The sequence below is a fragment of the Synechococcus sp. A15-60 genome, assembly GCF_014280095.1.
Lineage (GTDB): Bacteria > Cyanobacteriota > Cyanobacteriia > PCC-6307 > Cyanobiaceae > Synechococcus_C.
In genome coordinates, this window is the sequence record NZ_CP047933.1 from 2,497,518 (window position 1) to 2,543,402 (window position 45,885).

Consider the following 45,885-nt stretch of genomic DNA (forward strand, 5'->3'; position numbering starts at 1 on the left):
CTGTGGAAAACAACGGTGTGATGGGATTCGGCGTCTGGATCGGCGGGGTGCTCTCCTCACAAATGAATGCCTATGCCATCCCGCTGAATGCCTGGGTGAAGCCGGATGAAATCTGCAAGATGACCGATGCCGTGATCCGGCTCTGGCGCGACAACGGAGAACGGGACAAGCGTCCAAAGGGACGCTTCCGCCTCTACCTGGATCAGGTGGGCTTCGACACGTTCCGCGCTCAGGTTGAAGAGCTGTTCGGACCGCTCACTCCTGATCCCGGGTCTGTTTTCGATACAACCCCTCGCTCTCACTATGGTATCCATCCGCAAAAGCAAAACGGATTGTCGTACGCGGGACTTCATGTGCCTGTCGGACGGCTTAAAGCGCAAGATCTCCAAGATTTAGCCACCGCAAGCCTCAATTACGGCGCCGGCGAAGTGCGTTTGACAGAAGATCAGAATGTGATTCTGGTTGGACTCCCAGCGGACAAATTGGAAGCGTTCAAAGCCGATGAGCTGCTTGGACGGTTTCCTCTCGAACCCGGCCACATCGCCGCGGGAACCGTCTCCTGCACAGGGAACACCTACTGCGGATTTGCACTCACCAATACCAAGGATCAAGCGCTCCAAGCCGCGCAGGAACTGGATCAAGAATTAACGCTCCCAGATGAGCTGAAAATCCACTGGACCGGATGTCCAAACACCTGTGGTCAGGCCTACATGGGTGCCATTGGACTGACCGGAACGAAAGCGAAAAACAGTGAAGGCGTGATGGGTGAGGGCTACACCATGACCCTTGGAGGCTCACAGGGCCCGAACCCCACGCTTGGTGAAGTGCATCGCAAAGCTATCCCGGCGGATGAAATCAAATCCGCCTTACGCGAAGTGCTGATCGAACGTTTTGGCGCCACACCTCGCGCCTAAATGTTTGACATGAGGTTCAAATCAACTCAGAGCTGGTGCACACCTTTTGAGACCAATTCTGATTACTCGACGACACTTCTCCTACCACCCTCCTCCATGGCTAACAGCAACGACTATTTTTCCCGTCTGGTCAACTGGATCACCTCAGTTGGCCAAGACAAACAACCCATCAGCCGCAATTCAGATCAACAAGATCTGTTTTCCAAGCTGATGAACAAAATCAGCGGTTGAATCGCGTCGAATTCAACCCTCACCAACCTTTCATCCCACCACGAAAACCATGAGTGCGTCGGCTTCACAAATGGACTACGTCCTACCCAACGAACTTGTCGACGGCATGATTGCCGCAGGCGGCAAAAAGGCAACCGTCAGCGTCAAAAACCTACTTTTGCGTGGTTTTTACTCCGGCGCGATTCTCGGCCTCGCTGTCATCCTGGCTTTGACCATCGGACTCAAGAGCGGTCAACCCTGGTTGGGCTCGTTGTTGTTCCCGTTTGGCTTCGCCAGCATCGTGCTCTTTGGCATGGAGTTGGTCACTGGCAACTTCGCCCTGCTGCCCATGGCAACTTGGGCGGGCAAAAGCTCCTGGAAGGCAACCTTCCGCAACTGGGCTTGGGTTTGGTTCGGTAACTGGATCGGAACAGCTGTTGTCGCCGTTCTGATGGCCATCAGCCTCACCAGTGGCGGCACCGTGGATCCTGCCTCTGCTGCCGATGGCGGTGGCATGTGGCAACAAGTTGCAGCCAAGATCATTGCCCTTAATAAGACCAATGTGGTCACTAAGTATGAGAACCTCGAGACCCTTGGGTTTTTCCTGGCCATCCTGCGCGGTCTGATTGCCAACTGGCTGGTGTGCCTCGGCGTGACGATGGCTTTGGTAAGCAAAAGTGTTCCCGGCAAGATCCTGGCGTGCTGGCTCCCAATTACCGCGTTCCAATCGATGGGCATGGAGCACATCGTGGTGAACCAGTTCCTGCACACCGCAGGCCCCATCCTGGGATCCGGCGTCAACTTCGGTCAGGTGATCTTCTGGAACTGGCTGCCAGTCACCATCGGCAACATCATCGGTGGCATGGTCTTCATCGGCATGCTCTTCTACAGCACCCACCGCACCAAGGTTGAGAATGTCTTGCCCTCCGAGCATGACGACAAACTGGAGCGTGAACTGGCCGCTGAACTCGGCGCCCGCTGATCAACTCCTGTGTCACATCCTGTGAATGAAGCCGCTCTTTGGGAGCGGCTTTCCCAATCACGACGGGCTCCACTGGAGCCCCATTGGCTGGGGGAGGTCTACTCTCCCAGCCTTTCTATTGATCTCCGTCGAGCCCTCAGCGAAAAGCTCGGCATGCTGGCCGATCGGGGTTGGCCAGAGATTAAGAGCCTGATCAATCAGCACGGAGCGCTTCCTGATCTCGTACTGGCAGCAGGCCTCTGCCATCAGAAAGACGCCAGAAACTGGTTGCTGGATCAACTCACCAGCCGTTCAAAACTGGATGACATCAACCTCAGCATTGTTCAGGCCCTCTCCTGCTGGGGTGCGGATGTGCCCGAGACCGTCATGACTGAAAGCCTGCGCCATCCAGGTCAGCAGCATCGCCTCGCGGGCTTGCAGTTGCTGAGTTTTCGGGCTCACACCCTGAGTGATGAAGAGCTGCTGAGGTATTGCTCAGGACTGCTCCATGACTTCAGAGACCCTGTCGTCATCGCAGCAATCCGTGTTCTACAGCGACGGGATGGATCCATCATCAGCAACAGGCTGGCGCAGCTCTGCATCGATGGATCTGATGAGGTCGCTGCGGCAGCGTTGCGAGCCCTTGGATGCATCGCCACTCCCAGCAGCCAGAGCTCTTTATTGGAACTCAGTAAAACTCTGAGCGATGCCTCCCGGCAACAACTCGCCCAACAACAACTGGAACAACAATTTCGTTCCTAACCATCAAAAAGCCCGGCATTCGCCGGGCACTTGTGTACTGATTCTCGAATTCGAATCAGGGATGCAAGAGGATCCCTAATCGCTCACCACTTTTTGTAAGGAAGGAACTTGCCACACATCGTGATCTTCACACGATCACCCTTGGGATCCTCAACTTTGTCGACATCGAGAGTGAAATCAATGGCGCTCATGATTCCATCGCCGAATTTCTCTTGGATCACATCCTTCAGAGGCATGCCATACACCTGCATGATCTCGTAGAAACGGTAGATCAGAGGATCAGTGGGGATAACAGGCTCAAGGCTGCCCTTGGTGGGAAACTCCTGAATGGCAGCAGTGATAGCAGGATCCAAAGACAGAAGCGAAGCCAGCTTTTCTGCCTCTTCGCTTGACGCTGTGGCCTGGCCATAAAACAGAGAAGCGATCCACACTTCATCCAAGCCAAGAGCCGCTTCAAGATCAGCAAAACTCATTCCTTTGGCTTTCTTCGCAGCCATCAGGGATGCGGTCACAGTGCTCTGTGATGGTGCTGACAGCGAAGGAGATGAGGTGGAGGTCAAAGTCATGGCGTTTATTGCCGATTGCCCATAAAGACTCTCGCTCTTACCACCCAAGAAAAGCAGCAATCAACACAAAACCGAAAACCCATTTCAGACGCATTGATCACAACACAACACCTCCAAAGCTGCTCTACTAATCGCATTAGACGTTGCGATTATGAGCAACCTGTTCCGATCTCTCACATCTTTGCTGAGTAGTCAGCAGCTCGAGTCCAGTGGAACCACCAGCCTTGTGCTTGAGCGCCTCTATTACGCGGATGGACGGCAAAATCCAAGCCATCCCCGCCACGGCAGCTTTGAAGGTCTGTCTCTGCTCGACTGAACAACTCTGTATCAAGCGCTACCAACAAAGGTAGCCTTGCTACAGAAAACTACTGGTAGCGACGACATGATGCGTGGCGAGCTCTGTTCTCAGCGGTCGTGAACGCTTCAAGCAGCACCTGCGAAAAGTTGGTAGTGGAGAGCACACCAGCAAGGGGATGAGTCGGGAAGAGGCGGCGGACGCCATGGCTCTCATGCTCGATCAGGAGGCGACCCCAGCTCAGATCGGCGCTTTTATGATCGCCCATCGCATCCGCCGTCCGGAACCGCAGGAGCTGACCGGAATGCTGGACACCTACCGATCCAGAGGGCCGGTAGTGCAGAGCTCGGCAGGTCAACGGGCACCTCTCTGTTTCGGTATGCCTTTCGACGGGCGTACACGCACCGCACCCATCTATCCACTAACGACGCTGGTTCTCCTAGCCAGCGAGCAACCGGTGGTGCTGCAGGGCGGCGAACGCATGCCGATCAAGTACGGCATCACAGCGATGGACCTTTTCCGTCTGCTGGACCTTGATTTGACAGGTCTTTGCCTCAGTCAAGTGCAGGCAGGCTTTGAAACCCATGGTTTTGCACTGATTCACCAACCGGATCATTTCTCAATTGCAGACTCGCTGATCGAATACCGCGAAGACCTCGGCAAACGCCCACCGGTAGCCAGCCTGGAACTTCTCTGGACAGCCCATGCAGGTGCGCATCTGTTGGTCAGCGGCTTCGTGCACCCTCCCACCGAAAGCAGGGCCTGGGAAGCACTCAGGCTCGCCGGCGAGACCGATGTGCTCACCGTGAAAGGGCTTGAGGGAGGAACCGATCTGCCGATCGGTCGGGCCTGCATCACAGCCCGTGTCCGCCATGGCGAGGCCGAAAGGCAGATCCTGCATCCCAGGGACCATGGCTGCCATGACGCCGACGTGGAGTGGTCCAAGGACCAGGACTGGAAGGATCAAGCCCTTCAAGCCCTGTCGAATCGAGGCCCTCTCAGTGACGCCCTTCGCTGGAATGCGGGGGCTTATCTGTGGTTTGCCGGTCTCACCGACACTCTTGAAGCTGGGATCCAAAACGCTGTAGCCGTGCTGGAAAGCGGCAAAGCCTTGGCGCAACTGGATCAACTGCGCGTGTGGCGCAACAGCCTCTCCATCCGATAACGCTCAAACATCACTCCAGCGATAGCAATCGTTTCGGGGGCCACCACAGACCAACCACGTCTCTCCAGCAGCGAGCGGCTGCACTGACTGGCCTCTGTGCGCAGACAGGTCACACCCTCATCGGCTGCGTCCGCTTCAATTCTGTCCAGCAGAGCTCCAGCATGACCCTGTCGTGCCGAGCGTCCTCGGCAGTACAGCAAGGCAAGCCGGTCCCGTGGATCACGGATCGCAAACGCAGCATCGCCTCCACTGATCCAGCCGCACCCGGTGCGAAGGGTCCGATCCAGAACACCAGGCAGCCAGGCTAAAGCCGACCATGCCCTCACCTGCTCGTCTGTATAAAGCGCCGGGGCCTGGGTTTCGATGGCATCGGCATAGATCTCCCGCAAAAGACCCTCATCAGTTGGAACGATCGGTCGAAGCGCCATGGCGAGTGCCCCTTATGGGAGTGTGAGTCTTCTGTGCACGCAGGCGGCTTTGCAGCGTCCTCGCATTCCCACTCTGCTCAGCGCCTTTCTGACGCTGCTCAATGACCGCCTTAGCGAGAGCATTTTTCTGCCCCTGCTGCCCTTCCTACTGGAAGACTTCAGCAGCAACGGCAGCACGGTAGGTCTGCTCTCAGGCACGTACGCCCTCTCCCAGTTCGCAGTGGCGCCACTTATTGGCGCACTGAGTGACCGCTTTGGACGAAAACCCATCATCAGCCTCTGCGTTTTTGGCTCTGTGATTGGCATGGGTCTCTTTGCCACCACCTTGACCGTGCCATGGCAACCAATCTGGCCAGAGGCCGCAGCAGCAGGTCTGCCCCTCGCCCTGTTGTTTCTGGCGCGAGTCATCGATGGGGCAAGCGGGGGCACTGCCGCCACAGCCACAGCTGTCTTAGCCGACATCACCACACCAGAAAACAGGGCCAAAGCCTTCGGCCTAATTGGCGTGGCCTTTGGCCTGGGGTTTGTCCTTGGTCCTGGTCTTGGTGGACTGCTGGGTGATGTCAACCGCATTCTTCCTGCCTGGGCTGCAACAGCCTTCGCCGTAGCGAACTTAATCGTGGTACTTGGACTCCTCCCAGAAACGCATCCCATCAATGCCAGAAAGCAACTGCCGCGAAGGCGCGAGCTCAATCCAGTCACGCTCTTGGCACGCGTGTTTGCCAAACCAGAGGTGCGTCGCCTCTCGATCGCCTTTTTTGGCTTCTTTATGGCCTTCAACGGTTTCACCACCGTTTTAGTGCTGTACCTACGCAACAGTTTCAACTGGACTGAAGGCATGGCTGGAGCCGCTTTCGCCCTGGTTGGAGTCATCGCAATGGTGGTCCAGGGAGGCTTAATCGGACCGCTGGTGAAGCGTTTCGGTGAACTCCGTTTGACCCTCGTTGGTCTTGGTCTTCTGACCTCCGGATGCCTGTTGGTGCCCATGGCGACACCGAATAACTCCATTCCAGTGGTGTACACCGCCGTGTCTTTGCTGGCACTCGGCACGGGTCTTGTGACCCCCTGCTTGCGTGCTCTGGTCTCGCGTCGTCTTGGCAGCGATGGCCAAGGATCAGCACTGGGCGGTCTGCAGGGTCTGCAAAGCCTCGGCACATTTCTTGGCGCCTCCGCCGCTGGCTTCAGCTACGACCGGATTGGCGTCACCAGTCCGTTCTGGTTCGGAAGCATGATGCTGATCGGAGTTGCCCTCTTGGTGGCTGGCAGCATCCGGAATCGGCCAGAAACCATCCAGGACTGACAAGTCTCCTGGACCACTTGCCGTCAAAACTCGATTGCTAGCTTTCGACCAAGAGCCTTTGCACCCGATTTTCTTCCGTGATGGCAAAGCAAGCCCTCGATCCTGATCTCTACATCAATCGGGAGCTCAGCTGGATTGCCTTCAATGAAAGGGTTCTGATCCAGGCACTGGACGAACGCACCCCACTCCTAGAGCAAGCGAAATTCAGCGCCATTTTCAGCAACAACCTCGATGAGTTCTTCATGGTGCGGGTCGCATCACTGAAGGCCCAGGTTGAAGCGGGGATCAACAAACGCAGCGAAGACGGACTCACACCCATCGAACAGCTGCAGGCCATTCGTGAGAATCTCGCACCACTGCTGCGTCGTCAGCAGGATCACTACCGCACACGACTCAAGCAACAACTGCACGACCAGGGTGCTCATCTACTCGACTATGCGCAGCTCAATCAACGTCAACAACTCTGGATCGACAACTACTTCCAAACGGCGATCTTTCCTGTACTCACACCCTTGGCGGTGGATCCAGCACACCCATTTCCCTTCGTCAGCAACCTGAGCCTGAATGTGGCGGCACTGATTCGAGATCCGGAAACCGGACAGAGCCTGCTGGCCAGGGTGAAAGTGCCCCAAACAATCCTTCCCCGGTTCGTTGCCATCCCAACGGATCTGGCCGATTCCAAGGACAGGCCAGTCCACACCGCTGTGCCGTTGGAACAGGTTGTGGCCTTCAACCTGGAGCTGCTGTTCCCCGGCATGAGCATCGAGGGGCATTACTTCTTCCGAGTCACCAGGGATGCCGACTTGGAACTGCGTGATCTTGAGGCCGACGACTTGATGATCGCGATTGAACAAGGTCTGCGGAAGCGACGCATGGGCGGTGAAGTCGTGCGCTTAGAAGTCGCTGATGAAATGCCGCAAGACATGGTCGAAATGCTTCTGGATGGAATGTCAGTGGAAGAAAACGATCTCTACCGCGTTGACGGACCCCTTGGGCTCGACGATCTCTTTGGGCTGATGGCAATTCCCCTGGCCAAACTCAAGGACGAATCGCACTCAGGAATGACACCGGCTGTTCTTGGCCGAGCCCAACGGAGCATGCTCGAAGACGGCTCCATCAAGGAAGAGGAGTTCGAGAGCATCTTCTCCGTGGTGCGTCGGCGTGACGTGCTTCTACATCACCCCTACGACCTGTTTTCGACCTCCGTTGAGGAGTTCATCAACCAGGCTGCGGACGATCCTCTGGTCATGGGGATCAAGATGACCCTCTACCGCACCTCGAAGGATTCTCCGATCATCGCCGCCTTGATCCGCGCCGCTGAGAATGGCAAACAGGTGATGGCACTCGTGGAACTGAAGGCACGCTTCGACGAAGACAACAACATTCAGTGGGCGAAGCAGCTGGAAAGCTCAGGTGTGCACGTTGTCTATGGCGTTCTTGGCCTGAAGACACACACCAAGATCGTGCTAGTCGTCCGCAAAGAGAAAGAACGGCTGCGCAGTTACGTGCACATCGGAACCGGAAATTACAACTCAAAAACCTCTCGCCTCTACACCGACCTCGGGCTGCTCTCCGCTCGTCCAGAGCTTGGTCAAGATCTGGTGGAACTGTTCAACTACCTCACAGGCTTCTCCAAGCAGCAGGAATTCCGAAAACTACTGGTTGCTCCAGTGTCACTGCGCAAGGGCATGGAAAATCTCATCCGACGCGAAATCAAACATGCCCGGGAGGGGGGGGGCGGCCACATCAAGGCCAAGATGAATTCTTTGGTGGATCCTGAGATCATTGCTCTTCTCTACGAGGCATCACAGGCTGGCGTCATCATCGAACTGATCATTCGTGGCATGTGTTGTCTTTACCCGGGGCGTGAAGGTGTCAGCGACAACATCAGCGTGATCAGCATCATTGGACGGTTCCTCGAACATTCCCGCGTCTTTTGGTTTGCCAATGGAGGCGAACCGGAGGTGTACATCGGCAGCGCTGATTGGATGCCACGCAACCTCGATCGGCGGGTGGAAGCCGTCACATCGATCGACGAACCAGCGCTCAGGCAACAATTAGAACGCTTGTTGCAACTTTACTTAGACGACAACCGCGGCTCCTTCGACATGCAGGAAGACGGCAGCTTTCGCCAACGCCATCCCGAAGATGTTGTCTGCAATTCTCAATTGCATTTGATTGAACACTGGAAAAAAGGGCTACAAACCCACGCATAAAAACTGCAGCTGTGTATTGATGGATACAGCCATCGGGCTCGTTTCAACCTCTTCATTTCACATTTGACTCATACGACTTAACGACAATTTGCAGATTCGGAAAAACTTTCGATTCTTTCAGGTCAGATTTAGGGACGGATGCTAAATTTTGCCCAAATCTAATTTCAGGAGGCCAGGGTGATGGGGATCCCTCTGGAATCTGAAGAACTGACTCAAAAAGTCTCTTCTTCTGACCCTGTATTGCCGACCACAGGTCGACGAAACAGTGCTGCGCGTTCAAGAACTAGCTCCAGCCGCTCCTCAAAGCAGAGTGGTCGATTAGCCACCGATTCGATCGGCTACTACCTGAGCAGCATCGGACGCGTACCACTGCTAACGGCAGCCGAAGAGATCGAGCTGGCGCATCACGTGCAGGCCATGAAGGAACTTCTCGAGATACCCGAAGATGAGCGCACTCCGCGGCAGTGTCACCGCATCCGCATGGGCAAGCGTGCACGCGATCGAATGATGGCCGCCAATCTCCGCTTGGTCGTCAGTGTGGCAAAGAAATATCAGAACCAAGGCCTCGAACTGCTGGATCTGGTGCAAGAAGGTGCCATTGGTCTTGAGCGTGCGGTCGACAAATTCGACCCCGCCATGGGCTACAAGTTTTCCACCTACGCCTATTGGTGGATTCGCCAAGGGATGACCAGGGCCATCGACAACAGCGCCCGCACCATTCGTCTCCCGATTCACATCAGTGAAAAACTGTCGAAGATGCGGCGCATCACCCGTGAGCTGTCGCATCGATTCGGTCGGCAACCCAATCGCTTGGAGTTGGCGAGCGCCATGGGGATCGAGCCCCGCGACCTTGAGGATCTGATTGCCCAGAGTGCGCCCTGCGCCTCACTTGATGCCCACGCGCGTGGCGAAGAAGATCGCAGCACCCTTGGCGAATTGATTCCAGACCCCAACGGGGCGGAACCGATGGAAGGGATGGATCGGAGCATCCAGAAAGAACACCTGGGAGGCTGGCTTTCGCAACTCAACGAGCGAGAGCAAAAAATCCTCAAACTGCGTTTCGGCCTGGATGGTGCTGAGCCTTTGACCTTGGCCGAAATCGGTCGTCAAATCAATGTGTCGCGTGAGAGGGTCCGTCAGCTCGAGGCCAAGGCCATTCTGAAGCTGCGTGTGATGACCAATCACCAGAAGGCAGCCTGAGACCTTGCTTCTATCTCTGCTGATCATCAGCACCTGGATGCTCCTGGTGCTGTCAACAGCAGTGATCTGCAAACGACAGTGGCCTCAGCGCCGAGAACTCAGCCGCAAGATTGTCCACATCGGCACAGGTCCGGTGATCGCTTTGGCCTGGTGGCTTGAGATTCCTCAATCGATCGCGTTGACCGTGGCGGTAGCAGTCACCTTGATCACTGCAATCAACCACCGCTGGAAACTGCTCCCCGCCGTTGAGGATGTTGATCGCCAGAGCTACGGAACTGTGGCGTATGGGCTTGCAATAACGCTTCTGCTGGCCTTGTTTTGGCCTGATCAAGCGATTGCCGCCTGTGCCGGTGTGCTTGTGATGGCCTTCGCCGATGGCTTAGCAGGCTTGGTGGGTCGTGGGATCGAGTCAGCGAGCTGGACGTTTTGGCAACAACACAAGTCCGTTGCTGGCACATTGACGATGGCTGTGGTCACTGCCTTGGTGTTGACAGGACTGGCACTGGTGAGCCAAAGCCCTTTGCATCCCCTACGACTGTCTGCGGTCTGTGCCATGGCAGTGGGCCTAGAGCAACTAAGCCGCTGGGGAATCGACAACCTCAGCGTGCCATTGGCCGTGGGTTTGTGCTGGTCCTGGATGGTGATCTAAGCGCGAAGCAGACGCTCCATGTGCCGACACCAGTCACCCCTGCTACCCAAAGCTGCCACAAGCGTCTGATCATCGGGCAGGTCATGCAATCGCATCTGCCAGAGCTGAATCTGTGCAGCCTGACCCACCCAGAAATGCATCACCTGCTGGTGCAGGGCATCAACATCCCAATGCTGCTGATGGGCTACGCCCTGTGACCAACCCAGCAGATCGTCCAACTGAAGCGGTCGAAATCCTCGCACCCACAATCCACTGTCGCGATCCAGTTCATACAAACGAAGTGGATCGCCAAAACCAAAGATATGCAACCCGATCATTGAGCCAACCTCCAAGAGGATTGAGCCCAAAATAAACACATCAAATTTAAGCAAAGTTCAATTTGAACAGATGACTTAAAAGGCCAAAAACGTCCGACTGAGTTTCAAGAAACTGGCACTCCTATCGAGCGAGTGCCAACTTTTTTCACCGCATTGGCCAGTTCGTCCAGCAAATCAGCCGTTGTTTCAAGGCTGATGCAAGCATCGGTGACGCTTTGGCCGTAAGTCAGAGCGGAGCGATCAGAACTGATCTTCTGATTCCCTTCCACGAGATGACTTTCCAGCATCACGCCCATGACGTGGGTTGAACCCTGCTCGACCTGAGACGCCACCGCCCTAAGAACGTCACCTTGACGGCGGTAATCCTTGTTCGAATTGCCATGACTGCAATCCACCATCAACCGATCGGGCAGACCTGCAGCATCCAGTTCAGCCGCCGCGTCCTGAATCGCTTCAAGGTGATAGTTGGTGCCTCGATTGCCGCCCCGGAGCACTAAGTGACCATCCGGATTGCCGGTGGTGCTCACGATGGAGGCGTGACCCTCACGATTGATTCCCAGAAAATGATGCGGCTTTGAAGCTGCCTGCATCGCATTGATCGCAATGGCGGCACTTCCATCGGTGCTGTTTTTGTAGCCGATCGGCATCGACAATCCTGAGGCCATCTCACGGTGGGTCTGACTTTCAGTGGTTCGGGCACCAATGGCCGTCCAACCAATGAGATCAGCAATGTATTGAGGCACCACAGGGTCGAGCAGTTCCGTGGCTGCGGGCATGCCATCTCTGGCCAGATCCAGCAGCAAGGCACGGGCCATGCGCAAGCCGGTGTTGATGTCGTAGGAACCGTCGAGATGAGGGTCGTTAATCAGCCCCTTCCAACCGACTGTGGTCCGAGGTTTCTCGAAATAAACCCGCATCACCACTTCCAGTTCCGCAGCGTGGCGTTCCCTTAAGGACGCCAATCTCCGTGCGTAATCGCGGGCGGCACCGACGTCGTGTACGGAGCACGGTCCAACGATCACAAGCAGACGATGATCCAAACCACGAAGGATGGCCTGAATGCGACCTCGTGCAGTAGCCACTGTTTCCGTCGCCTTGGCATCGATGGGTAAATCGCGATGCAGCAATGCCGGAGGCACCAATGGCCGAGTGTCCACCACATGCAGATCGTGAGTGGTGGTCATGCTCCAAACCAGGAATTCACTCAGACTACGCAAGGTGCATGCATCTGCTTAACAGCGGTTCGGAACGGTGACGCAGGACAATGGAATCGCTTTGACGTTCCTGCACCGAATCCGATGCTGAGCACTTACCGCGAGAACGCCGCCCAACGCCTGTCCCAAGGCATCCCGGCACTGCCTCTGAATGCCTCCCAGACCCAGGCGCTCACGGAGCTGCTGCAGAACCCTCCCGCTGGAGAAGAGGACGAACTGCTGCATCTGCTCAGCGAACGAATTCCGCCTGGAGTGGATGAAGCGGCCTACGTCAAAGCCACTTGGCTCAGCGCCGTGGCCCAGGGTGAAGCCGAGAGCCCACTGGTCTCTGCCTTGGACGCCACCCGACTGCTGGGAACCATGGTTGGTGGTTACAACGTTGCAGCACTGATTGAACTGCTCAAGCACGACGAGGAAGCTCTGGCCTTGTGCGCTGCGGAAGGTCTCAGTCGCACCCTGCTGGTGTACGACGCCTACAACGAAGTAATGGAGCTGGCGTCCACCAACCGCTTTGCCAAACAAGTGGTCGACAGTTGGGCTGCAGGGGAATGGTTCACATGCAAACCAGAATTGGCCAGCGAAATCACTGTCACCGTGTTCAAGGTTGACGGGGAAACCAACACGGATGACCTGTCACCAGCCACCCATGCCACCACCCGGCCGGACATCCCGCTCCATGCCCTAGCCATGCTGGAAACCCGAGATCCTGATGGCCTGAACACCATCAAGACGCTCAAGCAAAAAGGCCATCCCGTGGCCTACGTGGGTGATGTGGTGGGCACCGGCAGCTCCCGCAAGAGCGCCATCAATTCGGTGCTGTGGCACACGGGGAACGCCATTCCTTATGTGCCGAACAAAAAAGCCGGCGGCGTGATTCTCGGGGGCAAGATTGCGCCGATCTTTTTCAACACAGCGGAAGACTCCGGCGCGCTGCCGATTGAATGTGACGTCACCACCCTCAAAAGCGGTGATGTGATCACCATCCGGCCCCATGCCGGAACGATCGAGCGAGCTGCCGGTGAAACCAATGCCGGTGAAATCATTGCCCGCTTCGAGCTCAAGCCGAGCACCATCAGCGATGAGGTGCGCGCTGGCGGCCGCATCCCTCTGATGATCGGCCGTGCCCTCACCGACAAGGTGCGCAACCAGCTAGGTCTTCCCTCCTCCGACCTGTTCATCCGTCCTTCGGCCCCAGCGGACACCGGCAAGGGCTTCACGCTGGCCCAGAAGATGGTGGGCAAAGCCTGTGGACTCCCGGGTGTACGCCCGGGAACCAGCTGCGAACCACTGATGACGACCGTCGGGTCCCAGGACACCACCGGTCCGATGACCCGGGACGAGATGAAGGAACTGGCCTGCCTGGGCTTCTCCTCGGATCTGGTGATGCAGAGCTTCTGCCACACCGCCGCCTATCCCAAGCCCGTCGACCTGCAAACCCAGAAAGAACTGCCGGATTTCTTCGCCCAGCGAGGCGGTGTCGCCCTGCGACCAGGCGACGGCATCATCCACAGCTGGCTGAACCGCATGCTCCTACCCGACACCGTGGGCACGGGCGGTGACAGCCACACCCGCTTCCCACTGGGGATCTCCTTCCCGGGTGGCTCAGGGGTGGTGGCCTTCGCAGCCGCGATCGGTGCCATGCCGCTCGACATGCCCGAGTCAGTGCTGGTGCGCTTCCGTGGCTCGCTACAACCAGGCGTCACCCTGCGCGATGTGGTGAATGCCATTCCCTGGGTGGCGATTCAGAGAGGCCTGCTCACCGTTGAAAAAGCCAACAAGAAGAACCTGTTCAATGGCCGGATCATGGAGATTGAAGGTCTCCCTGACCTGAAGCTGGAACAGGCTTTCGAACTCACCGACGCCAGCGCCGAGCGCTCCTGCGCCGGCTGCACCATCAAGCTTTCCGAAGCCACGGTGAGCGAGTACCTGCGCAGCAATGTGGCGCTCCTCAAAAACATGATTGCCCGGGGCTACAGCGATGCCCGGACCCTGGCGCGGCGCATCAAGGCCATGGAGACCTGGCTGGAGAACCCCCAGCTGATGAGTGCTGACACAGACGCAGAGTACGCAGAGGTGCTGGAGATCAACCTCGACGAGCTCACGGAACCGGTGGTGGCCTGCCCCAACGACCCCGACAACGTGAAGCTGCTCAGCGAGGTGGCTGGTGATCCCGTGCAGGAGGTGTTCATCGGCTCCTGCATGACCAACATCGGCCACTACCGTGCCGCGGCCAAGGTGCTTGAAGGCGCCGGCCAAAACTCGGCACGCCTCTGGGTCTGCCCGCCCACCCGCATGGATGAGGAGACGCTGAAGGCCGAGGGCTACTACGCCACCTTTGAGGCGGCCGGCTCCAGGATGGAGATGCCCGGCTGCTCCCTGTGCATGGGCAACCAGGCCCGCGTCGAAGACGACACCACGGTCTTCTCCACGAGCACCCGCAACTTCAACAACCGCCTGGGCAAAGGGGCCCAGGTGTATCTCGGCAGCGCCGAACTGGCGGCGGTCTGCGCACAGCTAGGTCGGATCCCCACCCCCGATGAGTACCGAAGCATCGCAGCGGAGAAAATCGATCCCCTCTCCGATGAGTTGTACCGCTATCTGAACTTCGATCAGATCTCAGGTTTCGAAGACGAAGGTCGGATTGTGAGTGTTGATGAGGAGGCTCAGATGCTGGCTGGGGCCTGAACCCAGACCAGCAACGACATGGCAGTTCTGAGTGACCTGAAACAACGCCGGCATCAGCGCGGATCCAGCCGCAGCATCCGCCGCCTGCTGGAACGCCGTTGGTGGGTGGTGGTGCTGGCGTTGATGCTCACTGGCTTGGGTGCAGCCCTCACAGGCGTGCTGTTCAAGGCCGGTCTCAAACTGCTAGGTGGTTGGCGACTGGAGCTGCTGGCCGAGTACCCCGCCTGGATGGTGCTGCCCTGTCTGGGGGGCTTGGGCGGTCTGGTTTCCGGCCTGCTGGTGTCACGGCTGGCACCGGCGGCCGGTGGTTCAGGCATCACCCACATCATGGGATTTTTAAAACACCGGGCTGTGCCCATGGGCCTTCAGGTGGGCCTGGTGAAACTGGTGGGTGGCATCGTGGCCATTGGCAGTGGTTTCCCGCTCGGTCCTGAAGGCCCTGCCGTGCAGATGGGTGGTTCCGTGGCCTGGCAGATGGCCCGCTGGCTGAAGGCACCGGTGGCCTTTCGCCGTGTGATCGTTGCTGCAGGGGGCGGCGCCGGCATCGCAGCGGTGTTCAGCGCGCCGATCGGAGGATTTGTCTATGCCGTGGAGGAACTACTCCACTCCGCCAGGCCAGTAGTCCTGCTGCTAGTGATCGTCACCACCTTCTGGGCCGATGCCTGGGCCGATGTGCTGGGACTGCTAGGCATTAGTCCTGCCACCGGTGGCCTGGATGCCACCCAAGGGTTCCTCCTGGAACGGGAATACACACCCATGGTGAGCTTTTTGCCCATCGATCTGGGCTATCTGATCGGACTTGGCGTGGTGGTGGGCGTGCTGGCAGAGATCTACTGCCGCTACGTGCTGGCCATGCAACGCAAGGGAAATGCCTGGTTCGGTGATCGTCTGGTGCTGCGAATGGTGATCAGCGGATGTGTGCTTGGCAGCGTGTATGCATTCCTGCCCGAAGCCTTCCGGGATCTGGAAGGACTTCAGCATCTGATCGGCGCTGGCGAAGCCGACATCCCGATGGCTCTAGGCACGTTCACTGTGCTCTTCTTCAGCACCGGTCTTGCGGCGGCGTCCGGCGCCCCAGGCGGTCTGTTCTTTCCGATGCTCACCCTGGGAGGCGCCATCGGCCTGGCCTGCGGCATCTGGGTTGAAGCGCTCACCGGTCACGTCCCCAGCACCTATGTGTTCGCGGGCATGGGTGCCTTCGTGGCCGGCTGCTCACGCACACCGATCACGGCCATGTTTCTGGCCTTCGCCCTTACCAAGGATCTGCTGATTCTCAAACCGATCTTGGTGGCCTGTCTTGCCAGCTTCTTGGTGGCACGTCTCTTTGATGACCGCTCCATCTATGAACGCCAGCTGGGCAGGGAACTGCTGGAAGAGGATCACCTGGAAGCACGCCGTGAGCGACGTGGCGGCATTCACCACGCCTGGGAGGGATCAATCCGCAGGCGCGCCTTCACCGCCCCGCCTCCACCGACCCCTCCCGACCCACCGAACGAGTCCTGAACAAGGAAACCCTGCTGTTTGATCCGGCTGTGCCGGAACCGGGCGCCCTGCGCACGGTGCTGGCTTTTCCCAGCACCTACACCGTCGGCATCACCAGCCTCGGCTATCAGATCGTGTGGGCCACCCTGGCCATGCGGTCTGACCTAGACGTGCGTCGCCTGTTCACCGACCAGGGCGATCCACAACACCGCCGCTGTGAGCTGTTCGGTCTCTCCTTGAGCTGGGAGCTCGATGGGCCCGTGCTGCTGGATCTTCTGGAACAGCAAAGGATTCCTATCTGGAGTGATCAACGATCGGATGATGACCCAATCGTGTTCGGAGGTGGGCCTGTGCTCACCGCCAATCCCGAACCACTCGCCCCCTTTTTTGATGTGGTGCTGCTGGGAGACGGCGAAGACCTGCTGCCAGCCTTCATCGATGCCTTGCAGGAGGTCCGAGGCGAACCGCGTGCTGCGCGTCTGCGTCATCTGGCTCAAGTCCCCGGCATTTACGTGCCCTCGCTCTATGCACCCCGCTACGACAGCGATGGAGAGCTGCTGAGCATTGATCCGATCGAGACCGGACTGCCGGCCACCATCAGCAAACAAACCTGGCGAGGCAACAGCCTCAGTCATTCCACGGTGATCACGCCGGAATCGGCCTGGCCCGACATTCACATGGTCGAAGTGGTGCGCAGCTGCCCAGAACTGTGCCGGTTCTGTCTGGCGAGTTATCTAACGCTGCCCTTCCGCACGCCGTCGCTCGACGATGGGCTAATCCCAGCGGTGGAAACAGGACTTTCAGCAACCCGCAGATTGGGCTTACTCGGCGCATCCGTCACCCAGCATCCCCAGTTCACTGACCTGCTCTCTTGGCTCGGGCAGGACCGCTTTGACGATGTGCGCGTCAGTGTCAGCTCCGTCCGAGCGGCAACCGTGACTCCAGAGCTGGCCAGCGGGCTGGCCAACCGAGGCAGCAAATCTCTAACGATCGCGATCGAAAGCGGCAGCGAACGGATGCGCGAGGTGGTGAACAAGAAGCTCAGCAATGAAGAGATTCATGCGGCTGCACGCCATGCCAAGCAAGGAGGACTGAAGGCCCTGAAGCTCTATGGCATGGTCGGGCTGCCCAGCGAACAGGACGACGACGTTGAATCCACAGCGGATCTGCTGCTTCAGCTCAAACAAACAACTCCTGGCCTTCGCTTGACCTTGGGGGTCAGCACCTTTGTTCCCAAGGCCCAGACCCCGTTTCAATGGCAGGGCGTTAGACCGGAAGCGGAGAAACGCCTCAAACGATTGGCCAAGCGGCTGAAGCCCAAGGGGATCGATCTGAGGCCAGAAAGCTACGGCTGGAGTGTGATCCAGGCGCTGATCTCACGCAGCGACCGACGCCTGGCATCGGTGATCGTTGCCGTGCGCGGATCACAGGAAAGCCTGGGTGGCTGGAAAAAGGCCTACCGCAGCGCGCGGTCCGGAGACCTACCGGCGGCCGTCAGCGCCGGGGTTGAGATGCCGCTGCCTCCCCCCTGGGACGAGGTGATTCATCAACGCTGGAACGACTCCACCGTGCTGCCCTGGGATCACCTCAATGGCCCGCTGGGCCGCACAACGCTCCTCAAACATCAGGAGCAAGCGTTGTCGTTGACTGATCCGGGCGGTCTGGACTGAACGAGGCACGCAAACCCGCGAGCAAGATCCAGCCAGCGATGTTCAATCGGCTGTCAAAAAACGGCAGATCCGTGCCGTGCAAAACCAGCAAGATCAGCAGTGCTGCCCACCAGGCACGATCGAACAAGCCTGAAAGGCCACGGCGCAGGCTCACCACCATCAACACCAGCACCAGGCCAATCACCAGGCTGGCTGCGGGCAGACCATGGCTGGTGGCGAGTTCGAGCGGCAGGTTATGAGCATGGCCATGCCACTGTCCGGTGCGCAGGGGATAAATGATCGAAAACGCCGCAGCTCCCCAACCGAGCCAGGGGCGTTCAGAGATCAACTGAAGCGCCACGGTCCACTGGCTGATGCGCGTAGAGGCCAGAACCCGCTCACCGGCGTACTGGCTGTCGTTCAAGCGGGCCCAGAGAGCATCCGGCACCACCTGCCGAGCTGGGTCCTGAAGAAAGGCCGGCATGCCTGGGAGCACGGAAACCACAACCGGCAGGAGCGCCAAAGCCAAAAGCGGGACCAACCAGGGCCAACTGGGCGGGCCCAGCACCACCGGGACAGCCAGCACAAGCGCACCCCAGCCATTCCGTGATTCGGTAAGCACCAGACCCACCACTAAGGCGATGGCCAGAACGAGCACGACAAGACGCTGTCGCTGCTTCAGACCTGGCTGAACCAGAGCCGCCAGGGCCAGAGGCCAGACCATCGCCAACCAGGCTGAAGCGATGTTGGCGTAATCGAAGAGACCCGAGAGTCGTCCTTCCGGCTTCCCACCGGGTTCCACAAACCAAACGATGAGGCCACCCAGCAATTCCCAGGGGCCTGCCCAGCCCCACCAAAGCTGACCCAAGCCAGTGGTCAACACCGGAACGGTGCCGGCCACAAGCCAGAGACTGCAACGACGCCGGGCAGTTGTGCTGATCACGTAGGGCTGAAACCCCCAAAACCCCCAGAAGAAGGGAAGCCAATTGGCCAACCCAGCCCAGGCAAGGCCCTGAGCTTCGGCCAGAAAGCAACCGAACGCCATCAGAACTCCCGCCACGATTAACGGGAAATTCCAGGGATCTCGCCAGAAAGCACGCTCCCGGCCGACACTGCCGAACAGCAGGGCGGGGAACAGAAACAGGGCTCCCAGCAGAGCCGTGGATGGCAGCAGAAACAACCCCAGCTGGAAGCAGCGCCATCCCAGTGGAGATGCGGTCATGGGACGACCACGATCAAGCCAGCTCATCATGCGAACACAGCCGTGCGACCGCGGTAAACCATCACCTGGCGTCGCAGGTGAAGGCGGAGGGCACGGGCGAGAGCAAGACGTTCCGTGTCTCGACCCTTGCGAATCAGATCACCCACCTCATCACGATGGCTGACATGAGCAATGGTCTGCTCAATGATCGGACCGTCATCGAGTTCTTCGGTGACGTAATGGGCTGTGGCACCGATCAGCTTGACCCCGCGTTCCCAGGCCCGGTGATAAGGCTGAGCTCCCTTGAATGCCGGCAAGAAGGAATGGTGGATGTTGATCACACCCGGAAAACGCTCCAGGAAGTTGCCACTCAACACCTGCATGTATTTGGCGAGCACAGCCAGCTCCACACGATGCTCAGCTAACAACTTGAGAATGGTGGCTTCGGATTGTGCCTTGGTCTCGCGGGTGACCGGCACGTATTGAAAGGGAACCCCGAAGTCGTTGCAGCAGCTTTCCAGATCGGGATGATTGGCGATGACCAGCGGAACCTGCATCGGGAGCTCACCGCTGCGTGCCCTCCAAAGCAGATCCAGCAAGCAATGGTTCTGTTTGCTCACCAGGATGGCCACCCGCGGATGGTCATCGGAGAAGTGAAGCTGCGCTTCTCCCCCCAGGCGTTCTGCCAGGGACTGGACTGCAGGCCCAATGGCCTCCCGCGGCAGACCGAACCCCTCCAAACCCCATTCAATCCGGCTGAGAAACAAACCAGCGCCAGCATCCGTGTGATGGTCGGCGTGATGAATGTTGCCCCCATTGGCAGCCACCCAACCAGCGAGCTCACTGACGAGTGCCGGACGATCAGGGCAGATCAGCTGCAGGATGACCGAAACGGAGGACAAGGTCGGACAGGAATACAGCCTTAATTGTGCGCCTGGACGAACCCCAGCCTGGTCGTCAGGTCATGGCCGATGCAGGATTGGATCACCGCGCATGGCCGCTCGCGTTTGCACCGCGATGGGGGATGTCGGGACCCCAATCGTCCGCACCCTGACGTCAGCCATGGAAACCTGACCACTGAGCGCCAACGTCCACTGGATCCCATCCACGGACGTCACGGTTAAAGTCGCGACGCTTCTTGTGATTTCCAATGCTGAGCGCCCTGCGTCGCCTAGCCGCCTTCTGCCTCTGTCTGGCTTTGTGCTTCGGCCTGGCCTCCTGTGACGGCAGCGCCAAGGCCAAGACAGCCACGATTAGCCCTGATGACATGGCTGTGATCCGCCGTCAGGCCGAGGGATTCACCGAAGCCAAGGATCGTCTTCCCGAATTGGCGAAGCTGGTAAATCAGCGGGATTGGACCTTCACCCGCAATCTGATTCACGGCCCGATGCAGGAAGTGGGACGGGAAATGCTTTATATCAACCAGCGCCTGCTTCCCCAGGATCGCGCTGCCGCTAACGACCTGGCCTCATCTCTGAAAGAGGCCCTGGCTGATCTTGATGAAGCGGCACGTCTTCAGGACGGTGCAAGGCTGCAAAAGGCCTATGTGGCTGTAGCCACCGGCTTCTCCAATTACGAACAAGTGATCCCAGCGCAGGCCCTGAGCTGACTGCAACCGTTGCCGTCATCGGCGCCGGTGTTGTCGGCACTGGCAGCGCTTGGCACCTCGCTGAACGAGGGCATCAAGTCGTCATTGCAGATCCCTCGCTGGCCAATCCAATCCCCGAGTCGACCAGTGGCCGGGATCTGAACGGGACGACAGCCTCCTTGGGCGTGTTGATGGGCCATGCCTTCCGCCGATCCGGCGGCCGGGCCTGGAGACTCCGCCAACGCAGCATGGCCCTGTGGCCGAGCTGGTGCGAACGCCTCAATCACCCCGAAACACCGCTGGAGCTGCAGACACCGCTTATCCAACTGGCAAGTCATGCAGACGAAGCCGCTCGCTTGCGACAACTCGCGGCATCCCGTCCAGAGTCGGGGCTCCAGTTTGTGGAGAACGACCGTCTGCCCCAGGCCAAACCCGACTGGCCTCAGCCGGGATATGGAGCAATGCGCTCCGAGCACGACGGGCGTGTGGATCCCCTGCCGCTGCTGAAGGCCCTCAGGCGTCGACTCGCTATCGCAGGGGTCGACCAGCTGACCACCTGCGTCGAGAGCCTTGAGCGCCTCAGCAGCGGCAGACATGGCTGGCAAATCCACAGCCAGGATGGCCACAGCCGCAAGGTTGACTTTGTTGTGATCTGCTCGGCACTGGGCAGCCAAGGGCTGCTGCAACCCCTCGGTCACGACCGTCCAATGGATGCCGTCCTCGGTCAGGTGCTCGACCTAGCCATCGACCGCACCCCCAACGCCTGGGCCTCATGGCCTGCGGTGCTCACCTGCGCTGGCATCAACCTGATTCGGCACAGCGGCAATCGCCTGTGGCTGGGGGCAACGCTGGAACCTGGAGACACTCTTGATCCATCAGCGGTTGAACTGATGCGCAGCCTGGAGGGCCTGGCACCGGAGTGGCTTCAAGAGGCGAAACTGATCGGTCAGTGGCACGGTTTGCGAGCACGTCCCAGAGATCGGCCGGCACCACTGCTGGAGACTCTGGAACCTGGCCTTTTGCTGGCTTCGGGGCATTACCGCAACGGTGTTTTACTCACACCTGCGACAGCAGAATGGATTGAAGAACAGATCGATAATTCAACGATAACCAGCCCTTAAATCTCAAGTGAAAGCCGCTGAAATAACGTTCGAGAGGAGCACAAATCCCGCTCCAAGGACTTCATACACGAGATCATGCCTCGCTCCTTCAACGCCCGGGCACTGTCTGCAGCCGCTTGTCTGACGGCTGGCCTGACCCTGGCGGCCTGCTCATCCGGAAGTGATAGCGGCGATCAGGTTAAGGGCAACCTGTCGGCAGCAGGTGCTTCCTTCCCTGCAGCCATCTACCAGCGCTGGTTCCAGGATTTGTCATCCAAAGGAGTCAACGTGAACTATCAATCGGTGGGTTCCGGCGCAGGTGTGCGTCAGTTCACGGCTGGCACTGTGGATTTCGGCGCTTCCGACAAACCGATGAAGCCTGAGGCCATCGCCAAAGTGAGCCGCGGTGTGGTGCAGATTCCGATGACCGCTGGTGCCATCGCTGTGGCCTACAACAACCCTTCTTGCAAGCTCGAGCTCACCCAAGATCAACTGGCTGCCATCTTCCTGGGCAAGATCACCAACTACAGCGAACTCGGCTGCGACGACAAGAAGATCAACGTGGTGCACCGCTCCGACGGCTCCGGCACCACCTTCAACTTCACCAATCACCTTTCGGCGATCAGCCCCGAGTGGAAAGCAAACGTGGGTGCTGACAAGTCGGTGAAATGGCCCACCGGCGTCGGTGCCAAGGGCAATGAAGGTGTCTCTGCTCAGCTCAACCAGATTGACGGCGGAATTGGCTACGTGGAGCTGGCCTACGTGAAAGGCGACCTCCAAGCAGCAGCTCTGCAAAACGCATCCGGTGCCAAGGTGATGCCCACCAATGCCACCGCTAGCGAAGCACTGGGCTCAATCGATCTCGGTCCCAACCTGATCGGCAGCAACCCCAATCCCGAAGGTGGATACCCGATCGTCACCTTCACCTGGGTGCTTGCCTACGAAACCGGCAACGACAACAACACCCCGGTTCTGAAGAAGACGTTCGAGTACATGCTCTCGGACGAGGCACAGTCGAAAGCTCCTGAACTGGGCTACGTCTCACTTCCGCCTGAAGTGGTCACCCAGGCCAAGGCTGCTGCTAACTCGATTAACTGAGGTCCCTCGGCTCCTACACCACGCAGCAATCAAGGGGGGGCTCATGCCCCCCTTTTTTTTTGGCCATCACGGATCCATCGTTGAAAGGATCAACAACAAAAATCCCCGCCTAACGAACAGGCGGGGAAGCGAATCATGAATGGGACACCCTCGAGAGGTGTCAACCCTTGATCACTTGGATTCGGTGAATTCGGCGTCGATCACATCATCACCGGCAGAACCACCAGCAGCCCCAGCTGCGGCATCGGCACCCGGAGCCGCAGCAGCCTCAGCTCCGGCCTGCTGATACACCGAGGCACCAACGGTGTAGAGCTCCTGCTGCAGTTCTTCCAGCAGGGTCTTCATGGCGTCGTAGTCCTCCTTCTCGGTGGCTTCTTTGAGCTTGGTGCGCTTCTCATCAACCTTGGCCTTCGCGTCGGCCTCCACCTTGTCGCCGAGCTCATCCATCTGCTTTTCAGCCTGATAAACAAGGGTCTCAGCCTGGTTCTTGAGGTCAATTTTTTCGCGCTTCTCCTTATCAGCGCTGGCGTTGGCCTCGGCGTCCTTGACCATGGACTCCACTTCGGAATCACTGAGCGTGGAGGCACCAGTGATCGAGATGGACTGTTCCTTGCCGCTGCCCTTGTCCTTAGCGGTCACGCTGAGAATTCCGTTGGCATCGATGTCGAAGGTCACCTCGATCTGAGGCACACCCCGAGGAGCAGCAGGGATGCCATCCAGGCGGAAGGTTCCAAGGCTCTTGTTGTCGGATGCCATCTCGCGCTCACCCTGAAGCACGTGGATCTCCACGTTGGTCTGGCCATCCACAGCCGTGGAATAGGTCTCGGATTTCTTGGTGGGAACCGTGGTGTTCCGAGTGATCATCTTGGTCATCACGCCGCCGAGGGTTTCCACACCCAGAGAAAGCGGAGTGACGTCAAGCAGAAGGATGTCCTTCACTTCACCGGCCAATACACCGCCCTGAATGGCAGCACCCACTGCCACCACCTCGTCAGGATTGACAGTTTGGTTGGGATCCTTACCGGTGGTGCGCTTCACCAGCTCGAGCACTGCCGGGATGCGGGTGGAACCACCCACCATCACGATCTCGTCGAGCTCGCTGGAGGACAGCTTGGCGTCCTTGAGCGCCTGCTCCACCGGGATACGGCAGCGATCAATCAAGTTGGAGGCAAGCTCCTCGAATTTGGCCCGGGTGAGGGTGAGATCCAGGTGCTTGGGACCTTCCGGCGTAGCCGTAATGAACGGCAGGTTGATCTCGCTTTGAGTGGCGTTGGAGAGCTCGATCTTGGCTTTTTCAGCCGCTTCAGTGAGTCGCTGCAGAGCTTGCTTGTCCTGGCGCAGGTCAATGCCTTCATTGGACTTGAAGCTGTCAGCGAGGTGGTCAACGATCACCTTGTCGAAATCGTCACCACCCAGATGGGTATCACCGGAGGTGGACAGCACCTCAAACACACCATCGCCCACCTCCAAAACGGAGACGTCGAAGGTGCCGCCGCCCAGGTCAAAAACAAGGATGCGCTCGTTGCTCTTCTTGTCGAGGCCGTAAGCCAGAGCCGCAGCAGTGGGCTCGTTGATGATGCGCAGCACTTCTAGGCCGGCGATCTTGCCAGCGTCCTTGGTGGCCTGACGCTGGGAGTCGTTGAAATAGGCGGGAACCGTGATCACCGCCTGCGTGACGGATTCGCCCAGATACTTACCGGCATCTTCCGCCAGCTTGCGCAGAACCTGCGCAGACACCTCCTCGGGAGCGAACTGCTTCTCAAGAACAGGACACTTGACCTTCACGTTGGAGCCAGCCTTCTCGACCGTGTAGCTCACCTCTTTCGACTCTTCATTCACCTCGTCGACACGACGACCAATGAAGCGTTTGACGGAATAGAAGGTGTTGTCAGGGTTCATGACCGCCTGACGCTTGGCGATCTGACCCACCAGCTGATCCTGGTTCTTGGTGTAAGCCACCACCGAGGGCGTGGTGCGGAAGCCCTCGGCATTGGCGATCACGGTGGGCTTACCGCCCTCCATCACCGACACACAGCTGTTGGTGGTTCCGAGATCGATGCCGACAACCTTGCCCATCGGTGCCTCCTGACTCCGCGAATTGACTGATTAGATCCTTTGCATGATCGGTAGTCGGCTGGCTTTCAGGCGAGGTGTGGTTCCCGAACAGTCCGGCGACACAGCAGGCTGGAAGGCAGGTTCACAGGCAACGCAATGATCAGCGGAACCACAGGACTGGTCGGTCTGCTGGGACAGCCGGTGAGTCACTCCCTTTCACCGGTGATGCACAACGCGGCCCTAGAGGCCATGGCAATGGATTGGCGCTATTTGGCTCTGCCATGCCATGGCGCTGACCTGGGACGCGTGCTCGACGGACTTCAAGCCGTGGGCTGCCACGGGCTGAATGTGACCATCCCCCACAAACAAGCCGTGGCATCGCACTGCCAGGAGCTCAGCCCATTGGCAGCGCGCCTAGGAGCGGTCAACACACTGACCCCCCTGAGCGGCAATGGCTGGCATGGTCACAACACAGATGCCGAGGGATTTCTTGCCCCACTGCTCGACCAAGCCGACGCCTGGACAGGCTGCGACGCGATCGTGATGGGCTGTGGTGGCAGCGCTCGGGCCGTCGTGGCCGGTCTTCAACAACTGCCGCTAGCGACCATCTATGTGGCGGGCCGTCGACCCGACGCCTTGGAACAGTTCCTGGAGGATCTGGAAGAAGGAAGCAACGGCAGCGTGTCCCTCCATGGCATCCCCCTCGAAACCCAACGCCTGGCCGCACAGCTGAGCGGGTCGAAGCTGGTGGTGAACACCACGCCGGTGGGCATGCAGGGACACGGCGACAGCAATGCCATGCCTGTGGATGCTGATCTCTGGAACAAATTGGAACCGACCACGACCCTTTACGACCTGATCTACACACCGCGACCGACCCCATGGCTGCAGAGGGGACAGCAACGTGGATGTCAGACCATCGATGGCTTGGAAATGCTGGTGCAGCAGGGTGCGGCATCACTGCGCCGATGGTCGGGACGAAATGACGTCCCGACGTCGGTGATGCGCAAGGCTGCACTCGAACGCCTTAAAGCAAATCCCGCCGGCTGACAGCACCGACTGGATCCACAAGCCCTACGCTCGGGCCAAGCGCGACCCTGCAATGGCCATACCTGTCTGGCAACGGTTTCTGGGGCTGCTGGTGTATCTGCTGCCCTGGAGCGATGCGATCCCATTCGGCAGCCATCTGATGCTGCAATTCCCATGGCTGCAATGGATGACTCTTCCAGCACTGCCCCTGGTTCTGTTGGAACGGGGAATCCCGTTCGGCAACTTGCTGGTGTTCTTTCTGTTGTTCCTAGCAGTGGTGCGCAATCCAAACGTGCCCTACTTCCTGCGCTTCAACACGCTCCAAGCCCTGCTGGTGGACATCATCGTGGTGATCCTGGGCTATGCCTTCGCGATTTTGATCCAGCCGTTAGGCGGTGGACTGATGCTCCGCACCTTCTCCAGCACAGTAGTTGTGGCTGTTCTGGCGGTGCTGGTCTTCGCCTGGATCGAATGCATCCGTGGCCGAGAGCCTGATCTGCCCGGCCTGAGTCAGGCCGTACGGATGCAGCTCTACTGAGGTCTTCAACCCCAAAGAGATAGGCTGTTGGATCCGTCGCTCACCTGGGTGAGCCTTCAGTCCCTGTCGGATCTGTCTCCATGACCCAACAGCCTTATTATGAGACCATGTACATCCTCCGTCCGGACATTCCGGAGGAAGAGGTCGAGTCTCATCTCACCAAATACCGCGACATCCTTGTGGAAGCAGGCGCGGACGTGCTGGACAACCAGATGCGCGGCAAGCGTCGTTTGGCGTACCCGATCGCCAAGCACAAGGAAGGCATTTACGTGCAGCTGAGCCACAACGGCGATGGCCAGCAGGTGGCCGTTCTGGAAAAGGCCATGCGCCTGAGTGAGGACGTGATCCGGTATCTCACCGTCAAGCAAGACGGTCCTCTTCCGGCTCCCCGAGTGGTCCCTGGAAGTGAAGCTGCAGCGCAGCCTCAAACGGCTGAAGCGTCTGCCTGATCCAGACATTGTTGAACTGCTGACCGGGCGATACCGTCCGGTTATGCAGTTCCAGAGTTCAGGCCATCAGGCACCGGAGCCCCGCTGGAATGCTCCGGAAGCTGTTTCATCACCTGATCGCGAATTCGATCCAGAGGTTGATGCGTTGCGCGCGCGCATCGATGAACTCGAAACGATCGTGCATGACTACGAGGTTTTGCTTGAAGCGCTGCCGGACTTGTTCGAACGCAAATTTCAACAGCGCTTGGAACCGCTGATGGAGCGTTACCGACTGCTGGCCCGGGCGCAGCAACTGCTGGGTGAAGCAAACCTTCCCCTCATCGAGCAGCGGGAACCCCAGAGAAGCGATCACCATCTGCCCCTGCTTGAACGTTGGAGACAGGCACGCAGCCGCCGTCAAGGACGTTCCGAAAGAAACGCCGCTTGATCCGACAAAAATTGCATCCTCGGAATGTGAGCCTTCAACGGCGCCGGGCTGCCGACCAAAGGCGAATGGGCAATCCCCAGACGTAGATGAATCCTTCGGCAGCACGATGATCGAACTGATCGTCACTGCCGTAGGAAGCCATCTCAGGCACGTAGAGACTGCTGTCACTGGAGGCGCGGCCTGTGACGATCACGTTGCCCTTATGCAGTCGCAGCCTCACAACACCATGGACGTGGGCCTGGGTGCGATCCATGAAACCGTCCAGCGCTTCTTTCAGAGGTCCGAACCAGAGGCCCTGATACACGAGATCAGCCCACTGCATCTCCAATTGGCGCTTCGTGCGCAGCACGTCGGCCGCCAGGGTGAGGCTCTCCAGCTCCTGATGGGCCTGAATCAGCATCAACAGGCCAGGTGTTTCGTAAATCTCCCGACTCTTGATGCCAACCACACGGTTCTCGATCATGTCGAGGCGACCGATGCCATGCATCCCCGCCAAGCGGTTGGCCTCACGGATCAAGTCGACCGGTGTCATCCGCACGCCGTCGATGCTGACGGGGTTGCCGCCCTCAAAGCCAATCTCGATGTCCTGAGCCTCCGATGGCGCTGCATCCACGGAAACGCTCATGGCGAAAACCTCCTCTGGAGGGGCCACCATCGGGTCTTCCAGCGGGCCGGCCTCCACACTGCGGCCTAGCAGGTTGAGATCGATCGAATAGGGCGACTTCTTGCTCACCGGTGCGGGAATGCCACATCGTTCGCCATAGGCGATGGTCTCCTCACGGCTCATGCCCCATTCACGGGCCGGCGTGAGCACCTTTAAGTCTGGAGCCAGGGCTGCAATGGCCACATCAAAACGCACCTGATCGTTGCCTTTGCCGGTGCAGCCATGGGCGACGGCATCAGCGCCTACTTCACGGGCCACTTCCACCAGTCGTTGCGCAATCAGAGGCCGCGCCAGCGCCGTCGACAGGGGGTAGCGGCCCTCGTACAACGCATTGGCGCGAATCGCTGGAAACGCAAAGTCTTCGATGAAGGGCTGAATCAGATCTCCCACCATCGACTGGCTGGCACCGGCCTCCAATGCCTTGAGACGAATCGGCTCAAGTTCATCACCCTGGCCGAGGTCCGCCGCAAAGGTGATCACCTCTTCAACACCCCATTCCTGTTTGAGATAGGGGATGCAGACACTGGTATCCACACCACCGGAATACGCGAGCACAACCTTCTTGGCGCGTCCCATCAAGCGGACTCCTGATCTGTATCGGAACTACTCCGATTCTCCACTCCCGCGGGACGCCATCAGCAACCAACCGCCCATCAGCGCTGCAGGCATCAACAACAGCAGCAAAACAGGCGTTGCACTGATCTCGAGGGGCAGGGGATGCTGAACACCCCACAACCGAACCAATGCACTGATCACCAGCGCGAAACCCCACACGCAAGCGAGAAGAACCGCTTTCTTCACAGGGGTCGACAACACTGTCTCGTATATTGGTGGATTGGCTCCAGAGATCTTGTCCTCAGCCCTTACGGACTTGAGCGCCCTCGACGGCGTCAATCCCGCCTTGACCCGTTACGGACGCAAGGATCCTGCGCCGGTTCTGCCATTGCGCGAAGAGCCTGATCTGCTGAGCTGGCTCGAAACCAGCGGACGTTTGGTGGAAGATGAAGAATCCAGTTCACCCGAAGTGAGCACGGTGGAAGAGGAAGAGCTCTCCGCGCTGATGGGCGAGAAAGAGGACTACAAGGCCGACGAAGAGACCGAAGAAAACTGGGAAGACTGATCTATGGTCCCAGCGATTTGCCGCTGGGACTTGAACGATTCTGCGGAGCGATTGATCCGTCTTGATGGCCGCCTCACCGCTGCTGCCCTGATCGCAGCAGTGGGGGCCGCGGCTTTTTTATGTGACGCCAGTGTTCCCAATAGCCTGTTGAGCTTGCCCTGGCTGGTGGCAATGCTGATCTCCTCGATCATCACGTGGTGGGGCGTACCGCAATTACGGGCGCTGAAAATGGGTCAGGTGATCCGGACGGAAGGTCCTGAAGGTCACAAGAGCAAATCGGGTACACCCACCATGGGCGGGCTACTGGTGGTGCCCGTTGGTGTCATCACGGGGTGTCTGATCAGCAGCGAGGGCCGCAGCGCTAACCAGTTACTGGCGATCGGTCTGGTCACCCTGGCCTACATGGTGATTGGCGGTGTTGATGACTGGAGCAGCCTCACCAAGAACACCAACACCGGCCTCTCTCCCAAGGGAAAACTGCTGCTTCAAGCAACGGCAGCACTGCTTTTTCTTGGCTGGTCAGCGCAGCAGGGATGGATTCAAGGCACAGTGAGCCTTCCCTACGGCATCGCAATCCCCTTTGGCTGGCTGATCTGGCCACTGGGTCTGTTCGTGTTTCTGGCAGAAAGCAATGCCACGAACCTCACCGATGGGCTGGATGGTCTAGCCAGCGGATGTGGTGCCTTGGTCTTCACCGGTCTTGGGTTGCAGCTGATGCTGCGCGGCAATCAGGGTGATCCCGCCATCGCCGGGTTTTGCTTAGCCATGGCGGGATGCTGGCTGGGCTTTCTCATCCACAACCGCAACCCCGCCAGAGTGTTCATGGGCGACACCGGCTCCCTGGCGATGGGGGCATCGCTCACGGCGGTGGCCCTATTAACGAACAGCCTCTGGCCACTACTCCTGATGGGAGGCGTGTTCTTGGCGGAATCCCTGTCGGTGATCATCCAGGTGTGGGTGTTCAAAGCCACGAAAGGCACTGATGGGGTGGGGAGACGCGTGTTCCGAATGGCTCCTCTCCATCACCACTACGAACTGGGTGGAACATCCGAACAAGTGGTGGTGCCGATGTTTTGGCTGGTGACCGCTGGACTGGTCATGCTGGGCTTGGCGCTACGCCCCAACTGATCCGAACTCCCATGAGCTACTTCACCTGGAAGGAAGCTGGTCTGACCGCCGACTGCACCAGCCTGGAGGCAATGGCTGCTCGCTTTGAGGAAGCAGCCAGCCTGATGCGTCGCATGGCCGAGCGAGGTTTCGTGTTGCAGCAGAACAACGGAGATCAGCGCATCACCCATGACGACGCCGAGGTGTTCCAGTCCTGGGGGTTTGTGAACGAAGAGCCTGCTGAACGGCAGCTGACCCTGATCCACAACCTGGATCACTGAGGAATACTGCGATGGATCGCACGCTCCGCGACTGCCTCAACCTTCTGAAAAGTGACTACGTCAGCGGCTGGTCGTTGCTGCTGCTGCCGGCATTGCTGAGCTTGGCCGTCGTTCCGTCGAGCACGACCACGACCATGGCACTGCTGCTGCGCTTCCTGGGGCTTGGCGTCGCGCTGATTCCCCTGGCCAGGGTGATTTCACGGCTGGTGGATCACCTCAGTGATCACCTCGGTGATCGCTACAGCGGTGTCGTGAGCGTGGGACTCGGCAACCTTGTGGAGCTGGTGGTGAGCATCATGGCGCTCAGGAGTGGCCTTTACAAGCTGGTGGTGATCTCCGTCGCTGGCGCCGTGATCACCAACTGTCTGCTGATGCTGGGGATCAGCACCGTGCTGGCAGGACAGCGGGAACAGCTCGTAACGATCCAGGCCAGCAGCACAGAGCTTCAAGCCCGGCAGCTGATGCTCAGCCTGCTGTTGCTGGCGATCCCCACAATTATCAGCCTCGGAACAGGAACCACACTCCTGGAAGGCAACGACCAGCGAGACAGCTTCGCTCTCTATTCGCTGGCTGTAGCCGTCATGATCCTGATCTACTACGTGCTGTCCTTCGTGCTGCAGCTGGGAACCCACCGTTCCTTCTTCAGCGGCAATCCGATCAAGCCCGCAGATCCGAGCACGAGCCGGCCATCCACGGAAACGGAACACGAGCACGAGATCGCAGCCATCCTGATCGCCATGGGCGTGGTGAGCCTCGCCGTTGTGGCGATTTCAGAGCCCCTTGTGCAGACCCTGGAAGTGCTGGTGGCACACACACATCTCAGCGAACTGTTCATCGGTCTGATCCTGCTGCCGCTGTTCGGATCCACCGCCGAAGGTGTGATCGCCGTCGGTGCCGCCCGCCGCGGTCGCATGGACCTGGCCATCACCAGCACGATGGAATCGAGCGGTCAGCTGATGTTGTTCGTGCTGCCTGTGCTGGTGCTGATCGGCTGGCCTCTGGGACGTTTTCTGCACCTGAGCGTGCCACTCAACGCATTGGGCTGCACAGGGATCGCCGTGTTGGCAGTGCACTGGATCACCGAAAACAACCAGCTGGACTGGTACGAGGGCATGCAGCTGATCACGCTGTATGGCGTAATCCTGCTTGGCTGCCTGCTGCTTTGACTCAGCCTTTCGTGCGCAACGCACCGACAAGCCACACCAGCACGAATGCCAGCGAAGAGACACCGAGGTAGATCAACACCCACTTCTGAATCGTGGCGATCTCCCAGCCAAACAACAGACCATCAGCCGCATCCCCCGCCGTTGTGAAGGCAAAGGTGATGAGGCTCTGGAGAGCGGCCATCAGGCGAAACGCGAAGATCAGACCATGCTGCCGCGAAACAAGCGATGACGACCTTTCCCGCCACGGTGATGCTGCTGGGCAGTGGTGAACTCGGCAAGGAAGTTGCAATTGCCGCCCAACGCCTGGGCTGCAGGGTGATCGCCTGTGATCGCTACGACAACGCCCCAGCGATGCAGGTGGCGGACGTGGCGGAAGTGCTGCCGATGACAGAACCGGAGGCTCTCCTGGAGGTGGTGCGCCGCCACCGTCCAACGGTGGTGATTCCCGAGATCGAAGCACTAGCAGTGAATGCACTGACAGAGCTCGAAGACGACGGCATCACCGTGATCCCAACAGCCCGGGCCACAGCCGTGACAATGAACAGGGATCGCATTCGCAATCTTGCCGCCGAAGAACTCGGCCTGCGCACAGCGCGATTTGCCTACGCCGCTAGCGCGGAAGAGCTCCATCAAGCGGCAGAACCTCTGGGCTGGCCGGTGGTGGTGAAGCCTGTCATGAGCTCCTCCGGAAAAGGCCAGAGTGTGGTGGAGCGGGCTGAGGACCTCGACCAAGCGTGGGAAGCAGCCATGGCAAATGCCCGTGGCACGTCGGCCCAAGTGATCGTTGAAGAATTTCTGCGCTTCGACCTGGAAATCACCCTGCTGACCATCCGACAGCGGGATGGATCCACCTTGTTCTGCCCGCCCATCGGTCATGAGCAGACCAACGGGGATTATCAGTGCAGCTGGCAACCCGCTGCCCTGAGTGCAGAGCAGTTGGAACAAGCCCAGGCCATGGCCCGCACTGTCACGGACAACCTTGGTGGTGCCGGACTGTTCGGCGTCGAATTCTTCCTCTGCGGAGATGAGGTGATTTTTTCGGAGCTCTCACCCCGTCCTCATGACACCGGACTGGTCACCTTGATCAGCCAGAACCTCAGTGAATTCGAGTTGCATCTAAGGGCCGTTCTGGGTCTGCCAATCCCCGCAATCCACTGCACGGAGTCGGCAGCGAGCCGTGTGATCCTCGCTGACCAGCATGGCAAACGCGTCAGCTTTAGGGGTCTGGAAGAGGCGTTGAGCCAACCCGACACCAATGTTCTGCTGTTCGGCAAAGCCCAGCCAAGACCTGGACGACGCATGGGCGTCGCCCTCGCCCGCGGGAAGGATCGAATCGAAGCTCAGGCCAAAGCGGACGGCAGTGCTGCAGCGGTCACGCTTCAGATCGAAGACTGATCGAGGCGCGACCGGGCGCTGAGGAATCGGTAGTGCTGGAGTCCTTCCAGCACGCCGGGCAATCGTGAGCGATTGGCGAAATAGACCCGCTTCTGCTGCCGGCAGCCATCCAGGCACGGGTCATGGTCAGCCGGAACGACGGCTGCCGGGAGACCCTGCACCAGTTCCACATCCCCCTGCTGACTGGCCACCACCAAGATCTGCTCGAGCGGCAGCTTCCAGCGCAGTGACAGAAAACGGATCGCCTCGCTGCGAGATGCACGCAGCGGCAACACATCCAGAAACCAATGACAGCGCAGGTGCGGACGGGCAGGCTGACCGTGCTGCCGCAGACGCTGGCGAATCAGGGGAAGCACAGATGGGCCGGACTGACGCAGGAGATAACTGACCTTGAATTGCCCCTGATGCTCGGGTTTCTGAAGGTCCATGTGATCGTCCAGGTCAGCGAGGGTCCGCTCAACCGCCATCCGCGACCAATCGACGCCGATCTGGGCTTGCCAGAAACGATCCGCCACCTGGTCCTGACCGTAATGAATCTGTGTTCCCGCCTGGGTGATCCAGACCTGAGGATCAGGGAGGTGCAGTTCAGCGAAGCGTTGGCGGGCGACGGACAAGGAACGACCGGTGATGATTCCCAGGCCGGTGCGAACCGCCTGAGCAGCGGGAGCGATCAACTGTTTCCGCAAAATTTGCAGATCCTCTGCCGCCGGGTGTTCCAGGCTGCTGTCGAGATCCAGCAGCAGCAAGCGGGATCCAAGAGGACTGAGCGATGAATCCTGCTGAATCAATTGAGATGTGGCTGGCACGGCGTTGGAACGTTTGAGCCGCTCCTGCATGAGGGCCATGTAACTGCAGACATGGGCATCCCAGCTGTAGTGACGACTCACCGCCTCAACACCGTTATCGCTCCAGCGTCTCCAGCGATGGCGATCCGCTCCCGCTCGCTCGAGACCGTCCTGAACCGATTCGAGATCAGTCACATCCACCAGCAGGCCGTTGTCACAGCGGCGCAGGATTTCGCGTGGACCACCGTCATCGGTCGCCACCATCGGCAAACCGGAGGCGGCCGCCTCCAGGAGCGTGAGACCAAAGGGTTCGGTCAGCGCAGGATTGACGAACAGACCCTGGCGAGCCGCAGCCCAGCGGTAGATCAACGGCACCTGATCACGACGGTGCTGTTTGGGATACGCCACCAATCCATAGAGGTCGTATCGATCAACCAGTTCGAAGATCTGCTGAAACACCTCCCGTTGCTGACGATCCATCTGACGGGAGTCCTCTCGCGTGCCCAGCACCAACACCAGGTTGTGCCGCTGACGCAGCACAGCGGAGCGACCGAAGGCCTCGACCAGCGCGGGAATGTTCTTGCGGCGATCGGCTCTGCAGATTGCCAGCAGAGGAGGTCGATCGGGATCACGCAAAAAGGAGCTCAGCAACTCCGAGACCTGGACAGACTCATCAACACTGCCCAAAGGGTGGAAACGTCTTGAATCCACACCCGGAGGAACCACCTGGGCACACTCCGACTTGAAACGTCCATAGCGGCAATACTGTTCATCGCGTTCCTGTCGCGTGCTGGTGATCACAAGATCGGCATGGGCCAAGGCCAGTTCCTCAGCATCGATCCGCCTGCTGATCGAGTACGACTGTTCGATCTGCTCATGATCGCCACCGGCCGCCAGCAATCGGCGCAGTTTCTCTCGACCGAGGGAATGCCCAGTGAACACAAGAGGAATTCCAAGCCGTCGACTGACTAATGCGCCCACATACCCTGCATCGGCGTAGTGGGCGTGGATCCAGTCAGGACGATTGTCCGAAACCTGAAGGTGACGAACCAGCTGATCAGCCAACTCATCGAGATAAGGCCAAAGCTGTTCCTTGCGCAGATAGCGCCGAGGCCCAAAGCTGAATCGACGGATCGATGCCCCAGGTGCGATCGATTCATGCGGTTGGGCGTAATCCAGGGACATCCGACGGTCCTGAATCAAACGCGTCACCACCTCGACATGATCCACCTCAGCGCGGTTGGCGAGGCTGCGCACAAGCTCAAGCACGTAAAGGGTCTGACCACCGGTATCCGCGTCGCGGCCAAGTTCCAGATCATGGGATCGAAACAAGCCATGGAGATGCAGATGCAGCAGCTTCAGTCCCAAAATGTCTCCAACACGAGCAGGAACAAGTCCTGGTGTCCGGTTCAAGGGTGAGGGGATCTAGAGATTGGAAACGTAAAAAAAATCTGAGAAGTTTCGTTGAAGCGTTGTTGAACCAGGCCAAACAACTTGCAAGAACTGAACTCTGAGGGAGTAAAACACTGGAAAAATCAGCTGATTGAATGTTGAGAATTAGACACAAAATGCTTGATTGATCCAAGAATTGTCGTAACGAATCTCATAACTTTGGAGTGATATCAAGAAGAGGTACCCGTTCATTCCCCCAGCCACCCCTGCTGAAACGGAATGAATCAGTCACCTCCAACTGTTCGTTGATCCAGGCCAAGATGAGTGGGGCGAGAACCGGCGGCTCTTCGGCATCAATCGGAGCCCAGAGATTGAAGTGATCGCCACCGGAGGCCAACACGATCCGATGACCGTTCGCCATTGGCTGACCATTGCGCAGAGGAACAACCGCCTCCGGATCCGAAGGCACCACCCAGTCGCGGGTGCCACTCACCAGCAGCACCTTGGCGTGCATTGCAGGACCACTCGACTCATCAAAGAGCAATCGCAGAGGCGGGCTCACGACCACAGCGGTCCGAACCCTGGGATCGGCCAAGGATCCCTGGTCAGCTCCATCCAGCCAGCTGCACTGCAACAACCAGCTGAGGTTGCGATCGGGATCATTGGGATCCAGGCAACGGACAGCGAGCTTTCTGCTGGTGGTTTGCAACCCACTTAACTGAAGAGCGCTTGTGGCACCCCAGGAGTGGCCAACGACCGCGACAGCATCGGTATCAAGTCTGAACTCCGACAACAGTTGACCGGCAGCGACGGCATCGATCAGCGCGGTGACATCCATCGGACGCAGTCGCAGCTCTTCTGACGATGGTGGGGGTTGTTCACCCTGAAGAAGCGCTCGCTGCTGCTCCGCATCGCTGCCGGGATGGCGGGGTAACAACACGGCGAAGCCATGGGCTGCCAAAAGATGCGCCCAGCCCTCAAAACTGGCCGGTTCATCCCAGAGACCATGGGATATCACCACCAGACGACCATTGGAGGATCGCTTAGGAGCGATCACCGTCACCTCCAGAGGCCGGACGCGATGGGCCACAGCAACGGATCGATGATCGCGGCTCCAACCGGAATCAAGACCCGCCATCACCTCGGCAGAAACCGGTGTGGCGGCCGTGGTCTGCTGCACCAGTGCCCTGGCATCATCCTGATTGCGCCGCAGACGATTGGCGTAGAAGGCCAGCACCTCGAGATTCAACGTGATCTCCTCACCAGGCACATGGCGAAGCAAGCCCAGAAGATGAGGCTCATCGTCGCGGTAGGCCGCGGCCAGAGCATCCGCGAGCATGCGACCACTGGTATCAACGGGAATACCGGTGACTTGCACCAGTTCAGACGCAGCGATCAAAGCCTGCTCGAACAAGGGATGACCAAGCGACTGATTGACGATGTCCCCTGTGGTTTGAGGAAGAGGTGCGGTGAGCAAAGCCTCCATCAGTCGCTGAACTGCACCACTGCCCGCACGATCAAGTTCCTGCAGATCCGGATTGGAATCAATCAACTCCTGGGCCGTATATGCCCTGGTGAGGTCGAGACTGAATTGTTCCTCAAACAGCGGCAGCGTAAACGTGAGCCGATCAGCCGCAGCGGACGGTTGAGCCAGCAACAACGACCCCAAAGCAGCGGTGAGTGCAGGGATCCGAAAGCGCTGGACAAGCCTCATGCCGCGAGGGGGAGGTTCTCCGGTGGATGCTGCTTCAACACTTTGGCGAGGTAACGCCCTGTGTGGCTGGTTGGGTGTTGAGCAACCTCCTCTGGCGTTCCACAGGCCACGATCTGACCACCGCGATCACCTCCCTCCGGTCCCAGATCAATCAACCAATCAGAGCAGCGAATCACATCAAGATTGTGCTCAATGCAGATGATCGAATTGCCCTTGTCCACCAACCTCTGCATCACATCCATCAATTTGTGCACGTCATAGAAACTGAGACCGGTGGTGGGTTCGTCGATCAGATAGAGCGTCTTGCCGGTGGCTCGCCTCGACAACTCCGTGGCCAACTTCACCCGCTGAGCTTCGCCTCCGGACAGGGTTGGTGCCGGCTGACCGAGCTTCACGTATCCGAGGCCAACATCCACGAGGGTGCGCAAGCGATCAGCCGCCTGGGGAATCGCCGAGAACACATCGGCCGCCTGTTCCACGGTCATCTGCAGAACATCAGCAATCGTGTAGCCCTTGTAGGTGACTTGAAGGGTCTCGCGGTTGAACCTTGCTCCCTTGCAGACATCACACTGCACGTAGACGTCTGGCAGGAAATTCATCTCGATCACGTTCACACCCTGCCCCTTGCAGGCCTCACAGCGACCGCCTTTGACGTTGAAGCTGAACTGACCCACCTGATAGCCACGGGCCTTGGCTTCAACAGTGGCAGCAAAGACCTGACGGATCGGATCGAACGCGCCGGTGTAGGTCGCAGGGTTGGAGCGAGGCGTCCGGCCGATCGGTGATTGGTCGATCACAATCACCTTGTCGATTGACTTCAGTCCGCGCAGCTCACCCAGACCGCTAGGGAAGGGAACTTTGTGGCCAAGACCGTGCTCGAGTGCGGGATGAAGCAGCTCATTCACCAGGGTGCTCTTGCCGCTGCCACTCACACCGGTGACGGACACCAACCGACCCAGTGGAAACTCCACACTCACATTTTTGAGATTGTTGCGGGAGCACTCCTGAAGCTTGAGGCTGCGCGTCCCTGCCAAACGACGCTCAGGAGGGGTGGGGATGCTGCGCTCACCACTGAGGTAGGCCCCTGTGAGGGACTCCTCCGCATTCAGAAGATCCTGCAACGATCCCTCGGCCACGATGTGGCCGCCATGCACACCGGCACCCGGACCGATGTCCACCAGGTGGTCAGCGGCGCGAATCGTGTCTTCATCGTGTTCCACCACCACGAGGGTGTTACCCAGGTCTCGCAGCCGCTCGAGGGTGGCCAGCAAACGGTCGTTATCCCGCTGATGCAAGCCGATGCTCGGTTCGTCGAGCACATAGAGCACCCCGGTTAGACCGGCGCCGATCTGCGTGGCCAGGCGGATGCGTTGCGCTTCGCCGCCTGAAAGGGTCATCGCCGGCCGATCAAGACTCAGGTAATCCAATCCGACATCCAGGAGAAAACGCAGGCGCATGCGGATTTCACGCAGCACGAGATCACCGATCTGCATTTGGCGATCGGTCAGCAGCGGTTGCTCGCCCTCGAATGCGCCGACACCCATCAACTGCTCAATCCGTTCCAGGGTCTGGCCCACGCTCACAGCGGTGAGATCGGTAATCCGATAAGGCCCGATCCGAACGGCCAGAGCCTCAGGACGCAGACGTTTTCCAGCGCAGCTGGAACAAGGCACCAGTTCCAAATACTTCTCCAACTTTTGACGCTGGGACTCACCACTGGCGTCACGGAGCTGTCGCTCCAGAATCGGCAGGATGCCCTCAAATGGACGGTGATAGCCCGTCTGACCCTTGCGATAACGGCTGTCTGCCTGGATCAAGATGGGATCTCGGCTGCCGTTGAGCAGCACGTCTTGCTGCTCTTCCGTCAGCTCCTGCCAAGGGGTCTTGATCTCGAAACCGAACGCCTCACCGACGGAGTAGAGCAAGGAGAAGTAATAGGAATTGTCTTTCTCGGCCCAGGGGGCCACAGCGGCGTACACCGGCAGGGAAGGATCCGGGATCACCCGCTCACGGGTGAACTTGCGCAAGTGGCCGATGCCGTGACAAGCCTCACAGGCACCGTATGGACTGTTGAAAGAGAACAACCGTGGAGACAACTCCTCGATCACTGAGCCGTGTTCAGGACAAGCGAAGTTCTCTGAATAGAGGCGCTCTCTTTCGAGCCCTTGAGGGAGTTCCTCGTCTTTCTTGGGAACCACCTCAACGATGGCCAAACCATCGCCGCGCTTGAGCGAAGTGCGCAATGAATCTGTCAGTCGTTCCTGGATGCCCTCCCGGGCAACGAGGCGATCCACCACCACTTCAATGTTGTGATTGTGGTTCTTGTCGAGCTCGATGTTGTCAGCAAGTTCGCGCACCTCTCCGTTGATGCGAACTCTGGCGAAACCCTCAGCAGCTAAACCACTGATCAACTTGGTGTGGGTCCCTTTCTTGCCGCGCACCACCGGTGCCAGCAGCTGATAGCGAGTTCCCTCCGGCAGAGTCAGAATCTGATCGACCATCTCATCGATGGTCTGAGGGCGAATCGGCCGATCACACTTCGGGCAGTGAGGTTCGCCGGCGCGACCGAACAGCAAACGAAGGTAGTCCTGAATCTCCGTGACAGTGCCAACTGTTGATCGGGGATTGTGACTGGTGGATTTCTGATCGATGGAAATAGCCGGTGAAAGCCCTTCGATGGCATCCACATCAGGCTTGTCCACCTGTCCCAGAAACTGGCGGGCATAGGCAGAAAGACTCTCGACGTAACGGCGCTGACCCTCCGCAAAGATCGTGTCGAAAGCGAGTGAGCTCTTACCACTTCCGCTCACGCCGGTGAACACCACCAACTTATTGCGGGGGATGGTGACATCAACGTTCTTGAGGTTGTGCTGGCGGGCCCCCCGCACGCGGATCACGTCCTCATCGGATCCAGCACTCAGGCTGACCGGCTTCGCCGGCGATGAGGCCTTCGAGTTGGGAGCGGTGCGCCCCATACGGCTGGATCTCGGGAACTGAGGATTCTACGAAGATCGGAGGGTGGTCAGGCAGCCTTCTGATCCAGCAGGCTGGCCGCATAGGCCTTGGCCTCCTGAAGATCGCCACCCGCTAGTTCCGCCAATTCCTGTTGACGCGCCTGAGTGTCCTGCAGTTGGGACACCTGAGAGCGAGTCACACCATCGCTGATGGCTTTGCTGACGCGGAAATGATGATCCGCCGCGGCCGCCACCAGCGGTTGATGGGTCACGCAAAACACCTGACGGTGACGCGACAACCTGCGCAGGAGATCCGCCATGGCACCACTGACGCGTCCACTCACGCCAGTGTCGATCTCATCAAAAAGGAGTGTGCTGGATCCGTCCACATCCGCCAGACAGGTCTTCAGCGCCAGCAGAAAACGGGACATCTCCCCGCCTGAAGCGACATCAGCGAGCGGCGCCAGCGGCTGTCCGGGATTGGCGGAAAACAGAAACTGCACTGCGTCGGCCCCGCTCTCGCTCGGATCGGCGGGCTCCACAGCCACTACAAAACGAACATTGGCCAAACCCATTGGCCGGAGATGCCCCATGAGCTGCTCCTGCAACCGCGCGGCCACAGCAAGCCGCCGGACGCGAAGCGCAGCATTGCCTCGATCACGAACAGCACAGGCGGCGCGCTCTTGGTCACGCAATCGCTCCAAAAGCCCATCAGCACCTCCAGACTGTTGCCGATCACGCAGCTCGTCGCGTTGCTGGATCAAGGTCTCCAGTTCCTGTCCATGACGTCGTTCAAGACGCTTGAGTTGAGCCAACCTGTCTTGAAGGAAGGCCAGGCGTTCGGGATCACTCTCCAGGGATGCGCCATACGCCTCGAGGCCACGAATCAGATCCTGCACACCGGCCTCTAGATCAAGACATTGCTCCTTCAGGGATTGAAGCGAGGCATCCAGTGCCTGCATCTGCTGCAGTTCATGGGTGCATGCCACCAGATGATCCAACGCAGACGGTGCCTGCTCTGCCCCGTCCTGCAGACGCCCGATTAGCAGAGCGAGACCCTCCTGGAGACGCACACCGTGCACCAACCGATCCTGCTCAGCCTCCAGCTGGGCGATCTCAGCAGGGTCATCGAGTTCGGCACTCTCCAGTTCCACCAGCAAGGCATCCAGCTCCTCCCGCTGCTGATCCAACTGCAGACGATCCCTCTCCGCCTGCTCCAACGCAGACCTGCAGTGCAGCCAGTCCTGCCAGTGACGGCGCACCTCAGACAACTCCTGTTCCAGGGGAGCTCCACCAAGATGATCCAGCCAGCGTTTCTGCTGACCAGGACGAGCCAGTTGCTGGGTCTGCCCTTGCACAGTGAGATCAATCAGCAGAGGGCGGAGAGCCAGCAGCTGCTGACGATTCACCATCACCCCATTCAACCTGGAACGACTGGTCAGCCGATCCTCCTGACGTCGCCATTCACGGCTGACCACGAGCTCCTCCTCTCCCTCAGCCAGCTGCTGTTCCTCCAGCCAGCGCAGGGCGGCCCTGCCAGGACGAAACGTCGCTTCAATCACTGCTCGCTCACAGCCGGAACGCAACAACCGCACAGCCGCACTGGCCTGAACACCTCCCAGGGCCGCATCCAAGGCGTCAAGAAGAATTGATTTGCCCGCTCCCGTTTCACCGGTCAGCACAGAAAAACCTCGGTCAAACGCCAGCTCCAGGCTGTCGATCAGGGCAATGTTTTCAAGTCGCAAACCGGTGAGCACAGCAGAACCCGGTGGTGATGCCGACCGTAGCGGCGGCTCAGCTCGTTTAGAAGGGGGGAGATAAGGCATTCAGGCCTGTGGCCCCACAAGAACTCGGAGATTTCATCGAAGCCGCCGGTCTGCTCACGTATGACCCGGCCGAAATCACGCGCATCTACGCAGGACACCCCCAGCGACTGCTGCGGCGCCTCTGGCAAACCCTGGTACCGATTGGCCTGCTGCTGATCGGCATTGGCTTCGACTGGTTTTTTGGGCTGCTGAAGGATCAGCAGCGCGCCAGAAGCCGAGCGCGCGAATGCGCCGAGTTGCTGGTGGATCTTGGTCCCGCCTTCATCAAAGCTGGACAGGCTCTGTCGACCCGACCCGACATCGTTCCGCCCGTTCTGCTGGAGGAACTGGCGCAACTGCAGGATCAACTCCCTGGATTCGACAGTGATCTGGCCATGGCCTGCATCGAGGAAGACCTCGGTGGTCCCGTTGACAGCATCTATGCCGAACTGGAGCGTGAGCCGATCTCAGCGGCCTCGCTCGGACAAGTCCACAAAGGGGTTTTGAAGGATGGCCAACGCGTGGCCGTGAAAGTTCAACGCCCGGGACTGCGTGAACAGATCACTCTGGATCTGTACATCGTGCGCAATATCGCTGCCTGGCTCAACAGCAACATCGGTCTGATCCGCAGTGATCTGGTTGCCCTGATCGATGAATTGGGTCGGCGGGTGTTCGAGGAGATGGACTACCTCAACGAAGCGGGCAACGCGGAAAAATTCTGTGAGCTCCACCGACACAACCCCCGCATCGCGGTTCCCCGGATTTACCGAGAAGCCACGAGCCGAAGGGTGCTGACGATGGAATGGATCGACGGCGTCAAACTCACCAATCTCGAAGCAGTGCGCGAGCTCGGGATCGATCCCGACGACATGGTGGAAGTGGGTGTGAACTGCAGCCTGCAGCAACTTCTTGAGCATGGCTTTTTCCATGCTGATCCCCACCCTGGCAATCTCCTAGCCCTGTCCGACGGGCGACTTTGTTATCTCGATTTCGGGATGATGAGTGAGGTGACGCGAGAATCCCGCACTGGCTTGATTCAGGCCGTTGTTCACCTGGTGAACCGCAACTTCGGCAAACTCTCCAAGGATTTCGTCAGCCTCGGCTTCCTCGCTGAAGACGTAAACCTCGAACCGATTGTTCCGGCCTTCGAGACTGTGTTCAGTCAGGCACTGGAAGCGGGCGTCAGCCGGATGGACTTCAAAGCAGTGACCGACGACCTCTCCGGGGTCATGTACAAGTTCCCATTCCGAGTTCCCCCGTACTACGCCCTGATCATCCGATCGCTGGTAACGCTGGAAGGCATCGCATTAAGCGTGGATCCCGACTTCAAAATTCTCGGAGCGGCTTACCCCTATTTCGCGCGCCGCCTGATGGAAGATCCAGATCCTCAACTGAGGCAAAGCCTCAAGGAGATGCTGTTCGACGGCGACATTTTCCGCTGGACACGCCTAGAAAATCTGATGGCCAGTGCAGCCAGCCAGGACCAATTGGATCTAGAGATCCTGCTGGATCAAGTTCTTGATTTCCTGTTGTCAGCCAATGGAGGGATGTTGCGACATCAGCTTGTGGAAGCTGCAGCCGACCAGCTCGATTCGCTGGGATGGATGACCCTTCAACGCCTGGGCCGTCGCCTGCCACGGCCCCTACAACCGCCCTTGCTGATGCAGGCGAACTCGGAGTTCAATCAGAACGTTTACCTCGACCTTGAGCCGATACGGCAACTCGTGCATGTGCTGCAGCAACTTCCTGGCTTCACCCCTGATCTGCTGTTCAGCCGCTTGCCAAGACTGATGCGAGAACCTGATGCACGACGCATGGGCGTCGAGCTCGCTCAAGGATTGGCCGAACGTGGAGTTGTCCGGTTGGTTAAAGCGGCAGCAGGAGTCTCCCCCTAGATTCCGAGCGCTTCGATCTGGCCATGTCTGCACGATCACGCCTTCGGCGGCAAGCCCTTGCAACAGGTTCAGCACTCGCCATTAGTGTTCTGAGCTGCTTCCAACCTGCCCATGCCGCCAAGGATGTGGCCCTCGTCAGTGGTGCATTCATCCGTTCGCTCAGCGTGGCCGATTTGTCCTACCTGGCTGAAACTGGAGAAGCCCGAGGACTCCTTGCCAATCTTCTGAAATTGAGCCGGCAGGATCCAGCAGAAGTCGCAAACCTTCTGAATCAGGAGATCGACTTACCACTGGTGTTGACCAGCCGACTGATGTCAACACGGATCGGCGATGTGATCCTGACACGCGTTGCCAGAATCATTTACCCCCTGAAAGTGCCGGCCCCGTCAGTAAGCGTGCCGGCCATCCGCGCCGGAGTGATTAACGGCATGCAGATCGGAGAGGGAGGCCTAACCGCCATCAAATTTCTCGAGGCCTACCCTGCCGAGGTGATGGAGATCAACATTCCAGCGCTGATGGCTGTAATCGAAAAAGCTGAATCCATTGCCGGATTGGTGCAGTTCTTCTCTGACTCTCCGCTGGATGGTCTGAAGGACGGCGGCAACTAAAGGACGGCAGCTGGACCAGGGAGCAGGGCCTGCAACATAGATTCCTGAAGAAGATTGCCCGCCGCAGGTGTCACTGCTCAACAGCCTCCGTCGCCGTTTCTCCCCGGCTCCTGTCATGCAGGACTGGCCAGGGCTGATTGAGGCCTACCGATCCTGGTTGCCTGTGAGTGACTCCACGCCTGTGGTGACCTTGCGCGAAGGCGCAACTCCGTTGATCCCGGTCCCTTCCATTGCCGAGCGGATCGGCAATGGCGTGAAGGTCTACGTGAAGTACGACGGACTGAATCCCACGGGTTCTTTTAAAGATCGGGGCATGACAATGGCCATCAGCAAGGCCAAGGAGGCCGGCTGTGAAGCGGTGATCTGTGCCAGCACGGGCAATACATCCGCAGCAGCGGCCGCCTACGCCCGCCGTGCCGGCATGCGTGCCTTCGTGCTGATTCCGGATGGCTATGTCGCCCAAGGCAAGCTGGCGCAGGCACTGGTCTACGGCGCTGAAGTGCTGGCGATTCGCGGAAACTTCGACCGTGCACTGGACATCGTGCGTGAAGTCTCCGACCAATACCCGGTCACCCTTGTGAATTCGGTGAATCCCTACCGATTGCAGGGACAAAAAACAGCAGCCTTTGAGTTGATCGATGCCCTCGGTGACGCTCCGGACTGGTTGTGCATCCCGATGGGCAACGCCGGAAACATCACGGCTTACTGGATGGGTTTCCAGGAGTATCACCAAGCCGGTCGAAGCCGCACCCTGCCTCGAATGATGGGTTTTCAGGCCAGTGGGTCAGCCCCCTTGGTGAACGAAACCACCGTCGCAGATCCTGAAACCATCGCCACAGCCATTCGCATCGGCAATCCCGTCAATCGCGAGAAAGCGATCGCCGCTCGAGCCGCCAGCAATGGCGCTTTCCTAGATGTGACCGATGACGAAATCATCGAGGCCTACAAATTGCTCGGTGGGCAGGAAGGCGTGTTCTGTGAACCGGCCAGCGCCGCTTCCGTAGCCGGTCTTCTGAAGCGCAAAGATGAGGTTCCGGCCGGAGCGACGGTGGTCTGTGTACTGACTGGTAATGGACTGAAAGATCCTGACTGCGCGATCAACAACAACGATGCGGCCTTCCATACGGATCTCACCCCAGACCTGAGCACCGTGGCCAAGGTGATGGGTTTCTGATCAACACCATCTGTTGAAACAAGGATCACACGGTTTGATCAACACAGGCTGATCAAGCTGAGCTCCCTTCTTCAAGGGGGCTTTTTTTATGACAGATCACACCAGACACCCTGCCAATGCGCCGTACCAGCTCACAAACCGCCTGCGGAAGACGGCGAAAAACGTTGTCCTCAACCCGTGGAAAACCGAGGCAAACCAACCTTCGTGAGACCAAGCGACCTTTCCCCACCCTGTTAATTCTGTGAAGAACCGGGTTTTCTCCGCAATCCTGATTCGTGATTCCTCAGGACTGTGCAAGACCAACCATTGCTCCTGCAGTGGGTTTTG

Annotated in this window: 41 protein-coding genes (1 of these 41 cut by a window edge); 27 read left to right on the plus strand and 14 right to left on the minus strand. The window is 58.8% G+C overall.

Annotation, left to right across the window (positions count from 1 at the left end; all coding sequences use genetic code 11):
- From SynA1560_RS13450 to SynA1560_RS13460, 3 genes are all read left to right on the plus strand, one after another.
- Nucleotides 1–914, plus strand: partial view of a ferredoxin--nitrite reductase gene (locus SynA1560_RS13450; RefSeq protein ID WP_186500793.1) — the 3' portion only. It extends 628 nt beyond the left edge of the window; the window shows 914 of its 1,542 coding nt (coding positions 629–1,542); its start codon lies off the left edge, out of view; the stop codon is at nt 912–914.
- A gap of 301 nt (nt 915–1,215) precedes the next feature.
- Entirely contained in the window at nt 1,216–2,106 is an 891-nt protein-coding gene (locus tag SynA1560_RS13455; protein ID WP_186471235.1) for a formate/nitrite transporter family protein, read from the plus strand.
- A 9-nt stretch (nt 2,107–2,115) separates the two neighbouring features.
- On the plus strand, nt 2,116–2,847 hold the full coding sequence (locus SynA1560_RS13460; protein ID WP_255476990.1) for a HEAT repeat domain-containing protein: 732 nt from the start codon (nt 2,116–2,118) through the stop codon (nt 2,845–2,847).
- An 83-nt stretch (nt 2,848–2,930) separates the two neighbouring features.
- On the opposite strand, the gene cynS is transcribed toward SynA1560_RS13460, so the two are convergent.
- On the minus strand, nt 2,931–3,413 hold the full coding sequence (gene cynS / locus SynA1560_RS13465; RefSeq protein WP_186469717.1) for a cyanase: 483 nt from the start codon (nt 3,411–3,413) through the stop codon (nt 2,931–2,933).
- A gap of 151 nt (nt 3,414–3,564) precedes the next feature.
- Between cynS and SynA1560_RS13470 the strand changes: the two genes are divergently transcribed.
- Together SynA1560_RS13470 and SynA1560_RS13475 are read left to right on the plus strand one after the other, a co-directional pair.
- A complete protein-coding gene (locus tag SynA1560_RS13470) occupies nt 3,565–3,729 on the plus strand; it encodes a cyanate hydratase (protein WP_186469718.1) in 165 nt (54 codons plus the stop codon).
- Between the two features lie 73 nt (nt 3,730–3,802).
- Entirely contained in the window at nt 3,803–4,873 is a 1,071-nt protein-coding gene (locus SynA1560_RS13475) for an anthranilate phosphoribosyltransferase family protein (RefSeq protein WP_186500794.1), read from the plus strand.
- Here SynA1560_RS13475 and SynA1560_RS13480 read toward each other — a convergent pair.
- Complete coding sequence (locus SynA1560_RS13480) at nt 4,834–5,301, minus strand: GNAT family N-acetyltransferase (protein ID WP_186469720.1); 468 nt, start codon at nt 5,299–5,301, stop codon at nt 4,834–4,836. The genes SynA1560_RS13475 and SynA1560_RS13480 overlap by 40 nt on opposite strands.
- Here SynA1560_RS13480 and SynA1560_RS13485 point away from each other — a divergent pair.
- From SynA1560_RS13485 to SynA1560_RS13500, 4 genes are all read left to right on the plus strand, one after another.
- Nucleotides 5,300–6,601: an MFS transporter gene (locus SynA1560_RS13485; protein WP_186500795.1), complete on the plus strand. Its 1,302-nt coding sequence runs from the start codon at nt 5,300–5,302 to the stop codon at nt 6,599–6,601. The genes SynA1560_RS13480 and SynA1560_RS13485 overlap by 2 nt on opposite strands.
- Before the next feature lie 80 nt (nt 6,602–6,681).
- A complete protein-coding gene (gene ppk1, locus SynA1560_RS13490; protein ID WP_186500796.1) occupies nt 6,682–8,817 on the plus strand; it encodes a polyphosphate kinase 1 in 2,136 nt (711 codons plus the stop codon).
- A gap of 180 nt (nt 8,818–8,997) precedes the next feature.
- Nucleotides 8,998–10,017 carry an RpoD/SigA family RNA polymerase sigma factor gene (locus SynA1560_RS13495; RefSeq protein ID WP_186469723.1) on the plus strand — a complete coding sequence of 340 codons (1,020 nt, stop codon included), beginning with the start codon at nt 8,998–9,000 and terminating at the stop codon, nt 10,015–10,017.
- 4 nt (nt 10,018–10,021) lie between these two features.
- Entirely contained in the window at nt 10,022–10,666 is a 645-nt protein-coding gene (locus SynA1560_RS13500; protein ID WP_255476991.1) for a diacylglycerol/polyprenol kinase family protein, read from the plus strand.
- Here SynA1560_RS13500 and SynA1560_RS13505 read toward each other — a convergent pair.
- Both SynA1560_RS13505 and SynA1560_RS13510 read right to left on the minus strand, forming a co-directional pair.
- The gene (locus SynA1560_RS13505; RefSeq protein ID WP_186469724.1) at nt 10,663–10,983 is read right to left on the minus strand and encodes a hypothetical protein; all 321 of its coding nucleotides are present in this window, start codon (nt 10,981–10,983) and stop codon (nt 10,663–10,665) included. The genes SynA1560_RS13500 and SynA1560_RS13505 overlap by 4 nt on opposite strands.
- 104 nt (nt 10,984–11,087) lie before the next feature.
- Nucleotides 11,088–12,167, minus strand: coding sequence for a 3-deoxy-7-phosphoheptulonate synthase (locus SynA1560_RS13510; protein ID WP_186469725.1), 1,080 nt, complete (start codon nt 12,165–12,167; stop codon nt 11,088–11,090).
- A 114-nt stretch (nt 12,168–12,281) separates the two neighbouring features.
- Here SynA1560_RS13510 and acnB point away from each other — a divergent pair, with 114 nt between their 5' ends.
- The 3 genes from acnB to SynA1560_RS13525 are packed head-to-tail and all read left to right on the plus strand — an operon-like array spanning nt 12,282 to nt 18,034.
- The gene (acnB, locus tag SynA1560_RS13515) at nt 12,282–14,882 is read left to right on the plus strand and encodes a bifunctional aconitate hydratase 2/2-methylisocitrate dehydratase (protein ID WP_186500797.1); all 2,601 of its coding nucleotides are present in this window, start codon (nt 12,282–12,284) and stop codon (nt 14,880–14,882) included.
- An 18-nt stretch (nt 14,883–14,900) separates the two neighbouring features.
- Nucleotides 14,901–16,385: a ClC family H(+)/Cl(-) exchange transporter gene (locus SynA1560_RS13520; protein WP_186500798.1), complete on the plus strand. Its 1,485-nt coding sequence runs from the start codon at nt 14,901–14,903 to the stop codon at nt 16,383–16,385.
- 56 nt (nt 16,386–16,441) lie between these two features.
- Nucleotides 16,442–18,034 carry a radical SAM protein gene (locus SynA1560_RS13525; RefSeq protein WP_255477154.1) on the plus strand — a complete coding sequence of 531 codons (1,593 nt, stop codon included), beginning with the start codon at nt 16,442–16,444 and terminating at the stop codon, nt 18,032–18,034.
- Here SynA1560_RS13525 and SynA1560_RS13530 read toward each other — a convergent pair.
- Nucleotides 17,982–19,235 (minus strand): O-antigen ligase, encoded by a 1,254-nt coding sequence (locus SynA1560_RS13530; protein ID WP_255476992.1) that lies wholly within the window; start codon nt 19,233–19,235, stop codon nt 17,982–17,984. The genes SynA1560_RS13525 and SynA1560_RS13530 overlap by 53 nt on opposite strands.
- Before the next feature lie 26 nt (nt 19,236–19,261).
- Complete coding sequence (gene purU, locus SynA1560_RS13535; RefSeq protein WP_186469729.1) at nt 19,262–20,116, minus strand: formyltetrahydrofolate deformylase; 855 nt, start codon at nt 20,114–20,116, stop codon at nt 19,262–19,264.
- Nucleotides 20,117–20,364: 248 nt separating this feature from the next.
- Between purU and psbQ the strand changes: the two genes are divergently transcribed.
- The 3 genes from psbQ (at nt 20,365) to pstS (ending at nt 23,000) form a co-directional block, all read left to right on the plus strand.
- Nucleotides 20,365–20,823: a photosystem II protein PsbQ gene (psbQ, locus tag SynA1560_RS13540; protein ID WP_186469731.1), complete on the plus strand. Its 459-nt coding sequence runs from the start codon at nt 20,365–20,367 to the stop codon at nt 20,821–20,823.
- Between the two features lie 17 nt (nt 20,824–20,840).
- Nucleotides 20,841–21,923, plus strand: coding sequence for an FAD-binding oxidoreductase (locus tag SynA1560_RS13545; RefSeq protein ID WP_255477155.1), 1,083 nt, complete (start codon nt 20,841–20,843; stop codon nt 21,921–21,923).
- Between the two features lie 75 nt (nt 21,924–21,998).
- Nucleotides 21,999–23,000 (plus strand): phosphate ABC transporter substrate-binding protein PstS, encoded by a 1,002-nt coding sequence (pstS, locus tag SynA1560_RS13550; RefSeq protein ID WP_186500799.1) that lies wholly within the window; start codon nt 21,999–22,001, stop codon nt 22,998–23,000.
- Nucleotides 23,001–23,171: 171 nt separating this feature from the next.
- Here the strand turns inward: pstS and dnaK are convergent, their stop codons facing one another.
- Entirely contained in the window at nt 23,172–25,076 is a 1,905-nt protein-coding gene (gene dnaK, locus SynA1560_RS13555) for a molecular chaperone DnaK (RefSeq protein WP_186469733.1), read from the minus strand.
- A gap of 135 nt (nt 25,077–25,211) precedes the next feature.
- Here dnaK and SynA1560_RS13560 point away from each other — a divergent pair, with 135 nt between their 5' ends.
- The 4 genes from SynA1560_RS13560 (at nt 25,212) to SynA1560_RS13575 (ending at nt 27,498) form a co-directional block, all read left to right on the plus strand.
- A complete protein-coding gene (locus SynA1560_RS13560; RefSeq protein ID WP_186500800.1) occupies nt 25,212–26,105 on the plus strand; it encodes a shikimate dehydrogenase in 894 nt (297 codons plus the stop codon).
- Between the two features lie 52 nt (nt 26,106–26,157).
- Nucleotides 26,158–26,622: a Tic20 family protein gene (locus SynA1560_RS13565; protein WP_186500801.1), complete on the plus strand. Its 465-nt coding sequence runs from the start codon at nt 26,158–26,160 to the stop codon at nt 26,620–26,622.
- A gap of 80 nt (nt 26,623–26,702) precedes the next feature.
- A complete protein-coding gene (rpsF, locus tag SynA1560_RS13570; protein WP_186469736.1) occupies nt 26,703–27,071 on the plus strand; it encodes a 30S ribosomal protein S6 in 369 nt (122 codons plus the stop codon).
- Entirely contained in the window at nt 27,028–27,498 is a 471-nt protein-coding gene (locus SynA1560_RS13575; protein WP_255476993.1) for a hypothetical protein, read from the plus strand. Before rpsF ends, SynA1560_RS13575 begins: the two co-directional genes overlap by 44 nt.
- Nucleotides 27,499–27,532: 34 nt before the next feature.
- Here SynA1560_RS13575 and SynA1560_RS13580 read toward each other — a convergent pair whose 3' ends face one another.
- Both SynA1560_RS13580 and SynA1560_RS13585 read right to left on the minus strand, forming a co-directional pair.
- Nucleotides 27,533–28,738 (minus strand): argininosuccinate synthase, encoded by a 1,206-nt coding sequence (locus SynA1560_RS13580; protein ID WP_186500802.1) that lies wholly within the window; start codon nt 28,736–28,738, stop codon nt 27,533–27,535.
- A 27-nt stretch (nt 28,739–28,765) separates the two neighbouring features.
- Nucleotides 28,766–28,975 carry a hypothetical protein gene (locus tag SynA1560_RS13585; RefSeq protein ID WP_255476994.1) on the minus strand — a complete coding sequence of 70 codons (210 nt, stop codon included), beginning with the start codon at nt 28,973–28,975 and terminating at the stop codon, nt 28,766–28,768.
- Between the two features lie 58 nt (nt 28,976–29,033).
- Between SynA1560_RS13585 and SynA1560_RS13590 the strand changes: the two genes are divergently transcribed.
- Genes SynA1560_RS13590 through SynA1560_RS13605 form a run of 4 tightly spaced genes read left to right on the plus strand, consistent with a single transcriptional unit; the run spans nt 29,034 to nt 31,836 of the window.
- Nucleotides 29,034–29,282, plus strand: a complete 249-nt coding sequence (locus tag SynA1560_RS13590; protein ID WP_255476995.1) for a DUF3134 domain-containing protein — start codon at nt 29,034–29,036, stop codon at nt 29,280–29,282.
- Nucleotides 29,283–29,285: 3 nt separating this feature from the next.
- Nucleotides 29,286–30,410: a phospho-N-acetylmuramoyl-pentapeptide-transferase gene (gene mraY / locus SynA1560_RS13595; protein WP_186500803.1), complete on the plus strand. Its 1,125-nt coding sequence runs from the start codon at nt 29,286–29,288 to the stop codon at nt 30,408–30,410.
- A gap of 11 nt (nt 30,411–30,421) precedes the next feature.
- Complete coding sequence (locus SynA1560_RS13600; RefSeq protein ID WP_186469739.1) at nt 30,422–30,670, plus strand: hypothetical protein; 249 nt, start codon at nt 30,422–30,424, stop codon at nt 30,668–30,670.
- 11 nt (nt 30,671–30,681) lie between these two features.
- Nucleotides 30,682–31,836 (plus strand): calcium:proton antiporter, encoded by a 1,155-nt coding sequence (locus SynA1560_RS13605; RefSeq protein ID WP_186500804.1) that lies wholly within the window; start codon nt 30,682–30,684, stop codon nt 31,834–31,836.
- 1 nt (nt 31,837) lies between these two features.
- On the opposite strand, the gene SynA1560_RS13610 is transcribed toward SynA1560_RS13605, so the two are convergent.
- The gene (locus SynA1560_RS13610) at nt 31,838–32,017 is read right to left on the minus strand and encodes a cytochrome B6 (RefSeq protein ID WP_186469741.1); all 180 of its coding nucleotides are present in this window, start codon (nt 32,015–32,017) and stop codon (nt 31,838–31,840) included.
- Between the two features lie 44 nt (nt 32,018–32,061).
- On the opposite strand from SynA1560_RS13610, the gene purT reads away from it, so the two are divergent.
- Nucleotides 32,062–33,231, plus strand: a complete 1,170-nt coding sequence (gene purT, locus SynA1560_RS13615) for a formate-dependent phosphoribosylglycinamide formyltransferase (RefSeq protein WP_186500805.1) — start codon at nt 32,062–32,064, stop codon at nt 33,229–33,231.
- Here purT and SynA1560_RS13620 read toward each other — a convergent pair.
- The 4 genes from SynA1560_RS13620 to recN form a co-directional block, all read right to left on the minus strand.
- Complete coding sequence (locus SynA1560_RS13620) at nt 33,216–35,384, minus strand: HAD family hydrolase (RefSeq protein ID WP_186471242.1); 2,169 nt, start codon at nt 35,382–35,384, stop codon at nt 33,216–33,218. The genes purT and SynA1560_RS13620 overlap by 16 nt on opposite strands.
- A 235-nt stretch (nt 35,385–35,619) precedes the next feature.
- Nucleotides 35,620–37,122 carry an alpha/beta fold hydrolase gene (locus SynA1560_RS13625; protein WP_186500806.1) on the minus strand — a complete coding sequence of 501 codons (1,503 nt, stop codon included), beginning with the start codon at nt 37,120–37,122 and terminating at the stop codon, nt 35,620–35,622.
- Nucleotides 37,119–40,097 carry an excinuclease ABC subunit UvrA gene (uvrA, locus tag SynA1560_RS13630; protein WP_186500807.1) on the minus strand — a complete coding sequence of 993 codons (2,979 nt, stop codon included), beginning with the start codon at nt 40,095–40,097 and terminating at the stop codon, nt 37,119–37,121. The genes SynA1560_RS13625 and uvrA overlap by 4 nt, the downstream gene beginning before the upstream one ends.
- Before the next feature lie 47 nt (nt 40,098–40,144).
- Complete coding sequence (gene recN, locus SynA1560_RS13635) at nt 40,145–41,833, minus strand: DNA repair protein RecN (protein ID WP_186501702.1); 1,689 nt, start codon at nt 41,831–41,833, stop codon at nt 40,145–40,147.
- A gap of 77 nt (nt 41,834–41,910) precedes the next feature.
- Here recN and SynA1560_RS13640 point away from each other — a divergent pair, with 77 nt between their 5' ends.
- The 3 genes from SynA1560_RS13640 to thrC all read left to right on the plus strand — a co-directional run bounded on the left by SynA1560_RS13640 (nt 41,911) and on the right by thrC (nt 45,558).
- A complete protein-coding gene (locus SynA1560_RS13640) occupies nt 41,911–43,776 on the plus strand; it encodes an AarF/ABC1/UbiB kinase family protein (RefSeq protein ID WP_186500808.1) in 1,866 nt (621 codons plus the stop codon).
- Between the two features lie 23 nt (nt 43,777–43,799).
- Nucleotides 43,800–44,384, plus strand: coding sequence for an alpha/beta hydrolase (locus tag SynA1560_RS13645; protein ID WP_186500809.1), 585 nt, complete (start codon nt 43,800–43,802; stop codon nt 44,382–44,384).
- Nucleotides 44,385–44,499: 115 nt separating this feature from the next.
- Nucleotides 44,500–45,558 (plus strand): threonine synthase, encoded by a 1,059-nt coding sequence (thrC, locus tag SynA1560_RS13650; RefSeq protein WP_186501703.1) that lies wholly within the window; start codon nt 44,500–44,502, stop codon nt 45,556–45,558.
- The last annotated feature ends 327 nt before the right edge of the window (nt 45,559–45,885 follow it).

Bases quoted from the DNA above. Each gene is read 5' to 3' on its own strand.
- SynA1560_RS13610 (WP_186469741.1), bottom strand. From the start codon at position 32,017: ATGGCCGCTCTCCAGAGCCTCATCACCTTTGCCTTCACAACGGCGGGG.
- pstS (WP_186500799.1), top strand. From the start codon at position 21,999: ATGCCTCGCTCCTTCAACGCCCGGGCACTGTCTGCAGCCGCTTGTCTG.
- dnaK (WP_186469733.1), bottom strand. From the start codon at position 25,076: ATGGGCAAGGTTGTCGGCATCGATCTCGGAACCACCAACAGCTGTGTG.
- SynA1560_RS13455 (WP_186471235.1), top strand. From the start codon at position 1,216: ATGGACTACGTCCTACCCAACGAACTTGTCGACGGCATGATTGCCGCA.
- SynA1560_RS13565 (WP_186500801.1), top strand. From the start codon at position 26,158: ATGGCCATACCTGTCTGGCAACGGTTTCTGGGGCTGCTGGTGTATCTG.
- SynA1560_RS13510 (WP_186469725.1), bottom strand. From the start codon at position 12,167: ATGACCACCACTCACGATCTGCATGTGGTGGACACTCGGCCATTGGTG.
- cynS (WP_186469717.1), bottom strand. From the start codon at position 3,413: ATGACTTTGACCTCCACCTCATCTCCTTCGCTGTCAGCACCATCACAG.
- SynA1560_RS13470 (WP_186469718.1), top strand. From the start codon at position 3,565: ATGAGCAACCTGTTCCGATCTCTCACATCTTTGCTGAGTAGTCAGCAG.
- SynA1560_RS13645 (WP_186500809.1), top strand. From the start codon at position 43,800: ATGTCTGCACGATCACGCCTTCGGCGGCAAGCCCTTGCAACAGGTTCA.
- uvrA (WP_186500807.1), bottom strand. From the start codon at position 40,097: ATGGGGCGCACCGCTCCCAACTCGAAGGCCTCATCGCCGGCGAAGCCG.
- SynA1560_RS13605 (WP_186500804.1), top strand. From the start codon at position 30,682: ATGGATCGCACGCTCCGCGACTGCCTCAACCTTCTGAAAAGTGACTAC.
- purT (WP_186500805.1), top strand. From the start codon at position 32,062: ATGACGACCTTTCCCGCCACGGTGATGCTGCTGGGCAGTGGTGAACTC.
- psbQ (WP_186469731.1), top strand. From the start codon at position 20,365: ATGCTGAGCGCCCTGCGTCGCCTAGCCGCCTTCTGCCTCTGTCTGGCT.
- ppk1 (WP_186500796.1), top strand. From the start codon at position 6,682: ATGGCAAAGCAAGCCCTCGATCCTGATCTCTACATCAATCGGGAGCTC.
- SynA1560_RS13520 (WP_186500798.1), top strand. From the start codon at position 14,901: ATGGCAGTTCTGAGTGACCTGAAACAACGCCGGCATCAGCGCGGATCC.
- mraY (WP_186500803.1), top strand. From the start codon at position 29,286: ATGGTCCCAGCGATTTGCCGCTGGGACTTGAACGATTCTGCGGAGCGA.
- acnB (WP_186500797.1), top strand. From the start codon at position 12,282: ATGCTGAGCACTTACCGCGAGAACGCCGCCCAACGCCTGTCCCAAGGC.
- thrC (WP_186501703.1), top strand. From the start codon at position 44,500: ATGCAGGACTGGCCAGGGCTGATTGAGGCCTACCGATCCTGGTTGCCT.
- SynA1560_RS13505 (WP_186469724.1), bottom strand. From the start codon at position 10,983: ATGATCGGGTTGCATATCTTTGGTTTTGGCGATCCACTTCGTTTGTAT.
- SynA1560_RS13485 (WP_186500795.1), top strand. From the start codon at position 5,300: ATGGCGAGTGCCCCTTATGGGAGTGTGAGTCTTCTGTGCACGCAGGCG.
- SynA1560_RS13580 (WP_186500802.1), bottom strand. From the start codon at position 28,738: ATGGGACGCGCCAAGAAGGTTGTGCTCGCGTATTCCGGTGGTGTGGAT.
- SynA1560_RS13625 (WP_186500806.1), bottom strand. From the start codon at position 37,122: ATGAGGCTTGTCCAGCGCTTTCGGATCCCTGCACTCACCGCTGCTTTG.
- SynA1560_RS13600 (WP_186469739.1), top strand. From the start codon at position 30,422: ATGAGCTACTTCACCTGGAAGGAAGCTGGTCTGACCGCCGACTGCACC.
- SynA1560_RS13530 (WP_255476992.1), bottom strand. From the start codon at position 19,235: ATGACCGCATCTCCACTGGGATGGCGCTGCTTCCAGCTGGGGTTGTTT.
- rpsF (WP_186469736.1), top strand. From the start codon at position 26,703: ATGACCCAACAGCCTTATTATGAGACCATGTACATCCTCCGTCCGGAC.
- SynA1560_RS13560 (WP_186500800.1), top strand. From the start codon at position 25,212: ATGATCAGCGGAACCACAGGACTGGTCGGTCTGCTGGGACAGCCGGTG.
- SynA1560_RS13480 (WP_186469720.1), bottom strand. From the start codon at position 5,301: ATGGCGCTTCGACCGATCGTTCCAACTGATGAGGGTCTTTTGCGGGAG.
- SynA1560_RS13495 (WP_186469723.1), top strand. From the start codon at position 8,998: ATGGGGATCCCTCTGGAATCTGAAGAACTGACTCAAAAAGTCTCTTCT.